The sequence below is a fragment of the Mycobacterium sp. E787 genome, assembly GCF_001668725.1.
Taxonomy (GTDB): Bacteria; Actinomycetota; Actinomycetes; order Mycobacteriales; family Mycobacteriaceae; genus Mycobacterium.
Map to the genome: position 1 here is coordinate 1 of NZ_LZKL01000085.1, position 57,531 is coordinate 57,531.

Here is a 57,531-nt window from a genome sequence, read left to right on the forward strand (position 1 = left end):
GCCTTCGACGGGGACGCCGACCGGTGCTTCGTGGTCGACGAGGGCGGGCGGCTGGTGTCGCCGTCGACGGTGACCAGCCTGGTGGCCGCGCGCGAGCTGGGCCGGGAGATCGGCGCCACGATCATCCACAACGTGATCACCTCCCGCGCGGTGCCCGAACTGGTCACCGAGCGCGGCGGCACCCCGCTGCGCTCGCGGGTCGGCCACTCCTACATCAAGGCGCTGATGGCCGACACCGGCGCGATCTTCGGCGGCGAGCATTCGGCGCACTACTACTTCCGCGATTTCTGGGGCGCCGACTCCGGGATGCTGGCGGCGCTGTACGTGCTGGCCGCACTCGGCGAGCAGGACCGGCCGCTGTCCGAGCTGACCGCCGACTACCAGCGCTACGAGTCGTCCGGCGAGATCAACTTCACGGTGGCCGACGCGGCGGCCTGCGTGGAGGCGGTGCTGAAATCGTTCGGCACCCGGATCCAGTCCATCGACCACCTCGACGGGGTGACGGTCGATCTGGGCGACGGCAGCTGGTTCAACCTGCGCAGCTCCAACACCGAGCCGTTGCTGCGGCTCAACGTGGAGGGCCGCACGACCGAGGACGTCGACGCGGTGGTCGCCCAGGTTCGCGCCGAGATCGCCGGGTCCGCCCCGTGAGCGCCACCCGCGTCATCGACCTCGAAGACGGCGAGGGCCTGCTGGCCGCCGACCGCGACGGCCTGCTGCGGGCGGCGTCCTCGGCCGGGGCGCAGGTGCGCGCGATCGCGGCCGCGGTCGACGAGGGCGCGCTGGACCCGCTGCGGACCGACGACCGTGCGCGCAGCCTGATCTGGGTGTCCGGCCGCGGCCCCGCCGAGACCGCCGGGGCCATGCTCGCCGCCACGATGGGCGGCGTGGCGCCCGCCCCGATCACGCTCACCGGCGAGGTGCCGCCGTGGATCGGCCCGCTGGACGTGCTGATCGTCGCGGGCGACGATCCCGGCGACCCCGCGCTCGTCATCGCCGCCGCCACCGGCGTGCGGCGCGGCGCCCGGGTGCTCGTCGTGGCGCCCAACGAGGGCCCGCTGCGCGACGCCGCGGCCGGGCGCGGCGCGGCGCTCGAGCCGCGGCTCGAGGTGCCCGAGGTGTTCGGTCTGTGCCGCTACTTCGCGGCCGGGCTGGCCGCCCTGCAAACCGTCGACGGCGGGCGGGGCGCCGACCTGAGTGTGCTCGCCGACGCGCTGGATGCGGAGGCGCTGCGCAACAGCGGGGGCCGCGAATTGTTCACCAACCCGGCCAAGGCGATCGCCGCGCGCGCGGACGGTCGCCGGTTGGTGCTGGCGGGTGACTGCGCCGCCACGCTGGCGCTGGCCCGGCACGGCAGCTCGGTGCTGCTGCGGCTGGCGCACGAGGTGGTCGCCGCCACCGGGCTGGCCGATGCCGTGCTGGCGCTGCGCGCGGCCGCCAACACGAGCGACGGGGCGGTCGACGACATCTTCCACGACGAGGAGATCGACGGGCCGCGGCCCGAGCGGTTGCGGGTGCTGGCGCTGACCCTGTCCGCCGAGCAGACGGTGGTGGCGGCCCGGACCGCCGGGCTCGAGGACGTGTACCTGCTCGCGGCCGAGGACGTGCCCGACGGGCCCGGCGGCTCGGCCGGCTCCACGGTGGCGCCGGCGTTGGGTGGCGCCATCAGCGCCGAGCAACAACTGGCAGTATTGGCCGTTCGGCTGGAGATGGCCGCGGTTTACATGCGACTGGTACGGGGATAGATAGACAAGTGGAACTGCTTCGCGGGGCGTTGAGGACCTACGCCTGGGGGTCGCGCACCGCCCTGGCGGAATTCACCGGGCGTCCGGTTCCGGCGGCCCACCCGGAGGCGGAGCTGTGGTTTGGCGCGCACCCCGGCGACCCGGCCTGGCTGGAAACCGGCAGGGGCGAGGTTTCGCTGCTGGAGGAGCTGGTCGCCGACCCGGAGGGGCAGCTCGGCCCGGGGTCGCGTGCGCGGTTCGGGGACGTGTTGCCGTTTCTGGTCAAGGTGCTGGCCGCCGACGAGCCGCTGTCGCTGCAGGCCCATCCCAGCGCCGAGCAGGCCGTCGAGGGCTACCTGCGCGAGGAGCGATTGGGCATCCCGGTGAACTCCCCGGTCCGCAACTACCGCGACACCTCCCACAAGCCGGAGCTGTTGGTGGCGTTGCATTCCTTCGAGGCGCTGGCCGGATTTCGCCAGGTGCCGCGGACGGTCGAGCTGCTGCGGGCGCTGGCCGTCTCCGACCTCGACCCCTACATCGACCTGCTGAGCGACCAGTCCGACGCCGACGGCCTGCGTGCCTTGTTCACCACCTGGATCACCGCCCCGCAGCCCGACATCGACGTGTTGGTGCCGGCGGTGCTGGACGGCGCCATCCAGTACATCAGCTCCGGCGCAACGGAATTCGCGGCCGAAGCCAAGATGGTGCTCGAGCTCGGCGAGCGCTATCCCGGCGACGCCGGGGTGCTGGCGGCGCTGCTGCTCAACCGCATCACCCTGGCCCCGGGCGAGGCCATCTTCGTGTCTGCCGGCAACCTGCACACCTACCTGCGCGGCTTCGCGGTCGAGGTGATGGCCAACTCCGACAACGTCTTACGCGGCGGGCTGACCCCCAAGCACGTGGACGTGCCCGAGCTGCTGAGGGTGCTGAACTTCACGCCCACCACCGAGGAGCAACTGCGCCCGCACATCCGCCGCGAGGGGTTGGGCCGGGTCTACGAGACGCCGACCGAGGAGTTCGCGGTCACGCTCTTGGCGCTCGACGGCGAGTACCTCGGCCACGAGGTCGACGCGTCGTGCAGCCACGAGGGCCCGCAGATCCTGTTGTGCACCGAGGGCTGCACGACGGTGCACGGCAAGGCCGGGTCGCTCACGCTGGAACGCGGGATGGCGGCCTGGGTGGCGGCCGACGACGGGCCCGTCAGGCTGGTCGCACGCGAACCCGCCAAGCTGTTCAGGGCGACCGTAGGGCTGTAAGGCTAGGCCTGCTGGTGGCGGCCTGCGTCGCCCGGCACCGTCGCGCTCGCGATCGCGACCCGTCGCCCCTTCCGGGCTTCCCGGCGCTCGCGCAGCCACAGCCGCATGTTGTGCGCCATGGCGCGGCCGACGATCCGCGGCGGCGGGACCATGTACAGGCTGTCCAGCAGCGAGAAGCGGCGCAAAAACCATTCGGCCAGCACGGGTTCGGTTTCGGCGGCCCCGAGGAACTGGTCGAACAGCGCCGCCGACGGCCGCCACCACCAGGGGACGGGCGCCGTGGTTCCGGCGTGGTGGAAGTTGACGTCGGCGATGCCGTTCATCATCCACACCGGGTAGGTGGTCCTGGCGGTGGCCCGGTTCAGTTCGACTTCGAGGTCGGGGGACCGCAGCGCCCGCCGCAAGTGACCGGCCTGCAGCGACGTCATCGTCATGCCCTGCCCGAACGTGGGGTTGAAGCTGGCGACGGCGTCGCCGAAGGGGACGATGCCGGCGGGGAAGCGGCTCAGCTTGTCGTAGCGACGCCACTTGCTGGCCGGAAACGCGTGATACGCCGGCTCCCCGAACGGTTCCGCCTGCGCCAGCGCGGCGGTGAAGTGGGCGGGCAGCAGCGTGCCGGCCAGCGCGAGCATGTCGCCGAACGTCTGCGGCGGTTTGGCGCCCGCCACCCCGAACGTGGTGAGCACCCAGGTGCGGTCCTCGTAATACAGCATGCCCAGCCCGAGCGACTGGTCGTGGGAGGCGCCGGCGACGACCACCTTCTCCGCGATCAGGCCCTCCGGCATCCGGAAGCGGTGGGTGGCGTAGTTGATGCCGATGTCGATGGTTTCCTCGCGGGGGCGATCAAATCCCCACTGCTGCAACCACACCGGCAGCCGGGTGCCCCGGCCCGCGGCGTCGACGACGAGGTCGGCGGGCACGAACTCGCCCTCGCCCCCGTTCTGCGGGTCGAGCAGGACACCGGTCACCCGCCGGCGCGCGCGGTCGAAGCGCGGCTCGGCGACCGATCGCCGCGCGATTTGGACGTTGTCGATGTCGCGGACCCGCCGGCGCAGCTGCCATTCCAGGTGCGGGCGGCTGGGCACGTAGGCGGTGAACTCGTCGCGCAGCGTGTGCCCCGTGCCGAGGACGTGGCCCGCGGCGCCCAGGTGGATGCAGTCCGGCCGGTTCTCCAGCATCGGCACGCCCGCGGCCACCATGTCGGCCAGCAGGCCGGGAAACAGGCCCTCGAACTCCGCCGCGCCCCGCGCCATCAGCATGTGCAGGTGCCGGTCCTGCGGGACCGTCGCCCGGTGGGCCGGGGCGCTCGGCACCTCGTCACGTTCGTAGACGGTCACCCGGGTGTAGCAATCCGAGAGCACCCGGGCGGCACACAACCCGGCGATGCTGCCCCCGATGACTACCGCATGATCCGTCGCGTTCCCCCCGCTGTCCGCCATGCTCGCAGACTACCCAGTACTGTGCGGTCCAACGGGCGGGCGCATCGGGAAGGGGCGGGGCGGAATGGCGAATCGCTGGCGCACCAAGTCGGTCGAACAGTCGATCGCCGACACCGACGAGCCCGAGACCCGGTTGCGCCGGGAGCTGACGTGGTGGGACCTCGTGGTGTTCGGTGTCGCGGTGGTGATCGGCGCCGGCATCTTCACGGTGACCGCGTCGACCACCGGCGACATCACCGGGCCGGCCATCTGGATCTCGTTCGTGATCGCGGCCATCACGTGCGCGCTGGCGGCCCTGTGCTACGCCGAATTCGCCTCGACGCTGCCGGTGGCGGGCAGCGCCTACACGTTCTCCTACGCCACCTTCGGCGAGTTCCTCGCCTGGATCATCGGCTGGAACCTGCTGCTGGAGTTGGCGATCGGCGCCGCCGTCGTGTCCAAAGGCTGGTCGAGCTACCTCGGTAACGTGTTCGGGTTCGCCGGTGGCACAGCGCAAATCGGGTCCGTTCAGCTGGACTGGGGCGCGCTGCTGATCGTCGCGGCGGTGGCGACGCTGATCGCCCTGGGCACCAAGCTGTCGTCGAGATTCTCCGCGGTGATCACCGGCATCAAGGTGTCGGTGGTGGTGCTGGTCGTGATCGTCGGCGCCTTCTACATCAAGGGCTCCAACTACTCGCCGTTCATCCCCAGGCCCGAGTCGGGGCGGGAGGCGTCGGGCATCAACCAGTCGGTGCTGTCGCTGCTGACCGGCGCGCAGGGTAGCCACTACGGCCTCTACGGCGTGCTGGCGGGGGCGTCCATCGTGTTCTTCGCGTTCATCGGTTTCGACATCGTCGCGACCATGGCCGAGGAGACCAAGCGGCCCCAGCGCGACGTCCCGCGGGGGATCCTGGTGTCGCTGGCGATCGTCACCCTGCTGTATGTCGCCGTCGCGGTCGTGCTGTCCGGCATGGTGTCCTACACCCAGCTCAAGACCCTGCCCGGCCACAAGCCGGCCAACCTGGCGACGGCGTTCGCAGCAAACGGGATCGGTTGGGCCAGCAAAATCATCGCCATCGGTGCCCTGGCGGGGCTGACCACCGTCGTGATGGTGCTGATGCTCGGGCAGTGCCGGGTGCTGTTCGCGATGGCGCGCGACGGGCTGTTGCCGCGGCCGCTCGCCAAGACCGGCTCGCGCGGCACCCCGGTGCGGATCACGGTCCTGGTCGCGCTGGTGGTGGCGGCGACGGCGTCGGTGTTCCCGATCGCCAAGCTCGAGGAGATGGTCAACGTCGGGACGCTGTTCGCGTTCGTCCTGGTCTCCGCCGGCGTCATGGTCCTGCGCCGCACCCGGCCGGACCTCGAGCGCGGGTTCCGGGCCCCGTGGGTGCCGGTGCTGCCCATCGCGTCGATCTGCGCCTGCGCATGGCTGATGCTCAACCTGACCGCGTTGACCTGGGTCCGGTTCGGCGTGTGGCTGGTGGTGGGAACCGCGATCTACGCCGGCTACGGGTACCGGCACTCCGTGCAGGGGCGCCGGGACGCCGGGCGCGGCGAGGCGGAGGCTGTGTTTACAAAATAGCCTTCTGTGTCTAGACACGAGACGCAAGCGCCGGTAATGTCCAACTCCAACGTGGCATGACTCACAAGGAGGCTTGGCATATGACCACAGTGGAACCGGCCGAAGTGACCGTCTGGCGGGACAAAAAGCGCCATCTGTGGCTGATGGGGCTCATCCCCCCGACGGCGCTGTTCGTGATGCTGCCGATCGTGTGGGGACTGAATTGGCTGGGCTGGCACGCCGCCGCGCAGGTGCCGTTGTGGATTGGTCCGATCCTGCTCTACGTCCTGCTGCCCATCCTCGACGTGCGTTTCGGGCCCGACGGGCAGAACCCGCCCGACGAGGTGATGGAGCGCCTGGAGAACGACAAGTACTACCGCCGCTGCACCTACGTCTACATCCCGTTCCAGTACCTCAGCGTGATCCTGGGCGCCTACCTGTTCACCGCGTCCAACCTGAGCTGGCTCGGCTTCCCGGCCGGTTCTGAAGGCGGCCTGGGTTGGGCGGGCAAGCTGGGCGTGGCGCTGTCCGTCGGGGTCCTCGGCGGGGTGGGGATCAACACGGCCCACGAGATGGGGCACAAGAAGGAGTCGCTGGAGCGGTGGCTGTCCAAGATCACCCTGGCGCAGTCCTGCTACGGCCACTTCTACATCGAGCACAACCGCGGCCACCACGTGCGCGTCTCGACACCCGAAGACCCGGCCTCGGCGCGTTTCGGCGAGACGTTCTGGGAGTTTCTGCCGCGCAGCGTGTTCGGCAGCCTGCGTTCCGCGCTGCGGCTGGAGGCCCAGCGGATTCGCCGGCAGGACAGGAGCCCCTGGAACCCCACGACCTATCCGTCCAACGACGTGCTCAACGCCTGGCTGATGTCGATGGTGTTGTGGGGCGCGCTGATCGCGATCTTCGGCGTGGGCCTGGTCCCGTTCGTGATCATCCAGGCGGTGTTCGGGTTCAGCCTGCTCGAGGCGGTCAACTACCTCGAGCACTACGGGCTGCTGCGGCAGAAGAACGCGAACGGCCGCTATGAGCGGTGCGCGCCGGTGCACAGCTGGAACTCCGACCACATCGTGACGAACCTGTTCCTGTACCACCTGCAGCGGCACAGCGATCACCACGCCAACCCGACCCGTCGCTATCAGACGCTGCGCAGCATCGAGGGCTCGCCCAACCTGCCCAGCGGGTACGCGTCGATGATCTCGCTCACCTACTTCCCGCCGCTGTGGCGCAAGGTGATGGACCACCGGGTGCTGTCCCACTACGACGGCGACATCAGCAAGGTCAACATCCAGCCGCGGCTGCGCGACCGGGTGCTGGCACGCTACGGGGCGAGCGCATGAGCGCCTACCGCTGCCCGGGCTGCGACTACGTTTACGACGAAGCGAAAGGGGCTCCGCGGGAAGGCTTTCCCGCGGGCACGCCCTTCAGCGACATCCCCGACGAGTGGTGCTGCCCGGATTGCGCGGTGCGCGAGAAGGTCGACTTCGAGATGCAAGGAGCCAAGGCATGAGTGACTACAAGCTGTTCCGCTGCATCCAGTGCGGCTTCGAATACGACGAGGCGCTGGGCTGGCCGGAGGACGGCATCGCGCCCGGGACCCGCTGGGACGACATCCCCGAGGACTGGAGCTGCCCGGACTGCGGCGCCGCGAAGTCCGATTTCGAGATGGTCGAGATCGCTCGATCGTGAGCAGCGCAACCGCTAGTGTCGCGCCTGTGAAGCGGATGCCGTACGCGGAGGCGTCGCGCGTCCTGCTGCGCGACTCGGTGCTCGACGCGATGCGGGACCTGCTGCTGGCCCGCGACTGGTCGGCCATCACGCTGGCCGACGTGGCCCGCGCCGCGGGCATCAGCCGGCAGACCATCTACAACGAGTTCGGTTCGCGGCAGGGCCTGGCGCAGGGGTACGCCCTGCGCCTGGCCGACCGCCTGGTCGACGCGGTCGGCGGCGCGATCGACGCCAACGTCGGCAACATCCACGAGGCGTTCCTGCAGGGATTCCGCTCCTTCTTCGCGGAGTCGGCGGCCGACCCGCTGGTGATCTCGTTGCTGACCGGCGTCGCCAAGCCCGACCTGCTGCAGATCATCACCACCGACAGCGGGCCCATCATCACCCGGGCGTCGGCCCGGCTGACCACGGCGCTGACCAACAGCTGGGTGGCCACCAGCGACGAGGACGCCGGCGTGCTGGCGCGCGCCATCGTGCGGCTGGCGCTGAGCTACGTGTCCATGCCCCCGGAGGCCGACCATGATGTCGCCGCGGACCTTGCGCGGCTGATGACGCCGTTCGCGGAGCGTCATGGGGTCGCGGCTACAGTGGCGGAAGAACATACCTAAGCTAAGTACCGCTTGGCTCGAGTGAGCCCCCCAAACGTCGAAGAAGGAAGATCACGCTATGACGACGACCGAAACTTCGTTAACCGCCGAGGTCCGCAACGGCATCGATTTCAAGGTGGCCGACCTGTCGCTGGCGGATTACGGCCGGCGGGACATCGAGCTCTCCGAGCAGGAGATGCCGGGTCTGATGTCGTTGCGGCGCGAGTACGCCGAGGTGCAGCCGCTCAAGGGGGCGCGGATCTCGGGCTCGCTGCACATGACAGTGCAGACGGCGGTCCTCATCGAGACCCTGGTGTCGCTGGGCGCGCAGGTGCGGTGGGCGTCGTGCAACATCTTCTCCACCCAGGACCACGCCGCGGCCGCGGTGGTCGTCGGCCCGCACGGCACGCCCGAGGAGCCCAAGGGTGTGCCGGTGTTCGCCTGGAAGGGTGAGACGCTCGAGGAATACTGGTGGGCCGCCGAGCAGATGCTGACCTGGCCCGACGAACCGGCCAACATGATCCTCGACGACGGCGGGGACGCCACCATGCTGGTGCTTCGCGGCGCGCAGTACGAGAAGGCGGGCGTGGTGCCCCCGGCCGAGGAGGACGACCCCACCGAGTGGAAGGTCTTCCTGGAGCTGCTGCGCCGCCGCTTCGAGACCGACAAGGAGAAGTGGACGAAGATCTCCGAGTCGGTCAAGGGCGTCACCGAGGAGACCACCACCGGCGTGCTGCGCCTGTATCAGTTCGCCGCCGCCGGCGACCTGGCGTTCCCCGCGATCAACGTCAACGACTCGGTCACCAAGTCCAAGTTCGACAACAAGTACGGCTGCCGGCACTCGCTGATCGACGGCATCAACCGCGGCACCGACGTGCTGATCGGCGGCAAGAAGGTGCTGATCTGCGGCTACGGCGACGTCGGCAAGGGCTGCGCGGACTCCGTCAAGGGCCAGGGCGCGCGGGTGGTCGTCACCGAGATCGACCCGATCAACGCGCTGCAGGCGCTGATGGAGGGTTACGACGTCAAGACGGTCGAGGACGCGATCGGCGAGGCCGACATCGTCATCACCGCGACCGGCAACAAGGACATCATCACCCTGGCGCACATGAAGGCGATGAAGGACCACGCCGTGCTGGGCAACATCGGGCACTTCGACAACGAGATCCAGGTCGCCCAGCTCGAAAAGTCCGGCGCCACCAAGGTGAACATCCGCCCGCAGGTCGACGTGTGGACGTTCGGCGACAGCGGCAAGTCGATCATCCTGCTCTCCGAGGGCCGGCTGCTGAACCTGGGCAACGCCACCGGACACCCGTCGTTCGTGATGAGCAACAGCTTCTCCAACCAGGTGATCGCCCAGATCGAGCTGTGGACCAAGAACGACGAGTACGACAACGAGGTGTACCGGCTGCCCAAGCACCTCGACGAGAAGGTGGCCCGCATCCACGTCGAGGCCCTCGGCGGCCAGCTGACCAAGCTGACGAAAGAGCAGGCCGAATACATCGGCGTCGACGTCGACGGCCCGTATAAGGCGGACCACTACCGCTACTGAGCGCCGGGTCGCCGAGCGTGCGGCCAGCCGCACATTCGGCACCGAGCGTGCGGCCTGCCGCACACTCGTGCGCAGGGCGAGCCCGATAGGCTCGCGCCGTGCTGATCGCGATGGAAGGGGTCGACGGCTCCGGCAAGCGGACCCTGTCCGACGGCCTGCGCAAGGCCTTCGAACGCGCCGGCAAGTCGGTTGCCACACTGGCCTTCCCGCGTTATGGGCGGTCGGTGACCGCCGACATCGCGGCTGAGGCGTTGCACGGCGAGCACGGCGACCTGGCGTCGTCGGCGTACGCGATGGCGATGCTGTTCGCGCTCGACCGCGCCGGGGCGATCGCCGAGATCGAGGGCCTGTGCCGCGATTACGACGTGGTGATCCTGGATCGTTACGTCGCCTCCAACGCCGCCTACAGCGCGGCGCGGCTGCACCAGGACGCGGCCGGGGAGGCGGCGGCCTGGGTGCACCGGCTGGAATACGAGCGGTTGGGGGTGCCCGCGCCCGACTGTCAGGTGCTGCTCGCGGTGCCCGCAGAGCTCGCCGCGCAGCGGGCGCGCCACCGCGCCGAGAACGAACCCGGCCGCGCGCGCGACAGTTATGAACGCGACGACGGACTGCAGCGGCGCACCGGCGCGGTTTACGCGCAGTTGGCCGCGGCGGACTTCGGAGGTCGCTGGCTGGTCGTCGAGAAAGACGTCGATCCGGGGGATCTGGCGGCAACTTTGACCGCCGGGTAGCACAAATTGGTCACGATTTGGCCGTATCGAAGAAGAAACGCCCGTGTGGCGCCCCAAATTTATCCCGATCTGGTGACACCATGGACTCCATGAGGCAAAGGATTTTGGTCGTCGACGACGACGCTTCGCTGGCCGAGATGCTCACCATCGTGCTGCGTGGGGAGGGTTTCGACACGGCGGTCATCGGCGACGGCACTCAGGCCCTGACCGCGGTGCGCGAGTTGCGCCCCGACCTGGTGCTGCTGGACCTGATGCTGCCGGGCATGAACGGGATCGACGTGTGCCGGGTGCTGCGCGCCGACTCCGGCGTCCCGATCGTGATGCTGACCGCCAAGACCGACACCGTCGACGTGGTGCTCGGCCTCGAGTCGGGCGCCGACGACTACATCATGAAGCCGTTCAAGCCGAAGGAACTGGTCGCCCGGGTGCGCGCGCGGCTGCGGCGCAACGACGACGAGCCCGCCGAGATGCTGTCGATCGCCGACGTGGACATCGACGTGCCCGCGCACAAGGTCACCCGCAACGGCGAGCAGATCTCCCTGACACCGCTGGAGTTCGACCTGTTGGTCGCGCTGGCACGCAAACCGCGCCAGGTGTTTACTCGTGATGTGCTGCTCGAACAGGTGTGGGGATATCGGCACCCGGCGGACACCCGCCTGGTGAACGTGCATGTCCAGCGTCTGCGGGCCAAGGTCGAGAAGGACCCTGAGAACCCGACTGTGGTGTTGACCGTTCGAGGAGTGGGATACAAGGCCGGACCTCCGTGATCTGGCGCTCGCCGCGACGCACGAGAAGCCGTTGGGGGCGCTCTGGCCCCATGACCCGCGGCATGGGTGCGTTGAGTCGAGCCGTGGGCGTTGCCTGGCGCCGATCGCTACAGCTGCGGGTCGTGGCGCTGACACTCGGATTGTCGCTGGCGGTGATCCTCGCGCTCGGCTTCGTGCTGACCAGCCAGGTCACCAATCGGGTGCTGGACGTCAAGGTCAAGGCCGCCATCGAGCAGATCGAGCGGGCGCGCACCACCGTCGGCGGCATCGTCAACGGCGAGGAGACGCGCTCGCTGGACAGCAGCCTGCAGCTGGCCCGCAACACCCTGACCTCGAAGACCGACACCGCCTCGGGCGCCGGGCTGGCCGGGCCTTTCGACGCGGTGCTGATCGTCCCGGGCGACGGCCCGCGCGCCGCGACCACGGCCGGCCCCGTCGACCAGGTGCCCGGCTCGTTGCGCGGGTTCGTCAAGGCCGGCCAGGCGGCCTACCAGTACGCGACCGTGCACACCGAGGGCTTTTCGGGGCCGGCGCTGATCGTCGGGACGCCGACGTCGTCACAGGTGGCGAACGTTGAGCTGTACCTGATCTTCCCGCTGAAGAACGAGCAGGCCACGATCCAGCTGGTGCGCGGCACGATGATCACCGGCGGCGGGGTGCTGCTGGTCCTGCTGGCCGGGATCGCGCTCCTGGTCTCGCGGCAGGTGGTGGTGCCGGTGCGGTCGGCGTCGCGGATCGCCGAGCGGTTCGCCGAGGGGCACCTGTCCGAACGCATGCCGGTGCGCGGCGAGGACGACATGGCCCGGCTGGCGTTGTCGTTCAACGACATGGCCGAGAGCCTGTCCCGGCAGATCACTCAGCTGGAGGAGTTCGGCAACCTGCAGCGCCGGTTCACCTCCGACGTCAGCCACGAACTGCGCACCCCGCTCACGACGGTGCGGATGGCCGCCGACCTGATCTACGACCACAGCGCCGACCTCGACCCGACCCTGGCCCGGTCCACCGAGCTGATGGTCAACGAGCTGGACCGGTTCGAGACACTGCTCAACGACCTGCTGGAAATCTCGCGGCACGACGCCGGTGTGGCCGAGCTGTCCGTCGAGGCGGTGGACCTGCGCACCACTGTGCAGAGCGCGCTGGGCAACGTCGGCCACCTGGCCGAGGACGCAGGCATCGAACTGCAGGTGGACATGCCGTCCGAGGAGGTGATCGCCGAGGTCGATCCGCGGCGGGTGGAGCGCATCCTGCGCAACCTGATCGCCAATGCCATCGACCACGCCGAGCACAAACCGGTGGACATCCGGATGGGCGTCGACGAGGACACCGTCGCCGTGACCGTTCGCGACTACGGCGTCGGGCTGCGGCCGGGCGAGGAGAAGCTGGTGTTCAGCCGGTTCTGGCGCTCGGACCCGTCGCGGGTGCGCCGGTCCGGCGGCACCGGGCTGGGCCTGGCGATCAGCGTCGAGGACGCGCGGCTGCACCAGGGGCGGCTGGAGGCCTGGGGCGAGCCGGGCCAGGGCGCCTGCTTCCGGCTGACGCTTCCGCTGGTACGCGGCCACAAGGTCACCACCAGCCCGCTGCCGCTGAAGCCCATCCCGCAGCCCATGCCGGAGCCGAGCGCCCCCGAACATAAGGCGCGCCAACCGGAACCCGCCGAGAGGAGCGTCTGATGCGGGGGCTGGCACGGCTGCTGGCGCTGCTGTTCCTGGCGGTGCTGCTCGCCGGGTGCGCGGGGGTGCCCAGCTCGTCGGCCCCGCAGGCGATCGGCACCGTCGAACGCCCGGCCCCGTCGAACCTGCCCAAGCCCACCCCGGGCATGGATCCCGACGTGTTGCTGCGCGAATTCCTCAAGGCCACAGCGGATCCGGCTAACCGGCACCTGGCGGCGCGGCAGTTCCTCACCCAGTCGGCGTCCAACGCGTGGGACGACGCCGGCAGCGCGCTGCTGATCGACCACGTGGTGTTCGTGGAAACCCGTGGCGCCGAACGGGTTTCGGCCACCATGCGCGCGGACATCCTGGGCTCGCTGTCCGACGTCGGCGTGTTCGAAACCGCCGAGGGCGTGCTTCCGGACCCGGGCCCGATCGAGTTGGTCAAGACCTCCGGCGGCTGGCGGATCGACCGCCTGCCCAACGGGGTGTTCCTGGACTGGCAGCAATTCCAGGAGACCTACAAACGCAACACGCTGTACTTCGCCGACCCGACCGGCAAGACGGTGGTTCCCGATCCCCGCTATGTGGCGGTGGCCGATCACGACCAGCTGGCCACCGAGCTGGTGTCCAAGATGCTGGCCGGGCCGCGGCCCGAGATGGCCCACACGGTGCGCAACCTGCTCGCCCCGCCGCTGCGGCTGCGCGGGCCGGTGACCCGCGCCGACGGCGGCAAGAACGGGATCGGGCTCGGTTACGGCGGCGCCCGCATCGATCTGGAGAAACTGTCCACCACCGATCCGCACAGCAGGCAATTGCTTGCCGCACAGATCATCTGGACGTTGGCCCGCGCGGACATCCGCGGTCCGTATGTGATCAACGCCGACGGCGCGCCGCTGGACGACAGGTTCGCGGAGGGGTGGACCACCTCCGATGTCGCGGCCACCGACCCGGGCGTGGCCGACGGGGCGGGTGCGGGCGTGCACGCCCTGGTCAACGGGTCGCTGGTCGGGCTGGACGGGCAGCACACCACCAACGTGGCGGGAGCCTTCGGGCGGATGGGCGATCAGACTGGCGCCGCGCTGTCCCGCAGCGGGCGGCAGGTGGCGTCGGTGGTGACGCTGCGGCGCGGCGCGCCGGACCAGGCGGCGTCGCTGTGGATCGGCGATCTGGGTGGCGAGGCGGTCCAGTCCGCCGACGGGCACAACCTGACCCGGCCCAGCTGGTCGCTGGACGACGCCGTCTGGGTGGTGGTGGACAACAACAACGTGCTGCGCGCGATCCAGGAACCGGCGTCCGGGCAGCCCGCGCGGATCCCGGTGGATTCCGCGCTGGTGGCGGCCAGCTTCCCCGGGCCGATCACCGACCTGCAGCTGTCCCGCGATTCCACCCGCGCCGCGATGGTGATCAACGGCCAGGTGATCCTCGCCGGCGTGGAGCAGACGCAGGCCGGGCAGTACGCCCTGACCTACCCGCGCCGCCTGGGTTTCGGGCTGGGCAACTCGGTGGTCTCGCTGTCGTGGCGCACCGGCGACGACATCGTGGTCACCCGCACCGACGCCAGCCATCCGGTGTCCTACGTCAACCTCGACGGGGTCAACTCCGACGCGCCGGCCCGCGGCCTGCAGGTCCCGGTGACGACGGTCGCGGCCAACCCGTCGGCGGTCTACGTCGCCGCCCCGCAGGGGGTGCTGCAGTATTCGGCCTCGGCGCCCGAAAGCCAGCAGAGCTGGTCGGACGTCTCCGGGCTGAACATGCCCGGCGCGGCGCCGGTCTTGCCGGGCTGACTCAGAGGCGCCGTGCGCGACGGGGGTCGTGTGCACGACCCTGAATACGGCTAAGTCAACCGGGATGGGTGCGCGTTCGGGAACCGCGGTGACGTGCGCAGACAATCGCTCGTTATGGCGCGATATATAGAATCTATCATCACGCCCGCCAACGGATTATCGAGCTAAATACGTTGCATCACAACGAATTACAGACCGTCGGCGCTTGCCCTCGGTACGTCAGTGAGTGGGAGTTGATGTGCCGGTGATCATCGGTAATGTCCCGGTAACACGCCAAACCTACTGTTGGCGAGGCACATTGGTGTTCACAACAACTCGCGCTGTCTGAAAATTTGTTTCGGACAAGCGCTTTGGCATTTCGAAACGCCCCGATATCACCGCCGGCACGTAACTGGAAACGGAGAGCCGCTTTGCTTGCTAACACGGACGCCTTGAGCTCCACGGCAGCGGCTACAGCGCCGACCGTCGCGCGCACCCGCTGGCTCCAGCTCGGCCTGGGCCTGGTGTGCATGATGACGATATCGAGTCCGCAGTACGTGTGGACGCTGATGACCAAGCCGCTCGCCGCCAAACTCGGGATTGCCCTGCCGGAATTGCAGGTCACCTTCTCGATTCTCGTGGTTTTGCAGGCCTTTTTCTCGCCATTCCAGGGGGCGCTGGTCGACCGTTTCGGGCCCCGCCGGCTGATCTCTATCGGCACGCTGCTGGCGGGCTTGAGCTGGGTGCTCGCATCCCACGCGACTACCGCGCCGATGCTGTACCTCACCTATGGCGGTGTCGGCGGCATCGGCACGGGGATCGTGTATGTCGGCGTCGTCGGGCTGATGGTCCAGTGGTTTCCCGATCGGCGCGGATTCGCCGCCGGTGTGGTGGCGGCCGGCTACGGAATGGGCGCCATGCTCACCACTTTTCCGATCGCCTCATCGCTGGCCGCACGCGGCGTGGAGTCGACGTTGTGGCTGTTCGGCGTCGCGTTCGCCGCCGTCGGTTGCGTTGCGGCGCAGGGGTTGCACGTGCCGCCGACGGATCTGGCATTGAGTACGTCGAGCGCCCGCGCGTCCACCACCGTGCGCGATTATCGGCCATCCGAAATGCTCAAGCGGCCCCTCTTCTGGTTGATGTTCGTGATGATGACGACGATGGCCACCTCGGGCCTGATGGTCACGTCGCAGCTGGCGACGTTCGCCGCTGACTTCGGTGTGAGCAAGGTATTGGTGTTCGGGCTCGCCGCCGTGCCGCTCGCCTTGACCATCGACCGCTTCACGAACGGGCTTACCCGGCCGTTGTTCGGTTGGGTATCGGATCGGCTGGGCCGTGAGAACACCATGGCGTTTGCCTTCGCGCTGGAGGGCGTCGCCATGACGCTCTGGCTGCTCACCCGACACGACGCGACGATGTTCGTCCTCCTGTCGGGGTTGGTGTTCTTCGGGTGGGGCGAGATCTTCTCGCTGTTCCCGTCCACCTTGACCGACACCTTCGGGACCCGTTACGCCACGGCGAACTATGGCTGGCTCTACATCTCGTTCGGGATCGGTTCGATCTTCGGCGGCCCGCTCGCCGCCCTGTTGCACCAACAAGCCCGCAGCTGGATCCCGGTGTTCGAGTGTGCGATCGCGCTCGATCTGGGAACCGCAGCGCTGGCCGTGTTCGTGTTGAAGCCGGCGCGTGGGCGTTTCGTCAGCGCGGGGCAACGAGAAGGCTAGGCAGGCCACTCAGCCAAGCGGGTCGTGTTGTCGGACGCGCCCACCAGACTGTGTCCGTGCTCGACCTCATCCTGCCCCTGGAATGCGGCGGCTGCGGGGCGCCGTCGACCCGCTGGTGTGCCGCCTGCGCGGCCGAGCTCGAGGCCAAACCGGACCAGCCGCACGTGGTTGACCCGCGGATCGACCCGGAGGTGCCGGTGTTCGCGCTGGGCCGTTACGCCGGGGCGCGCCGCCGGGCGATCCTCGCGTGCAAGGAGCGCGGCCGCGGGGACCTGGTGTCGCCCCTGGCCCGGGCGCTGGCCGTCGGGGTGCACCGGCTGCTGACCTGGGGCATGGTCGAGACGCCGCTGACGATCGTGCCTGCGCCGACCCGGCGTTCGGCGGCGCGCCGCCGGGGCGGTGACCCCGTCGCCCGGCTGGCGCGGGCCGCGGTGGCCGGCTACCCGGACGTCGGCGTCGTGCAGGCGCTGCGGATGAAGGCGCTGGTCCGCGACTCGGTGGGGCTTTCCACGTCGGACCGCGAGCGCAATGTCGCGGGCCGGGTCGTGTTGTGCCGGCGGCCGCCGAGTACCGAGGTCCTGGTCGTCGACGACATCGTCACCACGGGGGCGACGGCGCGCGAGTCGGTGCGGATCCTGCGTGCCGCGGGGGTGCGCGTGGCGGCGGTGCTGGCGATCGCGGCCGCGTGAGGCTGTGGCCCGGGCATGAGGTTGTGAAGAACATGCAACAGCTCTGCGAAATTGGTGGCGTCCCAAGGCGAACACGAGCTAACGTCGAGGACAACCTTCAGGAACACCCTGGGCTTCCTGAACACGCAACACACTCGTCGCGATTCCCCAGGTTGAAGCGCCGCACGCGAAGGAGGTGAGTATTCGACTCCTAGCACCGGCGGGCAGCCTGCGGCCAAAACCGCTCCCACCCCGTCGGCGCGTTTCGTAGCAAGCCGGCACGCAGCGCGTGCAACGTGGAAAAGGAAACGAGTTGACACGTATGTCAAGGCTTACCGTGGATTCCGGTCAGACTCTCGACCAACCGCCGGCAGACACCACCGGGCCGGCCGAACCGACATTGAACGCCGAGGTCGTGTTCAAGGGCCGCAACGTCGAAATCCCCGATCACTACCGCATCTACGTCTCGCAGAAACTCGCCCGCCTCGAACGATTCGATCGCTCCATCTACCTTTTCGACGTCGAGCTCAAGCACGCCCCCAACCGCCGCCAGCGCAAGTCCTGTCAGCGCGTGGAGATCACCGCCCGCGGGCGCGGGCCGGTCAGCCGCGCGGAGGCCTGCGCCGACAGCTTCTACGCCGCCTTCGAGTCGGCGGTCGACAAGCTGGAGAACCGGCTGCGCCGCGTCAAGGACCGACGCAAGGTCCACTATGGCGACAAGACGCCGGTGTCGCTGGCCGCGGCGACCGCGGTCGCCCCGCTACCCGCGAAGGCCTTCGACAGCGAGCCGGTGCAGCCGCACGAGCACGACGGCGCCGGTGTCGACGGGCACGAACACCTTGACCGCGAGCCGGGGCGGGTGGTGCGCACCAAGGAGCACCAGGCCAAACCGATGACGGTCGACGACGCGCTGTACGAGATGGAACGGGTCGGGCACGACTTCTTCTTGTTCTTCGACAAGCAGACCGAGCGGCCGTCCGTCGTCTACCGTCGCCACGCCTACGACTACGGGCTGATCAGTCTGTCCTGACGACGTTCGCGGGCTTTTCCGGCGTGTCACCTACGATGGATGGCGCCGAACACTGATGCGGCGAAGAACAACGCCATCCAACAGGGGAACATCCCCAAGAGGGACGACACCGTGCTACAGAAGTTGCTGCGCCTTGGTGAAGGTCGCATGGTCAAACGCCTCAAGCGGGTGGCCGACTATGTCAACACGTTGTCCGACGACGTCGAGAAGCTCACCGACGCGGAGCTGAGGGCCAAGACCGACGAGTTCCGCAGGCGCCTCGAGGAGGGCGAGACCCTCGACGACCTGCTGCCCGAGGCGTTCGCCGTGGCCCGCGAGGCCGCGTGGCGGGTGCTTGACCAGCGCCCGTTCGACGTGCAGGTGATGGGCGCGGCCGCGCTGCACCTCGGCAACGTCGCCGAGATGAAGACCGGTGAGGGCAAGACCCTGACCTGCGTGCTGCCGGCCTACCTCAACGCGCTGGCCGGCAAGGGCGTGCACATCGTCACCGTCAACGACTACCTGGCCAAGCGCGACAGCGAGTGGATGGGCCGGGTGCACCGCTTCCTGGGCCTGCAGGTCGGCGTGATCCTCGCGCAGATGACGCCCGACGAGCGGCGCGTCGCCTACAACGCCGACATCACGTATGGCACCAACAACGAGTTCGGCTTCGACTACCTGCGCGACAACATGGCCCACTCGCTCGACGACCTGGTGCAGCGCGGCCACAGCTACGCCATCGTCGACGAGGTCGACTCCATCCTGATCGACGAGGCCCGCACCCCGCTCATCATCTCCGGCCCCGCCGACGGCGCGTCGAACTGGTACCTCGAGTTCGCGCGGCTGGCGCCGCTGATGCAAAAGGACGTGCACTACGAGGTCGACCTGCGCAAGCGCACGGTCGGCGTGCACGAAAAGGGCGTGGAGTTCGTCGAGGACCAGCTCGGCATCGACAACCTCTACGAGGCCGCCAACTCGCCGCTGGTCAGCTACCTGAACAACGCGCTGAAGGCCAAGGAGCTGTTCACCCGCGACAAGGACTACATCGTCCGCGACGGCGAGGTGCTCATCGTCGACGAGTTCACCGGCCGCGTGTTGATCGGCCGCCGCTACAACGAGGGCATGCACCAGGCCATCGAGGCCAAGGAGCACGTCGAGATCAAGGCCGAGAACCAGACGCTGGCCACGATCACGCTGCAGAACTACTTCCGCCTCTACGACAAGCTGGCCGGCATGACCGGCACCGCCCAGACCGAGGCGGCCGAGCTGCACGAGATCTACAAGCTGGGCGTGGTCTCCATCCCGACCAACAAGCCGATGATCCGCACCGACTGCTCCGACCTCATCTACAAGACCGAGGAGGCCAAGTACATCGCTGTGGTCGATGACGTCTCCGAGCGCTACGAGAAGGGGCAGCCGGTCCTGATCGGCACCACCAGCGTGGAGCGCTCGGAGTACCTGTCGCGGCAGTTCCAGAAGCGCCGCATCCCGCACAACGTGCTCAACGCCAAGTACCACGAGCAGGAGGCGGGCATCATCGCGGTGGCGGGCCGCCGCGGCGGTATCACCGTCGCCACCAACATGGCCGGCCGCGGCACCGACATCGTGCTGGGCGGCAACGTCGACTTCCTCACCGATCAGCGGCTGCGCGAGCGCGGGCTGGACCCGGTGGAGACGCCCGACGAGTACGAGACGGCCTGGCACGAGGAGCTGGCGATCGTCAAGGAGGAGGCCGGCAAGGAGGCCGCCGAGGTGATCGAGGCCGGCGGCCTGTACGTGCTGGGCACCGAACGGCACGAGTCGCGGCGCATCGACAACCAGCTGCGCGGCCGCTCCGGCCGCCAGGGCGACCCTGGCGAGTCGCGCTTCTACCTCTCGCTGAGCGACGAGCTGATGCGCCGCTTCAACGGCGCGGCGCTGGAGGCGATGCTCAACCGGCTGAACCTGCCCGACGACGTGCCGATCGAGAACAAGATGGTGACCCGCGCGATCAAGAGCGCGCAGACCCAGGTCGAGCAGCAGAACTTCGAGGTCAGAAAGAACGTCCTCAAGTACGACGAGGTGATGAACCAGCAGCGGATGGTGATCTACGCCGAGCGCCGCCGCATCCTCGAGGGCGAGAACCTCAAGGACCAGGCGCTGGACATGGTCCGCGACGTGATCACCGCCTACGTCAACGGCGCGACGGCCGAGGGCTACGCCGAGGATTGGGACTTGGAGGCGCTGTGGTCGGCGCTCAAGACGCTCTATCCGGTCGGGATCGACCACGTGACGCTGACGCGCCGGGACGGTGACGACGACCTCGAGGACCTCACCCGCGACGAGCTCCTCGACGCGTTGCTCAAGGACGCCGAACGCGCTTACGCCGCAAGGGAAGCCGAGCTCGAGGAAATCGCCGGCGAGGGCGCGATGCGCCAGCTGGAGCGCAACGTGCTGCTCAACGTCATCGACCGCAAGTGGCGCGAGCACCTCTACGAGATGGACTACCTCAAGGAGGGCATCGGGCTGCGGGCGATGGCGCAGCGCGACCCGCTGGTGGAGTACCAGCGCGAGGGCTACGACATGTTCATGGCGATGCTCGACGGCATGAAGGAGGAGTCGGTCGGCTTCCTGTTCAACGTCACCGTGGAGGCGGTGCCCGCGCCGCAGGTCGCCCCCCAGGCGACACCGGAGGGCCTCGCGGAGCTGGGAACCGCCGCCGGCGGACAGCCCGGCGGCGAAGCCCAACCGCCCGCGGCGCCGCGCGAGGAGGCGCCAAGCACCCTGCGCGCCAAGGGCATCGATGACGAGGCGCCCGCGCTCACGTATTCCGGCCCTGCCGAGGACGGTTCGGCGCAGGTGCAGCGCAACGGCGGTGGCGCGCAGAAGACGACGGCCGGCGCGCCCGGCGGCGCCAGCCGTCGCGAGCGCCGCGAGGCCGCGCGCCGGCAGGGTCGCGGCGCCAAGCCGCCAAAGTCGGTGAAGCGGCGCTAAGTCGGCAACCGGTCGGAGATGCCGCGGGCCTGACCCGGTCGAGAAAGGGGCACGTTTCATGCCCTTCGACGGAGCGGTGTCGCGGACCGAGGTGCTGGCGGCGCTGTCGTTGGCGATCGACCTCGGGCTCGGGCAGCCGATGGACCACATGCTGCGATCGGCGGCGCTGGGCACCAGGCTCGGCGAGCGGCTCGGGCTGAGCGAGCGCGAGCGCGGCACCGTTTTCTACACCGGCCTGGTGATGTGGATCGGTTGTCACGCCGACTCCCACGAGTACGCGCGCTGGTTCGGCGACGACATCGCGGTGCGGCACGCCAGCCACTACATCGACTGGTCCGGCGCGCCGTACCGCCGATTCCTCATGAGCAATCTGGGCCGCGGGGCCACGTTGCCGAAGCGGGCGCAGCTGGCGGCCAGGGTGTTTTGGGACGCACGCGGGAATATCGGCGGGCTGGTGCAATCCCATTGCCTGTCGGCCGCATTGCTCGCCGAGGAGATCGGCTTGGGCGCGGACGTGTGCGAGGCCCTGCCGTATGCGTATGAACGATGGGATGGCAGCGGCATGCCCGCCGGCGCCGCCCGAGACCGCATACCGGTGGCGATGCGGGTGGCGCAGGTAGCCGACATCGCCGAAGTGCACCATCGCGCCTACGGTGCGGAGGCCGCGATCGCCGAGGTGCGCAAGCGCAGCGGCAAGCAATTCGACCCCGACGTGGTCGCGGCGTTCACCGCGGCCGCCGGCGAGCTGTTGCGCGAGAACGAAGATGCGTGGTCGGCCGCCGCCGACCTTGCTCCTGATCCCGGCGAGGCGCTGAGCGGCGACGCGCTGGACCGGCTCCTGCGCGCGATGGGGGACTTCGCGGACCTGAAATGCCCGTTCACCCTTGGTCATTCGCGTGCCGTGGCCGAGCTGGCGGAGAACGCCGGGAAATGCGCCGGGCTGCCGAGCGACGACATCGACGTTCTGCGCCGCGCCGGTTACGTGCACGACCTCGGTCGCATCGGCGTGTCCAACCGGGTGTGGGAAAAGCCCGGTGAACTCACCCACGCCGAACGCGAGCGGGTGCATCTGCACCCGTATCTGTCCGGCAGGATCTTGGCGCGGGTCGGTGGGCTGAAGGCCGTCCGGGAGGTCGCGGTGAACCACCACGAACGACTGGACGGGTCGGGATATCCGAACGGTCTGCGGGGTGAGGACCTGTCCGTCCGCGACCGGATACTCGCCGCCGCCGAAAGCTATTGCGCCTCAACCGAGCCGCGACCGCATCGCGAGGCATCCGACGAGACGGGCGCGGCCGGGCGGCTGCGCGGTGAAGCGTCGCGCGGCCGCCTCGACGGCGACGCGGTCGAGGCCGTGCTCGAAGCCGCGGGCCACCGGCCGTCGCGCAGGCCCGCCAGGCCGGCGGGATTGACCCGCCGCGAGGCCGAGGTGCTGCTGCACGTCGCGCAGGGGCTCACCAACCGCGAGATCGCCTCGGCCCTTTGGATTTCGGAGAAGACGGTGCGCAATCACGTTGAGCACATCTATGCCAAGATCGGGGTGTCCAACCGGATCGGGGCCAGCCTGTATGCGACGCGGCACGGCCTGACCGGCAGCGCCCCGACCGGGTCCTGATATTTGGGGCCGATGCCCCATGCGCGGACGGTCACCGGCAGCGATCATTGCCGCATGACCAGCATCGCGCCTCCGGATGCGGTGACGTCGGGAGTGTGGGACAAGGTGCTCATCGACGGGCACGCGTCTCTGGTCAGGGCCAGGCACGCGTTCCGCTACCTGCCCTCCGCGCCGCGATGCAAGCTCTGCAACAACCCCTTCGGCGGCCCCGTCGGCCGGGTGTTCGCCGCCGCCGGGTTCCGCCGCTCGCGCAAGAATCCCAACCTCTGCGAGCGATGCTGCGACGCGTTGCCGCGGGGCGGAGCGGAGGTCGACATCGCGGTGTTGTTCGCCGACGTCCGCGGCTCCACGGCGCTGGGCGACTTGCGGGCCGCCGCGGACTTCGCCGGCCTGCTCAACCGCTTCTACACCGCCGCGACGCAGACGCTGCTGCGCCACGACGCGGTGATCGACAAGCTCATCGGCGATGAGGTGATGGCGTTCTTCGTCCGGGGCATCAGCGGCCCCCACTATCGGCAACGGGCCGTCGAGGCGGGAAAAGACCTGCTCAACGCCGTCGGGCACGGCACACCGGGCGGTCCGTGGCTGAACGTCGGCGTCGCGGTGAACGCCGGCGTCGCATACGTCGGCAACGTCGGCGGGGCCGTGGTCGATTTCACCGCGCTCGGTAGTCCCGTCAACGCCGCAGCCCGGATGCAACAACACGCCGCCGGCGGTGAGTTGCTGGTCGCTGGGGGAGTCGCAGATGCACTCATGGCCGGCGCGCGGCGGCGCACACTGCATCTGCGGGGGCAATCGGCGCCGATTGACGTCTTCGTGGCTTCGGCGTAATGCCGTGAACCGGGCCCGCGGGATCGCGGGCCCGGTTCAGCGGGGTTGTCATCGCACGGCGGCCCCGGGCCGGGATCGCCGGTCCAGCACCCAGACGGTGGCCAGCGTGAGCACAACCGCGAACGAACCGAGCGCCATGAGGCTGGCGGCGGTACCCCCCTGGAAGGTGGCATGGTAGGCCGACATCGCCGGCAGCGTGGTGGTGTAGCGGTCCAGCCCCAGGTCGCGACCCAACGCGTCGAAGGCGTGTCGGTTCGACAGGACCAGGCTCATCAGGCGGCCCGGCGTGGCCATCTGGTCGACGGGGACGATGGCGCCGCCGAACAGAACCTGGGGGAAGCACAGCATCGGCAGGGCCAGGGCCGCCTGCGCGGCGTTGGAGACGGCGGCCGAGGCGAACAGGCCCAGGGCCAGTGCCGAGGTCGCTTCGATCACAATCGTCGCGAACAGCGCGGCGTACACGCCCCACCCGACGGCGGGAAGCCGACCCAGCGCGCGCAGCACCACCAGCAACACCGCGCTCACCCCCGCCAGAACCGGAAGCAGTGCCGTCACCTTCGATCCGACGTAGGCGCTCACGCTGAGGCCGGCCAGGCGTTCGCGCCGGAAAACGGCCATCTCGCCGACGATCTGGAGCAGGCCGTACGTCAGACCGAAGAAGAAGCCGTCGAAAGCGATCCAGAAAACCAGCTGCGCGGGGCCGGCGCCGGCCGCGCCGCCCGGATCGAACGCGCCGCGCTTGAACAACGTCGCCATCATGACCGTCACCAGCACCGGTGAGCCGAGCAGGATCGCCAGCGTCAGTCGGTTGCGGGCCAGGACGTCGACATTGCGCCGGGTCAGTAGCCACCATTGCCGGGCCATGCCCGGGCGCCTGACGTCGGGGCGGACGGCCGGTACGGGCCGCGGGTGTGAGCCGGGCCGGGTGGTCGAGTTCACCCGGCTTTCCGCGAATCGCTTCGCCCAGAGCTGCGGACTGTGCTCGCCCGCCAGCCGCTCGTACACCTCGGTGAGGTTCTCCACGCCGAAGTAGCGCCGCGCGGCGGCCGGACTGCCGGTGAATGCCAAGTGGCCGTCGCGAGCCAGGAAGACCACCCGGTCACACTGGTCGATCCCCGCCGGCTCGTGCGTCGTCAGAACGATCGTGATTCCGCGCTGGCTGAGCCGGCGCAACAAGCGCATCACGTCAGCCGCAGTGGAGGGATCGAGCCCGGAGGTGGGTTCGTCCAGGAAGAAAAGGTGCGGCCGGGTCAGCAGCTCCACGGCGATGCTGGCCCGCTTGCGTTGACCGCCGGACAGGGCGCGCACCGGCACGTCGGCCCGGTCGGCCAGGTCGAGGTCGTGCAGGGTCTCGTCGACGATCCGTTCCGCTTCCGCCGCAGTTGTGCCGGCGGGCAGCCGTAGCAGCGCCGCGTAGCGCAGCGTGCGGCGCAGGGGCATCTCCAGGTGGATGATGTCGTCCTGGGGTACGTAGCCGATCGCGGAGCCGGAGCTGATGCGGGGAGCGACGCCGTCGTGGCGAAGCTCTCCCACCGACGGCGGTTGCAGTCCGGCGAGGATTTCCAGCAAGGTGGTCTTGCCCGCACCGCTGCCGCCGGCGATGGCGACCAATTCTCCGGGCTCCACCGACAGCGACAGTTCATGGAGGATCTGCCGCCCACCCACGCGCCGGCCGACGCCGATCGCGTCGACGCGAACGCCGCCGGATGCTGATCGTCGCGTGCCGGTGGCCTCGGTAGTCGTTGCCCTGCATGTCGATTCGGTCATGATGTGGCCTCGGTGCTTTCCTCGAAGTGGCGTCGTCATGGCCGATCGTCGCCCTACCGCGTCCGCGTTCGCATGAGGCATCTGCCCCATCTGCCACCAGCTCGCGAAAACTAGTCAAAATTGACTAGTCGCCCGCCCCGCGAAATTGAGGCAAATGACCTATATCCCGCACCGTCCGCCCGGCGGAGACTTGGGTCATGAAGCGTTACTTGATCATTGGTTACGGCGCCGCAGCGTACCTGCTGTTCCTCGCGGCCTTCTTGTATCTCGTCGGTTTCCTGGCCAACCTCTGGGTGCCCCGATCCGTCGATCACGGGCTCCCCGCTCCGGTCGGCCAGGCGGTGCTGATCAACGTGTTGCTGGTAGGCGCGTTCGGTGTCCAGCACAGCGTCATGGCGCGGAAGTCGTTCAAGGCGTGGTGGACACGGTTGGTGCCGCGGTCCATAGAGCGCAGCACCTACGTGGTGCTGTCGAGCGCTGTGCTGATGCTGCTCTACTGGCAATGGCGCGACATGCCGGCCGTCATCTGGGATGTGCGGGACACGGCGGTGCGACCGGCGATATGGGCCGTGTTCTGGCTCGGCTGGGCGATCGCGCTGGCGTCGACCTTCATGATCAACCACTTCGACCTGTTCGGCCTGCGGCACGTGTTTCTGGCGTGGCGCGGAAAACCATACGCCGAGTTGGGTTTTCGCACCCACCTGTTCTACCGTTTGGTGCGCCACCCGCTCATGCTGGGATTCCTGATCGCATTCTGGGCGACACCCACGATGACGGCCGGGCACCTGCTGTTCTCGATCGCCATCACGGCCTACATCCTGGTCGCACTGCAGATCGAGGAGCGCAGCCTGGTCGCGGCGCTCGGCGATCAGTACCGCGACTACCAGCGCGACGTGCCGATGCTGGTACCGCTCAAGCGCGCGCCGCGCCGGCGCCCGGCCGAAGCCGTTGCCCAGCACTAATCCTCCAAGGCCCAAAAGCCCGCGAGCGTAACGCCATTGCGAATCCCGATGCGATTTTCCGCGGTGTCGTTACGCTCGCGGCAAGCGGTCCGCTTACGAAAAGCGCCGCCCGGCTGGTAAGCATGGACGGTATGGATGTCAAGGAGGTGTTGCTGCCGGGCGTCGGTCTCCGCTACGAGTTCACCAGCCACAACGGTGAGCGCATCGGGATCGTCGCACGCCGCGGCGGCGACTTCGACGTCGTCCTGTACGGCCCCGACGACCCCGACCGGGCCCGGCCGGTCTTTCACCTGACCGACGACGAGGCCGAGGCGGTGGCCCAGATCCTGGGTGCCCCGCGCATCGCCGAGCGGTTCACCGAGCTGTCCAGGGCGGTCACCGGACTCGAGACGGGACAGGTTCACATCGTCGCGGGTAGCCCGTTCGTGGGCCACCCGCTCGGCGACACCCGCGCCCGCACCCGCACCGGGGCGTCGATCGTCGCGATCGTGCGCGACGAGCAGGTGCTCGCCTCGCCCGGTCCGGCCGAAATGCTGCACGCGCGAGACGTTCTGATCGTGATCGGCACCGAAGACGGCATCGCCGGCGTCGAGCAGATCATCGACAAGGGCTGAGCCGATGCAGGTTTCGGGGGCGCTACTCTTTCAACTCGGCGCCCTCCTGGCCACGCTGGCCGTATTGGGCACCGTCGCAAGGCGTTTCGCGTTGTCACCGATACCCGTCTACCTGCTGGCGGGCCTCTCGCTGGGCAAGGGTGGCCTGCTCCCGGTCGCGGCGGCGGGCGAGTTCATCGAGACGGCGGCGCCCATCGGCATCGTGCTGTTGCTGCTGACCCTCGGCCTGGAATTCTCGGCGACCGAATTCGCCAGCAGCCTGCGCCACCACCTGCCGTCGGCCGGCGTCGACCTCGTCCTCAACGCCACACCCGGCGCCGTGGCCGGTTGGCTGCTGGGCCTGGACGGCGTGGCCATCCTGGCCCTGGCCGGGGTCACCTATATCTCCTCGTCGGGCGTGATCGCGCGCCTGGTGCAGGACCTCGGCAGGCTGGGCAACCGGGAGACGCCGGCGGTGCTGTCGGTGCTGGTGCTGGAGGACTTCGCGATGGCGGCGTACCTGCCGCTGTTCGCGGTCCTGGCGTCCGGCGGCGGCTGGGTGCAGGCGGTCGCCGGCATGGCGGCCGCCGTCGGTGCGCTGCTGGTGGCGTTCGCCGCGTCCTACCGCTGGGGCCACCACGTCGGCCGGCTGGTCGAACACCCCGATTCCGAGCAGCTGCTGCTGCGGGTCCTGGGGATCACCCTGATGGTGGCGGCCGTGGCGGAGGTCCTGCACGCGTCGGCGGCGGTCGGCGCGTTCCTCGTGGGGCTGACCCTGACCGGTGAGACGGCGAACCGGGCGCGCCGGGTGCTGGGCCCGCTGCGCGACCTGTTCGCCGCCATCTTCTTCCTGGCGATCGGCCTGTCGGTGGACCCGCATGAGCTGCTGCCGATGCTGCCGGTGGCGCTGGCCCTGGCCGCCGTCACCGCCGTGACGAAGGTGGTCACCGGGATGGTCGCCGCCCGGCGCGACGGCGTGGCGCGGCGCGGGCAGCTGCGCGCGGGCACCGCGCTGATCGCCAGGGGCGAGTTTTCGTTGATCATCATCGGCTTGGTCGGCGCCTCCATCCCCGCGGTGGCGGCGCTGGCGACGTCGTACGTCTTCGTGATGGCGATCGCCGGCCCGGCGCTGGCCCGTTACGTCGGCGGCTCCCGCCGGCCCTAGCCGATGTGTAGCGCCACCACCTGCCACTCGCCGGTGGGCGCCTGCTCCACCCGGCAGGCGATGGCATGGATGCGGTCCCCGCGGCTGTACGACCCGGCAACCTCGGCCGCGGTCTCCCGGTGCCCGGACGGTTGCAGCCGCATCCGGCGCAGCACCGCGGCGCCGGAGTGCCCGCGCGCGTGGCCGGTCGCCGAGCGGCCGATCGCCAGCACGGATTCCACCAGGCCGGGGGCCAGCATGGGCCGCAGCTGGGCGGCGGGGCGGCGACGGTCGATGACTTCCAGCACCCGGCGCAGGGCGGCATCGGCGAAGGCGCCCGCGGCACGCATCGGCGCGGAGGTCGGCGCCTGCGGTGGTGGTCGCCCCGTTTGGGTGGTGCGGGCCCGGCGGGGCGCACGGTGACGCGGGGAGGCGGGGGACGGCTGCCGGCACCGCCGCACGTCACTTCCGGGAGGCTCGTAGTCGACGACGGGCGTCACGGCGAAGACGGTCAAGGCGCACTCTCCAACTCGAACGGTCGCGTAAGAGCCTGCTGGAGAGTGGCAGACGCCGGTGGTCAGTGGTCATCATGGCACAGGTCGAGCGGGCGCGTATCCGCGCCGGCGGAGCCCACCCGCACCCGCGCCGAGCTCCGTCCCGGCGGGACGATTACGGTGGGCGGGTACATCAGTCCACTAAACGAACCGAGGGCGAGTTGATAAGAAGGACAACGCCGTAATGGTGGCCCGGCTGTCCCCCGCGGACGCCTCCTTCTATCGGCTAGAGAACACTGCCACCCCGATGTATGTCGGATCGCTGTCCATCCTGCAGCGACCGCGCGCCGGGTTGAGCTACGAGACGCTCCTGGCGACCGTGGAGAAGCGGCTGCCCCAGATCCCGCGCTACCGGCAGAAGGTCCGGGAGGTGGGCTTCCCGGGGGCCCGCCCGGTGTGGATCGACGACAACGACTTCGACATCACCTACCACGTGCGGCGCTCGGCCCTGCCCTCGCCGGGCAGCGATGAGCAGCTGCACGAGCTCGTCGCGCGGCTGGCCGCGCGGGCGCTGGACAAGTCGCGGCCGCTGTGGGAGATGTACCTGGTCGAGGGCCTGGCGAAAAACCGGGTCGCGCTGTACACCAAATCCCACCAGGCACTGATCAACGGCATGACCGCGCTGGAGATCGGCCATGTCATCGCCGACCGGACGCGGCGCCCGCCGCCGTTTCCCGAGGACATCTGGATACCGGAACGCGACCCCGGCAACACCCGGCTGGTCCTGGGCGCCGTCGGTGACTGGCTGGCGGGGCCGGGCACGCAGCTGCAGGCCGTCGGGTCCGCGGTGGCCGGCGCGGTCACGAACTACGGCGAGCTGCTCGACGCGGGCCGCCGCGTCGTCGACATCGCGCGCGCGGTGGCGCGGGGCAACCCGCCCAGCAGCCCGCTCAACGCCACCGTGTCGCGGCACCGGCGGTTCGCGGTCGCTCACGGCAGCCTCGAGGACTACCGCGCCGTCCGCGCGCGCTACGACTGCGACATCAACGACGTGGTGCTCGCCGTCATCGCCGGCGCGCTGGGCAACTGGCTGCTGTCCCGCGGGGTGGCGGTGTCGCCCACCGCGACGATCCGCGCGATGGCGCCGCTGTCGGTGTATGCCGACGACCACCTCGACGCGTCCGGGCCCGGCCAGACGATGAGTCAGGTCACGCCTTTCCTGGTGGATCTGCCGGTGGGGGAGGCGAATCCGGTGGTGCGGCTGTCGCAGATCGCCCACGCCACCGAGTCGAATGCCACGTCGGCCAGCCTGGTCGACGCGCAGACCATCGTCACCCTCTCGGGTTTCGCGCCGCCCACCCTGCACGCCATGGGCATCCGGGTCGCCACCAGCTTCCCGAGCTTTTCCAAGCTGACGTTCAACCTCTTGATCACCAATGCGCCGGGCGCCCAGTCGCAGATGTATATCGCGGGCACCAAACTGCTGGAGACCTACGCCGTCCCGCCGCTGTTGCCCAACCAGGCCTTGGCGATCAGCGTGACGTCCTACAACGGCATGCTGTATTTCGGGATCAACGCCGACCGCGAAGCGATGAGCGACGTCGACCTGCTGCCGGGCCTGTTGAAGCAGTCCCTCGAGGAACTTCTGGAAGCTTCCCGCTAGTTAGTCGGGGTGAAAATCGGTGCCCGGTTCTATGATTCGTAATTGTGAGCACCGCGACAAATGACGGCAAGCCGAGCGAAAGCAAATCGACCGCGCCGCCCGCACACCGAATTTCCAATGCCGTCTACGGGGCCGAATTGTTCCGGCTGCAAACGGAATTCGTGAAATTGCAGGAGTGGCTGCGGCACACCGGCGCGCGTCTGGTGATCATCTTCGAAGGCCGCGACGGGGCGGGCAAAGGCGGAACCATCAAACGCATCACCGAATACCTGAACCCCCGGGTCGCCCGCATCGCGGCGTTGCCCGCCCCGAGCGATCGCGAACGCGGCCAGTGGTACTACCAGCGCTACATCGCCCACCTGCCCGCGAAGGGCGAGATCGTGCTCTTCGACCGGTCCTGGTACAACCGCGCCGGCGTGGAGCGGGTGATGGGATTCTGCACGGCGCAGGAGTATGTGCTGTTTTTGCGGCAGACGCCGATCTTCGAGCAGATGCTGATCGACGACGGGATTCTGTTGCGCAAGTATTGGTTTTCCGTGTCCGAGGACGAACAGCTGCGCCGGTTCCGCGCGCGGCTGAATGACCCTGTCCGGCAATGGAAACTCAGCCCGATGGACATGGAATCGTTGTATCGGTGGGAGGACTATTCGCGCGCCAAGGACGAGATGATGGTGCACACCGACACCCCGATCAGCCCTTGGTATGTCGTGGAATCCGACATCAAGAAGCACGCGCGGCTGAACATGATGGCCCACCTGCTGTCGACGATCGAGTATCACGACGTGGAGCGGCCCAAGGTCAAACTGCCCAAGCACCCGGTGGTGAGCGCGAACTATCAGCGGCCGCCGCGTGAGCTGTCGAAGTACGTCGACGACCATGCGGCCACGTTGATCGAGAAGAAATGATCCAGGTTTACATCCCGGCCACCTTGGAGATGTTGCAGCAGCTGATCACCGACGGATCCCTGTGGCCGGTCAACGGCACCGCGTTCGCGGTGACGCCGGCGTTGCGCGAGGCCTACGCGGAGGGCGACGACGACGAGCTCGCCGACGTGGCGCTGCGCGAAGCGGCGCTCGCGTCGCTGCGCCTGCTGGCCGCCCAAGAGGACCACCATGCGCAGGAAGGCCAGGCCGGTCTGCCACCCCGGCGGGCGGTGCTGGCCGCCGAGGTCGACTGGGGTGAATCCGGGGCCAGGTACCGCCCCGATCTCGACGACGCCGTCGTCAGACTGGCCGCCCCGGTCACGATCGAACAGGTGGTCGCGGCCTACGTCGACAACGCCGCCGCCGAGCCGGACGTCACCAGGGCGATCGAGGTGATCGACGACGCCGACCTGGGCGACGAGGACGCCGAGCTGGTCGTCGGCGATGCCTTGGACCACGACCTCGCCTGGTACGCGAACCAGGAGCTGCCGTTCCTGCTCGACCTGCTGTGACCCGCCCGATGTGACGCAATCCTGGCGCGCGCGTCTGGCTGCGCCGACGTAACCTACGGTACCGTAGCCTTTGTGAGGGGCGTCGTGAGCAGGAGTTTCGGATGAGCAAGAAATACGCGCCGATCACCGCGAATGTCGTCGACACCAAGCGCCCGGTCGTCGCCGGGGCGGACCGGCATCCCGGCTGGCACGCGCTGCGCAAACTGGCAGCCCGCATTACCACGCCGCTGCTGCCCGACGACTACCTGCGCCTGGCCAACCCGCTGTGGTCCGCCCGCGAATTGCGCGGCCGCATCGTCGAGGTGCGCCGCGAGACCGAAGATTCCGCGACGCTGGTGATCAAGCCGGGCTGGGGCTTCAGCTTCGACTACCAGCCGGGCCAGTACATCGGGATCGGGCTGCTGGTCGACGGGCGCTGGCGCTGGCGGTCGTATTCGCTGACGTCGAGCCCGGCCGAGACCTCAGCCGCGCCGCGCACGGTGACCATCACCGTCAAGGCGATGCCCGAAGGCTTTTTGTCCACCCACCTGGTGGCCGGCGTGGAGCCGGGCACCATCGTGCGGCTGGCCGCGCCGCAGGGCAACTTCGTCCTGCCCGATCCGGCGCCGCCGAAGATCCTGTTCCTGACCGCGGGGTCCGGGATCACGCCGGTGATGTCGATGCTGCGAACGTTGGTGCGGCGCAACCAAATCGGTGACATCACCCACCTGCATTCGGCGCCCACCGAATCCGACGTCATGTTCGGCGCCGAGCTGGCCGCGCTGGCCGCCAACCAGCCGGGCTATCGCCTGCAGGTGCGCGAGACCCGCAGGCAGGGCCGGCTGGATCTCGCCACGCTGGACCACGAGGTGCCGGACTGGCGCGAGCGCCAGACCTGGGCGTGCGGGCCGGAGGGCATGCTCGCCGCGGCCCAGAAGGTGTGGTCGTCGGCCGGCATCGGCGACCGGCTGCACCTGGAGCGATTCGCGGTATCCAAGGCGGCGCCCGCCGGAGCCGGCGGGACGGTCACGTTCGCGCGCAGCGGGCGCGCCGTTGCCGCGGACGCGGCGACCTCGTTGATGGACGCCGGGGAAGGCGCCGGTGTGCAGATGCCCTTCGGCTGCCGGATGGGCATCTGCCAATCGTGCGTCGTCAGCCTGGTGGACGGCCACGTCCGGGACCTGAGGACCGGCGCGGAGCACGAGCCCGGCACGCGAATCCAGACGTGTGTGTCGGCCGCCTCCGGGGATTGTGTGCTCGACATCTAAAGGCTACTCACAGGTAACCTACGCCTTCGTAGGTTACGATAACGTAGGTAAGTGACCGGACAACGACCGCAGGGAGAAGAAAGACGATGGCGATCACCGACGTCGACGTATTCGCCCATCTGACGGACGCCGACATCGAAAGCCTGGCCGTTGAGCTCGACGCGATCCGCCAGGACATCGAAGACTCACGCGGGGCGCGCGACGCCCGCTACATCCGTCGCACCATCGCCGCGCAGCGCGCGCTCGAGGTGGCCGGCCGGCTGCTGCTGGCCGCCAGTTCCCGCCGTTCGGCGTGGTGGGCCGGGACCGTCACATTGGGCGTGGCCAAGATCATCGAGAACATGGAGATCGGCCACAACGTCATGCACGGCCAGTGGGACTGGATGAACGACCCCGAGATCCACTCCTCGACGTGGGAGTGGGACATGAGCGGGTCGTCCAAGCACTGGCGCTACACCCACAACTTCGTCCATCACAAGTACACCAACATCCTCGGGATGGACGACGACGTCGGCTACGGCCTGCTGCGGGTCACCCGCGACCAGCGCTGGAAGCGCTTCAACATGTTCAACCTGCTGTACAACACCCTGCTGGCGCTCGGGTTCGAATGGGGCGTCGGCCTCCAGCACGTGGAGCTCGGCAAGATCGCCAAGAAACGTATGGACAACGACGACGCCCGGCAGCGGGTCGACGAGTTCCTGGCCAAGGCGGGCCGCCAGGTGCTCAAGGATTACGTCGCGTTCCCGGCGCTGACCGCGCTGTCGCCCGGCGCGACCTACCGGTCGACGCTGACGGCCAACGCGACCGCCAACGTGATCCGCAACGTGTGGGCCAACGCCGTCATCTTCTGCGGGCACTTCCCCGATGGCGCGGAGAAATTCACCAAGACCGACATGATCGGCGAAACCAAGGGCCAGTGGTACCTGCGCCAGATGCTCGGCAGCGCCAACTTCGAAGCCGGTCCGGCGCTGCGGTTCATGAGCGGCAACCTCTGCCACCAGATCGAGCACCACCTGTACCCCGACCTGCCCAGCAACCGGTTGCACGAGATCTCGGTGCGGGTCCGCGCGCTCTGCGACAAGTACGACCTGCCCTACACCACCGGCTCTTTCCTGCTGCAGTACGGCAAGACGTGGCGCACCCTGGCCAAGCTGTCGTTGCCGAACAAATACCTGCGCGACGACGCCGACGACGCGCCGGAGACGCGTAGCGAGCGGATGTTCGCCGAACTGGAGCCGGGTTTCGCGGGCACCGACCCGCAGACCGGCCGGCGGCGCGGCCTCAAGACCGCCATCGCGACCGTGCGTGGCTGGCGGCGCGCCAAGCGCGCCAAAAGGCAAGGCGCGCAGGCGGACTCCGCCGACCTGGCGGCCTGAAACATCCGACCGTCCCGCGCGCCGCATCGCCTGGGCTACCCTCGACAAGGTACGAGGAGAGGTGCGCGATGCTTGCAGCGTTCGGATTCGAAGCCCTCGGTCTGGTCGTCGGCGACATGTACTTCGTCGACCCTCGCCCGCTCGAAGGTCAGGAAACCCCGGAACGGGGAGTCAGGCTGGAACTTCGGCTGATCGAGCGGGACGAGCCCCGTGGCTCCATCTACGCCGGCGTCCCGATCACCTTCGCGCGCCCGGTGTGGCGGGTGGACCTGTTCGGGTCCACCGAGAGCCCGCCCGGGACGCTGGACCGGGCCCATCACCATCCCCGTTTCGACGGGTGGGAGCCCGGGCGCCGGCATTTCGTCCCCGAGCTGTCCGCCGACCCGGTGGGCTGGCTGGCCGGCCAGCTGGCCGACCCGGCCGCCGTGCTGGCCCGGGCGGGCGTCGACCCCGACGAGGTTCCCGAAGCCGATAAGGCCGGGCTCGCAGCGGCGGCCCCGGAGATCGTCGCCGCGGTGAAGCGCATGCTCGACGGCGTGCGGGTCGGCGAGTTAGCCCCGTCGCCACCCGAGCCGGTCGCCGCGGCCCGCACCGGCTGGCTCTGATTTCGCCCGGTGGCTTGTCCCGCGCCTTTAGTCGATGAGGTACTCCTCGGTCATTTCCGGGTCGGCGCGGAGAGGGTGCTCGAAAGTGCGAACGTTGGCGCCGTCTGCCATGCGGCGCTCCCAGTGGTCGTCCATCAGGGCGTTGACCTCCGAGATCTGATCCGGCGAGAGGTAGAACGCCTTGGCCTCGATCCGCCGGTACGCCTTGTAGAACTCTTCGGGGTGGACCGGATCGATGGCCGCCGCTTCCCGCAGCGCGGCGAGCAGGGCATCCCGCTCGCTGCGACGCATCCTGGGCCGCAGGTCCGGTAAGAGGTTGATCATGCCGTCCTCCGACACCAGCAGGATCACGGTCGGCATCCGCGCGTCTCGGGCATGAGCGAGGTACTTCACCGCGGAGTTGTACCGCGCGCCGCGGGAACGGTCACCCTCGCTGGTGGCGGTGCCGTCCAGGATGACCCCGATCGCGTGGCAATACCCGGACGGGTCGACGAGCACAGCGCCATCGATGCCGGTGACTTTTCCGACGAATTCCTGGTCCAGCCTTGTCGGTTCGATGGTCAGCGCCTGGCTTTCCAGCCGGGCTGCCTCTTCGGCGGCGCGTTCGGAGATGACAAGCATGGTTCCATGTGCGGCCCTGCTCGCCGCAGTGGCGAGGTCCCACAAAGCGCCGCCGTCGTATTGCTGGAACACCCGGCCGCAGAGGTCGTCGAGCCGTTCGGGGGGCAGTGGCTGGTCGGGCAGCCGCGCGGCTCCGAACTGCACGGTCACCAGCCGGACGCCGGCGTGGCTCAACTCCCAGATGCCGTCGCCGAGAACGACGACCTGGAAAACCGACTCGGACGTTTCGGGATAATCCGGCCGCTGCCGTCCGAATCCGTAAACCTCGTTGCCGTCGGTGAGCAGCGACTCGCCGTGGAAGCTGCTGGTCTCCAACAGCTTTCGGAGTGTTCGGGTCTCGCTGACGGGGACCGGGGAGCGAAGCGTCACCGAGCGGTCGATGTGCTCCGAGCGCGCGTCGGCGAGTAGCAGCGATCCGACGCCCACCCGCGTTTCGTACCGTGTTGTCGACACCCGGTTCAGCCCATCGAACAAGTCGGTCCAGGTGTCGTTGCCGGCCAACAAGGTGGCCGAACGGGTCAGGGCCCTGCCCGCCGCCCTCGCCACATCCGCGGGGTCGTGGCCGATGCTCAGCCCCGAGCCGGCGTGCGGTTCGTACAGTGCCCGCCTGCTCAGGCGAAGGATCTCGTCAACCGCGCCATGGACGAGCGATGGCGTGACGGGGTGGCCGCCCGCCGTCGTGGTTAGCAGGTGCGGGGTGCTGTGGTGCACTCGGTCGGGCAGTCCGATCGCCGCGAACACGAGGTGCTGCTCCACGGGTGCCGGCAGTCCTACGACCAACCGCAGACCCGGTCGAAGCTTCCCCTCGAGCACCTCACCGATGGCCGTGGTGTAGGCGCGGTGGCGCAGTTCCTGGTGCCGCTTCTCCCGCACCCCCGGCGAGCTGAATTCGGTTGTGGTTTCGCCGTTTTGGCGGTAGAGCTCGGCGGCCCGGTCAAACAGGCCGTCAAAGTCGGCCGGGACGATCAGCCCGTCCTCGGGCTCCACGCACAACGGATGGCCCGACCCCTTCTTCCTCGGCAGCCCGATCAGGAAGACCGTCGGCTCGGCGGATACGCCGAGCGCCTCCAGCGAACTGCGGAGCGCGATCTCCACAGAACCCCGGAATGGGCTCTGGAAGCCCCACATGAACCGATCGATGGCATCTGGCACCCCATAATGGTGCCTACATCCGTCCCCGTCGGTCCAGGGCAAAATTCGCACCGCGAGCGTTGGTCCACGCCTTGATCGCCTTGATGGCCGGCAGCGCGGGTGTGCATCGATTTTCGTTGCGGCGCTGAGCTGCTGCGCGCGGCCGGCAATGAGGTACGACTTCAGTCGCTCACTTCGACTCGGTTCGCCGCGCGAATTGCGGGGCGTGCTCGGGGAGCGGGCCGACGCCGACCGCGTAGGCGGGGATCACCGCCAGCGAGGGGATCCAGCCGAAAAGCCTTGCGGCGGCGTTGGTGATCAGGGGCGGCGGTGGCTTGATCTCGCCACGCAGGACGACCGGGATGAGGACTCGCCCTGCGGCCTGTTGCACCGCCTGGGTGATTGCCGCGGGGAGCTTCCGGCGCCGCTGGACCGCGGCCAGGTTCCGAGTGGTGAGCCGGTGGGCCAGCAGCGGGTCGGCCAGGATCCGTGCGGCGGCCACTGCGTCGGCGATCGCGAGGTTGATCCCGACCCCGCCGGCCGGGGACATGGCGTGGGCGGCGTCCCCGATGCACAACAGTCCCTTCCTGTACCAACGACGGAGCCGGTTCACCCGCACGTCGAGAACTTTGACGTCGTCCCACGATCTGAGGTTCTGCACCGAGGCCTCGGGCACCAATTCAGCTACCTGAGATCGGAAAGTGTCGAACCCGCGGGAGTGCAATTGTTGCTCACCCCCTTTGGGGAGGAAGCATCCGGCCTGGAAGTACCCTTCGCGCGGGATCAGCACCAAAGTCAGGCTGGGCGAAGTGCGCGGCGTCAGTTGAAATTTCACTTCGGTCTTGCGGTCGAGTCGAAACCACCCGACGTCGAACGGCACCGGGTACTCGCGCGCGGTCAATCCGGCCTCGCGGCGCACGGTCGACGTGCGGCCGTCGCAGCCCACGGTGAGGTCGGCGCGCAACTCTGCGGGCCCGTCGGGCCCGAGGTAGCGCACCCCGGTGATGGCGTCGCCGTCGCGCAGCAACCCGGTGACCTCGGTTTGCATCCGCAACGTGAACGTGGGTTCGTCCTTGCCCGCCTCGGCGAGCAGATCGAGGAAATCCCATTGCGGCACCAGCGCGATATAGCGATGGGGCAGGCGCAGGCGGCGGAAGTCGACCAAAGTGACCTGCCGTCCGTTGATGTCGAATTCGGCCTTCTCGAACTTGCTGTGCGGCAGGGCGTCGAAGCGGTGAAACAACCCGAGTTCGTCGAGCAAGCGCAGGGTGACCGGGTGCACCGTGTCACCGCGAAAGTCGCGGAGGAAGTCGGGGTGCTTCTCGAACACGGTGACCTCGACGCCGGCTCGGGCCAGCAGCAGCCCGAGGATCATTCCGGCGGGACCACCTCCGGCGATCGCGCAGGTGGTGGATTTCGGTTCGGTCATTGTGTTCTTCGCTTCCGACGGGCTTCGACAGGGCGGATCGCGTCGCGTCGTATCACATCACGGCTGGTGATGTCCCTGCTACCACCACAGGTCTCAGCCGCATCGCCCGGATGGACGGCGGCTACCCTGAATGCTCCGCAGAGAAGACGTCGATCGCCCGCACGGGCGCCAACATCACCAGCGGGATCTGCCGACTCGTCGACCTCTGATAGGCGAGGTACGGCGGGTAGAGGTGAGTCATGTACGCCCACACCTCGTGCCGTTCCTCGCCTTCGGGCTCGCGCCAGGTCGCCTCGAATGCCTGGGTGGCGATCTGAACGCCGATCGTGTTGCTCTGTAAGACATTCAAGTACCACTCCGGGTGCGCGTCGGCGCCACCCTTGGATGCGACGATCACGATCTCGCCGCCGACGTTGCCGTAGATCAGCGGTCTGACATAGCTCTTACCCGATTTGCGCCCGACAACCTCGATCAAGCAGTGCGTGGTCAGCTTGCGGCCCCCGAGCGCGCTCAGGTCCATGATGTGGCCTCGCGTGCCGCCGGAGGTCAGGTAGCTCTCGAGGTGCTCGCTGATCCAGTCACTGCGCTCCGCTCGGATCGCGGCCGCGTCGGCGTCGCTCATGGATGACTCCTCCCGTCAACGAGGCGAGGCCGCACGACCGCGCCTCCGTCCGCTGATTTTGCCAGGCTGACCATGCAACCATGTGCCGGCACGCGGCCGCGCAAGGACGTAGCCCGTGCCATAAGGGCTGGCCGATGCCGCTGGCATCGCCGTCACCGTTGGTGTTGGTCGGATCCGTGCCGTTTCGATTTGCCAGCCGGCAGGATCCAGCTAATCTAGCTGCAGCCGCGTGAGCGTCAGGGGGCTTGGAAATCCGTAGTCCACACCGAGGAGTCAACGAATGAAGAAGCCCGCTCGACTGACCGGCCCGCTGGCCGCCGTCCTGGGTGGTGTCGCCGTCGTCACGGCCCCGCTCGCGACTGCCGACTCGGCGGATGACGCTTACCTGTCGACGCTCAAGGACAAGGGCATCACCTGGCCGAGCGGCGCCGACCCGACGATGGTCCAGATCGGGCACGCGGTGTGCACCGACTGGTCCAAAGGGATGACCTTCGAGCAAACGCTCGCCGACGCGAAGTCGGGGATGCCACAATTAGCCGACACCTCCCTCGCCAAGATCATGGGTGCGGCGACGGGGGTTTACTGCCCGCAGTACTCGAGCAAATTCGACTGACGTTGCGCCGCAACAACGCGGATTGACGCGGCGACTCAGCGCGCGGGACCGTTCGGCGCCGCGCAGAGCCGGTCCAATGCCGCCCGGCTCTCGTCGTCCGCTGCGCGGCAGATCATCAACCGCTGGTCCGTATCCTGCAGGGGCGTGAGCACTTCGAAGTGAATCGCGAGCGCGCCGACGTCAGGATGCCGCATCGCCTTGCGCCCGCGGCCATTGACCTTGACCTCGCGCTCTGACCACAATCGCGCGAATTCGTCTTCGTGGGTGGTGAATTCGGTTATGAGGTCGGTCAAGGCCCGATCATCCGGATGGGCGGCCCAGGCGGCGCGCAGGTGGGCGACCCCCTCCCGCACGACACGGTCACGGTCGACGTAATACTCGCGGATCTCAGGATGCATCAGGCACAGCCACATCGCATTGCGCTGCGACGGCGGCAGGGTGTCGAAATCCACTAGCAGCCGTGCCATCTCGCCGTTCCAGGCCAGGATGTCGAAGCGATGGTTCATCAGCATGGCCGGCAGTGGCGACAGGTCGTCGACCAGCTGCGCCAGCGGGGGCGCCGCGGCGGTCGCCGGGCTGTGGGTGTTGCGCGGGCGCCGCCGGGCCAGGTCGAAGAGGTAGGCGCGTTCCTCGGCTCCCAGGCGCAACGCTCGGGCCAGCGCCTCGATCACGTCCGCGGAAGGCCGCAGCCCGCGGCCCTGTTCCAGCCGCACGATGTAGTCGATGCTCACCCCGGCCAGTTCGGCAACCTCTTCACGGCGCAGTCCCGGCGTCCGCCGGGACCGCCGCCGCAACGGCAGGCCGAAATCACGCGGGTCCAGCCGTTCCCGTCGGGCCCTAAGGAACGCGGCCATCTCCTGTGTCGTGTCCACGGTGCGGGTAGTCACGTGCGGTCCAACGGCCGGGGTGGGACTCCTGTTCCCAGGAACTTCTTTCCCTTACCCCCTGCCGGTTGCGGTGACAGCGTCGTTGTCGAAAGCGATCACGAGCATGGGAGGACACGATGTCGCTCACCCTGGACACCTATCGGCTGCTGGGCCGCTCCGGACTCCGGGTGTCACCGCTGGCGTTGGGGGCCGCGACCTTTGGCACCGAGTGGGGCTGGGGCGCCGAGCAGGACGAGGCGCGGAAGCTTTTCGAAGTCTATGTCGAGCGCGGTGGCAACTTCATCGACACCGCCAACACCTACACGGATGGCAGCTCCGAGCGTCTGCTGGGCGAATTTGTCGCACATAACCGCGAAAGCCTGGTGCTGGCAACGAAGTACAGTACGCTACGACGGCCCCGCGATCCGAATTCCGGCGGCGCTCATCGTAAGAGCCTGTTCGCTTCGGTGGAAGCCAGCCTGCGACAGCTGAATACGGACTACATCGATCTGCTTTATCTGCATGTGTGGGACTTCACAACACCGGCCGAGGAGATCCTGCGCGGCATGGACGATCTGGTCCGGCAGGGCAAGGTCTTGTACGTGGCGATCTCCAACGCTCCGGCCTGGCAGGTTTCCCGCATGCAGACGATCGCCGATCTGCGCGGCTGGTCCCCGCTGGTCGCGCTGCAGATCGAATACAACCTGATCGAGCGGACCGGCGAGCGAGACTTGATTCCCATGGCACGCGAGATGGGGTTGGGTGTCGTTCCGTATTCGCCGCTGGCCGGTGGGGTGCTCAGCGGCAAGTACAGCCTCGACGACCTGGCCGCGGCCGGCGTCGCTTCCGGCGACGGCACCCGGAAGAGCTTCAACCTCGCGCTGGGCACGCTGACGGAGCGCAACCTTGCCGTCGCTGACGTCGTCAAGGAGGTCGCGACCGAGCTGGGTCGCCCCCCAGCCCAGGTCGCGCTGGCCTGGACCCTGCAGAACCCGGGCGTGACGGCGCCGATCATCGGTGCCCGCACCGCCGCGCAGCTCGAGGACAACCTCGGCGCCCTGGAAGTGGATTTCGACGCCGCCCAACTGGCGCGCCTCGACGAGGCCAGCGCGATCGCACCGGGTTTTCCGCACGACATACTCGCCAGCGACCACCTCCGCACGGTGACCGCCGGCGAGCTGAAGATCGAAACCCGCCGCTGAGGCCGGGTTTCCTAGGCCAAACGCTCGATGATGGTGGCGTTGGCCATGCCGCCGCCCTCGCACATGGTCTGCAGGCCGTAGCGGCCGCCGCGCTGCTCCAAAGCGTTGACCAGCGTGGTCATGATGCGAGCGCCGCTGGCGCCCAACGGGTGTCCGATCGCGATGGCGCCGCCGTTGACGTTGGTCTTGGCCAGATCGGCCCCGGTGTCGTGCGCCCAGGCGAGCACGACGGGCGCGAACGCCTCGTTCACCTCGAACAGGTCGATGTCGGCCAGCGCCAGGCCGGCACGGCGCAACACCTTTTCGGTCGCCGGGATCACTCCGGTCAGCATGTACAGTGGGTCCGATCCCACCACGGTCGCGGTGTGAATCCGGGCCAGCGGGCGCAATCCCAGCCTCTTGGCGTTATCACTGGTGGTGATCATGACCGCGGCACTACCGTCGGAGAGCGGCGAGGAGTTTCCCGGCGTGATCTCCCAATTGATTTGCGGGAAGCGCTCTTTCATGGCGTCGCTGTAGAACGCCGGCTGCAGTGCGGCCAACGTTTCCACGGTGGTGGCGGGGCGGATGATCTCGTCGGTTTCCAGCCCGGCGATCGGGATCAGCTCGTTGTCGAAGAGCCCGTCCTTGGTTGCGCGGGCCGCCCTTTCATGGCTGGCCGCGGAAAACTCGTCGAGCTCGGTGCGCGAGAAGCCCCACTTCGCCGCGATCAGTTCGGCGCTGATGCCCTGGGGCACCAGTCCTTCGGGATACCGCGCCGCCATGTCGTTGCCGAAGGGGTTGCTGCCCGGCAACACCGAGCTGCCCATCACCACGCGGCTCATCGACTCCACGCCGCCGGCGACCACCAGGTCGTACGCACCGGCGATGACGCCCTGGGCGGCGAAGCTGATGGCCTGCTGGCTGCTGCCGCACTGCCGGTCGACGGTGGTGCCGGGGACCGACTCGGGGAATCCGGCGCCCAGCAGCGCGTTGCGGGCGATGTTGACGGCCTGGTCGCCGACCTGGGTGACGGCTCCGGCGATGACGTCGTCGACCTGCGCCGCGTCGACGCCGGTGCGGGCCACCAGTTCGCGCAGGCTGTGCGCCAGCAGGTCGGCGGGCAGCACGTCGTGCAGCGCGCCGCCGGCCTTGCCCTTGCCGACAGGGGTGCGGAGGGCACCGACGATGACGGCGTCGCGGCCTTGAACCATGGCTCCTCCTCGAGTCCAACGCTAGGTATGTCTAGCTGTACCCAGGTAAACATCTAGGTACACTAAAATCAACCCAGACCAGGAGGTGATCTACGTGACATTTCTGCAGGGCGTGCTGGCGGACCGCGAGAAATGGTCGGCGGTCGGGGAGTGCGCGATCGAGAAGACCATGGCGGTGGTCGGCACCAAGTCCGCGATGCTGATCATGCGCGAGGCCTATTACGGCACCACCCGGTTCGATGACTTCGCCCGCCGGGTCGGTATCACCAAGGCGGCCACGTCGGCGCGGCTGGCCGAACTGGTCGACCTCGGGCTGCTTCAGCGGCGGCCCTACCGCGAGCCCGGGCAGCGCGGCCGCGAGGAGTACGTGCTCACCGAGGCCGGCGTCGACTTCATGCCGGTGGTGTGGGCGATGTTCGAGTGGGGCCGACGCCATCTGCCGGGCAGCAACCGCCTGCGGCTCACCCACCTGGGCTGCGGCGCCGAGGCGGGCGTTGAAATCCGTTGCGCCGAGGGGCATCTGGTGCCGCCCGGCGAGCTGGGCATGCGGCTGGCCAAGTCTGGTTGAGCGCCACCGGTCGGCGCCGAGGGTGCGCAATTGTACGCCTTTTACGGCGTGTCGCCGTACAAACGCGCACGCTCGCCCCGTTTGTCAGGTCTGGTTGAGCACCCCGAGCAGCCGGCGCGCGGCGGCGACGCGGCGGACCGCGGCCCCCGACAGCGCGTCCAGCGCGCATTCGGGGTCGGCCGGCGGCCCCATGTGCCCGCACCCGCGCGGGCAGTCGCGAATCGCCTCGGCCAGATCCGAGAAGGCCATCAGCACGTCGTCGGGCTCGATGTGGGCCAGCCCGAAGGAGCGGATCCCGGGCGTGTCGATCACCCACCCGGAGCCCTCCAGCGGGAGCGCCACCGACTGGGTCGACGTGTGCCGCCCCCTGCCGATCTCCGTCACCTCGCCGACGGCCCGATCCGCCTCGGGCACAAGGCGATTCACCAGCGTCGATTTTCCGACCCCGGAATGGCCCAGTAGCACGGTGATCTGGCCTTCGAGCAGGTCGGCCACCGCCAGCAGGGGATCGTCGACGCCCGCGGCGACCACCGTCAGGTCCAGGTCCAGGAACTGCTTGGCGAACGGCTCCGGCGGGGCGAGGTCGGTCTTGGTCAGGCACAGGATCGGGGCCAGGCCGCCGGCGTAGGCGGCGATCAGCGCCCGGTCGACGAGCCCGGTGCGCGGCGGCGGGTCGGCGAGTGCGACCACGATCAGCAGCTGGTCGGCGTTGGCCACCACCACGCGCTCGCTGGGATCGGTGTCATCGGCGGTGCGGCGCAACACCGTTCGGCGCTCGCCGCGGCGCACGATGCGGGCCAGGGTGTCCGTCCGCCCGGACAGGTCGCCGACGAGGTCGACGTCGTCCCCGACGACGATCGGGGTGCGGCCCAGCTCGCGCGCCCGCATGGCGGTGACCCGGCGGGCGGGGTCGCCGCCCAGCACGCACCCCCAGCGCCCGCGATCGACGCTGACGACCATCGCCGCTTCGGCGTCGGCGTGCTCGGGACGCGTCTTGGTGCGCGGTCGCGTGCCCTTGCCGGAACGGACCTTGACGTCGGACTCGTCGTAGTCGCCGGGCCTCACATGCCGGGCTCCCCATCGGCCAACATGCGCGCCCACAGCTGCGGAAACTCCGGCAACGTCTTGCTGGTGGCGCCGATGTCGTCCACCTCGACCCCGGCGACCCGCAGCCCGACGATGGCGCCGGCCATCGCCATCCGATGGTCGGCGTACACGCGCCAGGTGCCCGGCCGCAGCGGCGTCGCGGTGATCACCAGGCCGTCGGGCGTTTCGGCGCAATTGCCGCCAAGGCGGTTGATCTCGGCGCTCAGCGCGGCGAGCCGATCGGTCTCGTGGCCCCGCAGGTGGGCGATGCCGGACAGGTGTGACACTGACCCGGGGGTCGCCAGCGCGGCCAGCGCCGCCACCGACGGTGTCAGCTCTCCGACGTCACGCAGGTCGACGTCAAAGCCGGGGTAGTCGGGTGCCCCCCGCACCTCCAGGTACGAATCAGTCCGTGTCACAACGGCATTCAGCTTGCTCAGCACGTGCAGGATGTTGTCGGCGGGCTGCACGCTGGTCGCGGGCCAGCCGGTGATGCGCACCTTTCCGCCGGTGACCACGGCCGCGGCGAGGAACGGGACGGCGTTGGTCAGGTCGGGCTCGACCTCCCAGTGCCGGGCCGCGACCGCGCCGGCGCGCACCCGCCAGCGGTTGGGGACGGAGTCGTCGACGTCGACGCCGGCCTGCCGCAGCATCACGGTCGTCATCGCGATGTGCGGCGCCGACGGCAGCTGCGATCCGGTGTGCTCGACGGTCAGGCCCTCGGCGAAGGATGCCGCGCACAACAGCAGGCCCGACACGAACTGCGACGACGCCGAGGCATCGATCGCCACGGTCCCGCCGGCGACCGCTCCGCTGCCCTGGACGCGGAACGGGAGACCGGTGCCGTCGATCTTCACGCCGAGGCCGCGCAGCGCGTCCAGCAGCGGCGCGATGGGCCGGGCCCGCGCTTGCTCGTCGCCGTCGAACTCCACGACCGTGTCGGCGAGCGCCGCCAACGGCGGCACGAAACGCAGGACCGTGCCGGCCAGGCCGCAATCCACGCGGGCGCCGGGGCCGGGTGAGATTTCGCCGCTGACGGTCAGGTCGGGTCCGGCCCCGTCGACGCGCAGGCCCAGGGTGCGCAGGGCCCCGATCATGAGGTCGGTGTCCCGGCTGCGCAGCGCCCCGGTGATGGTGGAGGTGCCACCGCCCTGCGCGGCCGCGAGCGCCGCCAGCACCAGGGCGCGGTTGGTTTGCGACTTCGAGCCCGCGACGGTCACGGTCGCGTGCACCGGTGCGGTGGCCTGTGGGGCGGTCCATGCGGTCACCGGTACATCATCGCCTGTTACCGCGTTCTGCAACCAATGGGAGTTTGTGCTCTGCCACCCAATGGGAGTTACGTGGCTCTGCCACCATGGAGCTATGTGTGGGCGGTTTGCGGTGACCACGGATCCGGCGAAGCTGGCGGAGAAGATCAAGGCGATCGACGAGGCGACCGGAACCGCGCCCAACGCCGGTGAGCCGAACTTCAACGTCGCACCGACAACGACGATCGCGACCGTGGTCACCCGGCATACCGAGCCCGACGACGACCCCACCCGCCGCGTCCGGCTCATGCGCTGGGGCCTGATCCCGCCCTGGGCCAAGGCCGACGCTGACGGCGCACCCGAGGGTAAGGGCCCGCTGCTGATCAACGCCCGCGCCGACAAGGTCACCAGCTCGCCCGCCTTCCGCTCGAGCGCCAAGTCGAAGCGGTGCCTGATACCGATGGACGGCTACTACGAATGGCGCGTCAATCCCGACGTCGATGGCAAGAAATCCCGGAAGACGCCGTTCTTCATGTACCGCGAGGATGGCGAGCCGCTGTTCATGGCCGGGCTCTGGTCGGTGTGGAAGCCCAACGACCAGAAAGACGCTCAGCCGCTGCTGAGTTGCACGATCATCACCACCGACGCGCCGGGTGAGCTCGCCGAAATCCACGACCGGATGCCGCTGGTGGTTGCGGACCGGGATTGGGACCGCTGGCTGAATCCCGACGCCCCGGTCGACGAGGAGCTGCTCGCCCGGACACCCGACGTGCACGGCATCCGGATGCGCGAGGTGTCGACACTGGTCAACAACGTGCGCAACAACGGGCCGGAGTTGCTCGAACCGGTCGGCGAGCAGTCGGAGCAGATGAAGCTGCTGTAGCGCTGATCGCTATGCCGCGTCGGGGCTGTGGTCTTCGTCTTCCTCGTCCCCGTCGTTGTGGAGGAGTTTTTCGGGGTGCCAGTAGGTGTTGGTTCTTGGTTGGCCGCGGTCGAGGTGGGGTGGTGGGATCCATTCGGTGTCGCCGTGTGTGTTTTTACGGGTGGTCCAGCCGTCGGGTTGGATGATGCGGTGTTGGGTGCCGCAGCCCAGGGTGAGGTTGTTGATGTCGGTGGCGCGGCAGACGGCGTAGCCGATGACGTGGTGGACTTCGCAGTAGTAGCCGGGCACGGTGCAGCCGGGGGCGCTGCAGCCGCGGTCTTTGGCGTAGAGGACGAGTCGTTGGGCCGGGGAGGCCAGGCGTTTGGTGTGATACAGCGCCAAGGGTTTGCCGTGGTCGAAGATGGCCAGGTAGTGCCGCGCGTGGCGGGACAGGCGGATGACGTCGCTCATGGGCAGCAGGGTGCCTCCGCCGGTCAGGGCGCTCCCGGCGGCGGCTTCGAGTTCAGCCAGGGTGGTGGTGGCGATGATCGAGACGGGCAGGCCGTTGTGCTGGCCCAGGTTGCCGGACATCAGCAGGGCGCGCAGCGCGGTGAGCAGCGCGTCGTGTTGGCGTTGGGCGCAGCTGCGGGTGTCGTTTTCGATGGCCTGTTGGCTCGGTGTGCCGTCCACGCACGGGGTGTCGTCGAGGGGGTTGCACATGCCGGGCGCGGCCAGCTTGGCCAGTACGGCTTCCAGGGTGGCGCGCAGTTCGGGGGTCAGCCAGCCGTGGAGTTCGGACATGCCGTCGGCGTGCTGGTTGCCCAACGTCAGCCCGCGGCGCCGCGCGCGGTCGTTGTCGGTGTAGGTGCCGTCGGGGTTGAGGCAGTCGGCCAGGGTTTCGGCCAGGGCGGCCAGTTGTTCGGGCCGGTACCGGGTGCCCTCTTTGGCCAGGCGGGCTTCGACGTGGCCGCGGGTGGCGGTGTCGATCCAGCCGGGCAGGCGGTGAAAGAATTTGCGGATCACCGCCACCTGCTCGGGACCGAGCGTGCCGTGGCGTTGGGCGGCGGCGGTGGCCGGCAGCACCGGCGGCAAGGGTTCGCCGGTCAGGCCGTGGCGTGGGCCCAGGTCGGCGGCCTGTTTGACCCGCCGCGCGGCTTCGGCGCGGCTGACCAGGGTGGCCTCGGCCAGCGCGTGCGACAGTGTGCCGCCCAACTCCGCGGGGCTGGCCTGGCGGCCCACGGCGTTGATCAGCGGGTGCTCCAGGGCCGGGATGCGCCGGCGCATCTTTTCGAAGCGCTCCAGCAACCCCAGCTGCTCGCGGGTGGTCAACGCCGTGCAGTCGAACCCGGCGACCGTGTCGAAGGCGGCATCCATCGCATCCAGCGCCGCCGTCAGCGCCTCGCGATCAACACCACCAGCCATAGCCCCGAAACTATTCGAGCCCACCGACAAAAACGGCTGACGTGAGACCACTGAAACCAAAGTGGCCCAAGTGAATTGGATTTTGTCTCCCCGGTGCAACTTTCGGCGCATCTTTGTCGCTCGGCGACGGATCCATGCATGCCAACGCGACCTAGGATGCGTGTGTGGCCCGCACCTACACCTACACGTTCGAGGACATCCAGAACCGCCCGGTGGCGGTGATCGGCGCGGGAACGCTGGGCCGCCGCATAGCGCTGATGTTCGCCAGCCGGGGCGGAACGGTCCGGATCTTCGCGCCCCGCGCCGAACAGCGCGCCGCCGCGATCCAATACGTGACCGAGACGCTGCCGAAGGTGTTGGCGCAGCGGGGTTTTGGTGACGTGGGCGGTGCGATCGGCGCGGGGTCGCTCGAAGAGGCATTGGATGACGCCTGGCTCGTCGTCGAATCCGTCCCCGAGAAGCTCGAGATCAAAAGGGCGACATGGGACCAGATCGACCAAGCGGCCCCGCCCGACACCATCTTCGGCACCAATTCGTCGTCGTACCCGTCGCGCCTGATGGCCGTCAGCGTGCGGGACAAGTCGCGCCTCTGCAACACCCACTTCTACATGCCGCCGGAGGCCAACGCCGTCGACCTGATGTCGGACGGTGAGACCGACCGTGGGCTGCTCGACACGCTGCTGACGGTGCTGCCCGAGTTCGGCGTCTTTCCCTTCGAGGCGCGCAAGGAGTGCACCGGCTTCATCTTCAATCGGGTCTGGGCGGCGATCAAGCGTGAGTGTCTGGCCGTGGTTGCGGAGGGCGTGGCCCGCCCGGAGGACGTCGACGGGATGTTCAAGGTCAACTGGGGGGTGCCGGCCGGGCCGTTCCAGATGATGGATCTCGTCGGCCTCGACGTCGTTCTGGACATCGAAAACCACTACGCCGAGGAGTTCCCGCACCTACCGGAACACGTGCGGGAGCTGCTGCAGAGCTATGTCGACGCCGGCAAGCTCGGCGTCAAGACCGGCCAGGGCTTCTACACGTATTGACCTGGCGCTCAGTTGCTCGGGACCAAACGCCACATACCGGCGGCCGTGCGGTCCGGGACACGCCAGAAGTTGTTCCAGTTTCCCTGCGTCGGTGTCGGCCGGTCCATTCCATCGTCGCGAGTCGACGAAGAATGCCGCCGCGTTTGTCGACCGGCGATGGCGGCGGCGATCAGGCGACGGTGCGGAGGTAGCCGAGGGCATGTGCGGCCGCGTTCGCGCCGCACATGCCGTGGGCGCCGGGCCCGGGCGGGGTGGCGGCCGAGCAGATGTACATGCCCGGCACCCCAATGGTGTAGGGCGACAGGGTTATCCGCGGCCCGAACGTCAACTGGCGGATGTCCTTGGCTCCGGTCATGATGTCGCCGCCGACGAAGTTGGGGTTGTAGGCGTCCATCTGCGTCGTCGGGCGCACCGCGAGGCCGACGACGCGGTCGCGGAAACCCGGGGCGAACCGCTCGATCTGCGCGACGATCGCCTCGGTGGCGTCGCCGGCATAGCCGTTGGGCACGTGCGCGTAGCTCCACACGGGATGCGTATCGCCCACCGAGCGCTGCGGATCGGCCAGGTACTGCTGACCCACCAACACGAACGGGCGCTCCGGCATCCGTCCGGCATGGATCTCCCGCTCGGTCGCGGCCAGCTCGGAGTAGGTCCCGGCCAGGTGCACCGTGCCCGCCCGATGCGCGTCGGCGTTGGTCCACGGCACGCCGCCCTCGACGGCGAAGTCGACCTTGAACGCGCCGGGGCCACGGCGAAACCGCCTGAAGGAGCGCGAGATCCGGCGTGGAAGACGATCACCCACGATCGCCGCGACGGCCTCCGGCGCCAGGTCGAACATCGTGACGTCAGCCGGCGGCAGCTGCGACGCCGCCTGAACCCGGACGCCCGTCGCGATCTTGCCGCCCAGGTCGGTCAGCAGCGCCACCATCGCGTTGGTGATCGCCTGCGACCCACCCTCGGCGACCGCCCAGCCGTGCCGGTGGCCGGCGGCGATGATGCCCATCCCGATGGCCGAGGTCATCGGGTAGTGCAGCGGCCGAAAAGTATGGGCCGCAACGCCGCCGAACAACGCCCGCCCCTCTTCGGTGCGGAAGAACCGGGCGAACGTCGACCCGGGAAGCACGGTCGGGGCGCCGAACCGGGCCAGCATCAGCGGATGACGCGGGATCCGCAGCAGGGGCCGCATGATGTCCTCGCTCAGCGCGTCGAAGCGGGAAGCCGAGTAGCCGAACGCCAGCCTCCATCGCGATCCGTCGCGGCCGAGACCGGCCGCGGTCCGCGCCACCGAGCGGTGCAGGACGCCGGCACCGCCACCGTCGAGGGGGTGCACGCAATCGATCGCGGGCCACCGCCAGGTGAGGCCGTAGCGCTCCAGCCCGAAACGGCTCAGGAACGGTGAGCCGACGGCCATCGGGTGGATCGCCGAGCAGTGGTCGTGCAGCAGACCCGGGACGATCGCCTCGCTGCTGCGCGCACCGCCGCCCACCTCGTCGGCGGCCTCGAGCACGGTGACCTGCACGCCCTCGGCCGCCAGGCAGATGGCGGCGGCGAGCCCGTTGGGGCCGCCGCCCACCACCAGCGCGGTTGTCATGTCAGTGAGCCCGCCTTGACCGCCGCCGTGCCCAGCAGCGACCAACCGACCTGAAGCGGGATAGGGCCGTTGGGCAGCCACGGTTGCTCGGCGACGGCGTCGGCCACCTTCCATGTCCCCCGCTCAACGACCCCGAGCGCCGCGTCGATCAGCTTGTAGTGCTGCACGCCGCTGCCGAACGCCTCGGACTCGACCCAGGCGATGACGCACTCGCCCGGCTCGAACGCGGCTTCGCTCTGCGCGGCACGGATCAAGTCTTCATTGTGCAGGTGCCCATCGCCGAAATTGAAGCCGATGAGGGAATTGCACACGAACTCACCCTCGCGCACGATGCGGGCGTCGACGTCGGGCAGGTGGGTCAACAGCAGCGAGAACAAGCCGCGCCCCTGGCTGTGCATGCTGCGCCAGGCGATCGTCTTCTGCATGGTGACCTCTGCCCACTTCGGCTCGTAGCCGGCGGCGACGAACTGGTCGATCTGGTTGGCAGCGGTGCGGGTCACCCGGTTCAGTTTCTGCTCGGCGCCCGGCGTGAAGGCCCACATCGCCGAGGCCCAGTTGCCCGCGTACTGGCGCATCGACGGCAGGAAGGACACCTTGTCCGGCCGCAGGTTGCCCAGCACCGGGTAGAACACCAGGATGGCGGCGATCACCGGGGCGAGCCACGGTGGCGTCATGTCCCACGGGGCATAGCCGTTCCAGTTGGGGAACCCGAGGAACAGGAACACCGCGGTGTAGCCGAACACGACGTTCCATTCCAGCGGAACGGCCAGCGGGAACGTCGAAATGATGAACAAGTGGAATCCCACCATCAGCAGCGCCGCCGCCAGCGTCAGCCACTTGTTGGTGGAGAACAACAGGACGAGCGGGGCGACGATCTCGACCGTGGTGCCGTTGACGTGCGCCATGAACTTCGCCACCCGCGACGGCCGCATGTCGCGCCCGAAGTCGCGGTAGTGTGCCCGGCGCACCCGGGTGGGCAGGTAGATCGTGTTGCTGACCATCGGCGGGATGACGTTGGCGAAGTGCTTACCGAATTTCGAGAAGCCGGCGCCGATCCACACCACCACGATCACCAGCTTCAGCGCGATGATCATGTTGACGAAAGGCGACGCGGCGAACACGACCAGAACCGGCAGATACTGTTCCCCTCGGGCGGCCAGGAAAACGGTCTTGTCGCGCAGCCCGATCAGCACCAGCAGCGCGATCGGCGCGACCAACAGGGCCGGGTTCACGAGGCCGGAGGTGTTGTGCGGCAGAGCTTTTGTCAACGATTCGCTGTGCACACCGGGTGATAGCAGCGCGACGGCCAGGGTGACCAACAGCGCCAGGTACACCGCGATGTCGAACCAGGTCCGCCGGTCACCTCGCGTGAACGGCACCCACTTCCACGGCCGCAGCCGGATGGTGCCGGGCCGGGCCCAGAACAGAATGCCGCCGGTCATCGGCTTGACCTTGCCGGCCAACGGACCCCAGGAACCGGCCACGCCGATGGCCTCGAGTAGCACCGTCCACAGGATCACCTTCTGGTAGACGATCGGTTGGTTCCACCACTGCGTGACATGCCAGAAGGCCGGCAGCCCCGAGGTCGCCGTCGCGACCGTGATGCCGCCGATGGCGAAGAAAACGACCAGCTTGAGGATGTAGATGGCGTGCACCATCTTGGGCGAGCCGAAGCCCTTTTCGCCCCAATCGAGGGCGAGGATCCGCATCCGCTCCATCAGCGGCTTCTGCAGGAAGGTGTCCGGGTCGACCGCGGCGAGATCTGGCTGTTTGAATCCCATTTCCTTCGCTCCTTCGGCTTCGGGAGTAACCGTGGCGACAAAGCTAGGCGCGGAGTGCGGCGCGACACAGTCGCGAAGCGACAAAACCGCCCACCGCAGTTATCGCCAGAAGACAACGTCGGCGTCTAACGTCATTGAGGTGAAGAAATCGCACGTCGACGCCCCGGACGCCGACGTGGGGGTGCGGGGTTACGTCGCCGAGGTCGCCGGCCGACTGCACCGCAGATTGGCCGACGTGACGTCTGAGATTCATCGCGCCCTCGAGGAACAGATCCCGGATCTGCCGCGCGAGCCGCGGATCACGGAGTTGCTCGGTGCCAGCGTCGAGGGAAACGTCGACACGATGCTGCACGCGCTGCGCTACGACATCGCGGTCGAGCGCGTTGAGGCGCCGACCGCCGCGCTCGAGTATGCCCGCCGGCTGGCGCAACACGGGGTGCCGGTCAACGCGTTGGTGCGTGCCTACCGGCTCGGTCAGCGCCGGATGAACGAGCTGGTATTCGCCGAGCTGCACGCGGTCGACATCCCCGACTCGGCGCGGGTGGCGGTGATCGAGGCGATGAGCGCCGCGATGTTCGCCTACATCGACTGGATGTCGCAACAGGTCGTGGCGGTGTACGAAGAAGAGCGCGAACGATGGCTGGACAACCAGAACAGCCTTCGCGGTATGCGGGTGCGTGAAGTGTTGTCGTCCAACAGGGTTGTCGACATCGACGCGGCCACCACGGTGATCCGTTATCCGCTGCGGTGGCACCACGTGGGCCTCATCATGTGGTACCCGGATCAGGGCGACGCGGGCGACGAACTCACGCGGCTGCAACGGTTCATGCGCGATCTGGCCGACGCGGTCGCCGCCGATGCGGGGCCGCTCTTCGTCCCCGCCGACCAAAGCTGCGCGTGGGCGTGGCTGCCCTTCCGCGCCGCGGCCGCCGACGTCGTCGAGAAGGTCCGGCGCTTCGCCCTGGGCCGGTCGGATTCGCCGAATGTCGCGATTGGAACGACGGGGGCCGGCGTCGAGGGCTTTCGCCGCTCCCACCGTGCGGCGGTCGAGGCCCGCGGCGTCGCGATGGTCGCCCAGCGGACGGCCTCGTCGGGTCCGGCGGTGATCGCCGCGGCCGATCCGGGCCTCTCCGTCGTGGCCCGCCTGGGCGGCGACGTGGCGGGCACCCGGGAATGGGTGGCGAGCGTGCTCGGCGACCTCGCGAGCGACAGCGACAACGACGCGCGGCTACGGGAGACTTTGCGGATATTTCTGGGCTGCGGTTCCAGTTACAAATTGGCCGCCGAGGAGCTCAACATGCACTTCAACTCGGTGAAATACCGAGTGGGCCGGGCCGTCGCCCGGCGCGGACGGGAGATCGGCGCTGACCGGCTCGATGTGGAACTGGCGTTGCAAGCATGCCACTGGTACGGGAGCGCGGTGCTGCAGCCCAAATGAGCCGGCCGGCGGCATCACCCCGCGGCGGGAATGGCGACGCGACGGGAGACCAGGAGCCGCGGGAGGCGCACCCTCGACACCGCGCGCAGTGGCCGCGCCGAGCGCCAATCGCGCAGAAAATGGACCGCATGGATGGTCGCCGGAATCAGGACGGGCGTGAAGACGCCCATGACGTAGATCATGATCACGAGCATCGATTCAAACATCATCAACCTGCGCTTCCTCGCTGAGTGGAATCGAATTGGTTGTGGCGGTTGCGAATTGGTCCAGCCAGGATCGATTCGGCGGTTCGTCGCAGAACGTAGCGGCGCCGCTCCGGTGCGGCGATGTCGCGGGACGACGAAGTTGCGACGCGTTGTTGTCTTCGGGCGACAAATGGATGCGGCGCTGATCCGTTATCGCTGAGCGGGGCGCATTGTTGGCCATGACATTGCGCGTTGCCGAATTGTGTCCAAAAGGCCCTATACGTTTGCCACCGAGAAGGCAAATCATATTTACATGACAACTACCGAGAACACTGTTTTCGAGCGTCCGCTGCAGCAGTTGGCACGTAGCGCGTGGCAATTGACTCTGTTTATCGGCATCGTGGCCATCGCACTCGGTGTCATTGTGTTGGCCTGGCCGGGCAAGACCCTGTTCGTGGCCGGCGTGCTGTTCGGTATCTACCTGGTGGTGTCCGGGATCGGCTACATGTTCGCCGCTTTCGGAACCCACATCGGGGCCGCGATGCGGGTGTTGGCCTTCCTCACCGGCGCCGTGTCGGTGGTGCTCGGCGTCTTCTGTTTCCGCGACAAATTCGAGGCGGTCTGGCTGCTGGCCCTGTGGATCGGCATCAGCTGGGTGTTCCGCGGGATGACGCTGCTCGCCGCGGCGCTGTCCTTCGATCACCTGCCCGGTCGCGGCTGGCAGATACTCTCCGGCATCATCATCGTCGCCGGCGGCGTGGTGCTGATCATCTACCCGATGGATTCGATCGCGGTCCTGACCCTGGTCGCCGGTTGCTGGCTGATCGCGATAGGCATCGTGGACATCGTCAGCGGGTTCCAGGTTCGCCACCAGGCGAAGCAGGTGGCGCAATCGGTCGGGGCCCGTTAGGGCAGGCGCCGCTCCACCTCGAGCGCCAGGCACAGCTCGGCGAGATCCCTTGGCCGCGAGAGTGATCGGCCGGTCAGCTCCTCGATGCGGCGCAGCCGGTGCCGCACCGTGTTGGGGTGGCAGAAGATCTTCGCCGCGGTGTCGTTGGCCGAGCCGCCCGCCTCTACCCAGGCCCGGAACGTGTCGAGCAGGATGGCACGTTCCTCGGCGGGCAGCTCGTCGAGGCGCGACAGCACCAGGTTCTTGATCTTCGCCATCACCTCGGGCGCGCTGACCGCCGCGACGGCCAGGGGGGTGTCGTCGAACAACGAAACCAGCGACTCGCCGGAGGGCTTGCCGGTGACCGCGAGCCTGGCCAATCGCAATGCGTCGCTGGTCTCGGCCAGATCGCGAAACGTCGGGCTGATGCCGACCCGCGCCGTCGCGGCCTCACCCAGCACCTCGACGAGGATGCCCATGCCGGCGGCCGTCCGCGGCCCGCGCAGGTGGACGATGCCCACCTGCAGGTCGGGCAACAGCCGCCACGCGGACCGAATGTCCCTTGCCGACAGCTTGTTTTCGATCGCCGGCAACCCCAGCCGCCCGATCGCGGGCAGCTCGGCGGCCACCACGACGTAGGGTCCGGAGGTGGGCAGCCGAAGTAAATCGGCTGCCTCCCAAAGGCTTTGCCGGTCGGTGATCCGATGAGCCAGCAGCGCCTCGACCAACGCCGATCGCTCTTCCTCGCGCTCGATGATCTGCGTGGTCAGCTGCTGGCGGTAGGCGCTGGCCATCGCCTGGGTGAACGTCTCCTGGGCAAAGAAGATCCGCGCGGTGGCGTCCAGTATGGCGTCGGTGGGTATGCCCGCGGCGCGGGCGACGGCGAGGGTCTCCTCCCACACGAACCGAAACCCGATGCGGTAGGCGGTCATCACCGCCGGCAGCGGCACCCCGGCGATCGCACGCTCGGTGCCGGTGCGCTCGGCGGGCGAGACGTCGACATCGGCGCCGCGGGTGAGCGAGTCGAAGATGAACGCCACGTTCGCCGCACAGCTTTCGGCGACCTGTTCCTTGGTGACGACCGTGCCGTCGCGGTAGGCGTCGATTTCACGGCAGAGCAGGTCGGCCATCGCTCGTCCCAGTTTCGGGGCGCGGGACGTCATCAGCTTGCTGAGCTCCACGACGTGCGGGTCCGCCGCCGCATCAGGTCGGACGCCGCGGTGCTCCGATGCCACGCCCATACCGCAAACCTTAAGCCCCGGGACCGCCGAATGTGACCGCTCACACCGAACGGGGTCGGCTGTTGTTTGCGCGAACATTGTGGCCAGGGGTGCCCTGGATCACGCTTGAAGCACGCACCATTGGCACGTCCCGGAGGCATCCCATGACCGCTCTGAGCGCCGATCTCGCCGCGTCGAAGAATCGTCACCCACGAGGCGTGGCGCTGCGGTGCGGCGACCTGCAGCTCACCTACGCCGAATTCGACGACGCGGCGGCCCGGGTGGCGACGCTGCTGGAGCGGGCGGGGATCGAGCCGGGCGACCGGGTGGGCGTGATGCTGCCCAACACGCCCGCCTTCGCCATCGCCTTCTACGGCATCGCCTATCGCGGCGCCGTCGCCGTACCGATGAATCCCCTGCTCAAGGCCCGCGAGATCGCCTATTACCTGTCCAACAGCGGCGCCAAGGCCATGTTCGCGACGCCGGCCTTCGCCGAGGAGGTCACCGCCGGGGCGGCCGGGACCGGGGTGCAGTGCTGGCTCGTTGACGACGCCGGGCTGGCCGACCTCATCGCCGACCTGCCCGCCCAGGGCTCCCCGGTACCGCGCGACGACGAGGACGTCGCGGTCATCCTGCACACCTCCGGGACCACCGGTAAGCCCAAGGGCGCCATGCTCACCCACGGCAATCTCCGGCGCAACGCCGACGTCAGCGTCCGCACCCTGATCGACACCGGGCCGGACGACGTGGTGATGGGCTGCCTGCCGCTGTTTCACGTCTTCGGCCTGACCTGTGGCCTCAACGGCGCCGTCCGCGCCGGCGCGACGTTGACGCTGATCCCGCGGTTCGACCCGCACAAGGCGCTCGAGGTGATCGAGCGCGACGCCGTCACCGTCTTCCAGGGCGTGCCGACGATGTATTCGGCACTGCTGGCCGTGGCGGCCGACGCCGCGCCGGGGGCGGCGCGCAGCCTGCGGATCTGCGTCTCCGGCGGCGCGGCGCTGCCGGTCCAGGTGCTCACCGACTTCGAAAAGGCGTTCGGCTGCCCGGTTCTCGAGGGGTACGGGCTCTCCGAGAGCTCCCCGGTGGCGGCGTTCAATCACCCGAACCGGCCGCGCAAGGCCGGTTCGATCGGGACCCCGATCGAGGGTGTCGAGATGCGGGTGGTCGACCTCGACGGCGTCGAGGTGCCGCAGGGGCAGGCGGGCGAGGTGCAGATCCGCGGCCACAACGTGATGAAGGGCTACTGGAACCTGCCGGAGGCCACCGCGACCACCATCACCGCCGACGGCTGGCTGAACACCGGCGACGTCGGCCGGGTCGACGAGGACGGCTACTTCTACATCGTCGACCGGACCAAGGACATGATCATCCGCGGCGGGTACAACGTCTATCCCCGCGAGATCGAGGAGGTGCTCTACGAGCATCCGGCGGTGGCCGAAGCCGCCGTCGTCGGCGTCCCGCACGATTCCCTCGGCGAGGAGGTCGGCGCCGCCGTCGCGCTCAAGGAGGGCGCAGCCGTCGAGCCCGAAGAGTTGGTCGAGTACGTCAAGGCGCGGGTGGCCGCCTACAAATACCCGCGCCTGGTGTGGCTCCTCGACACCTTGCCCAAGGGACCCACCGGCAAGGTCCTCAAGCGCGAAATCACCGTTCCGACAACCGAAAGCACGCGATAACCATGGTCACCCAAAC

At 68.7% G+C, this 57,531-nt stretch carries 51 protein-coding genes and 1 pseudogene (1 of these 52 only partly in view); 37 read left to right on the forward strand and 15 right to left on the reverse strand.

The annotated features are described in order from the left end of the window. The 3 genes and pseudogenes from manB to manA form a co-directional block, all read left to right on the forward strand. Positions 1-651, forward strand: a pseudogene (gene manB / locus A5705_RS16535) (phosphomannomutase/phosphoglucomutase); the annotation flags it as partial. Next, complete coding sequence (locus tag A5705_RS16540) at positions 648-1,745, forward strand: TobH protein (protein WP_067883020.1); 1,098 nt, start codon at positions 648-650, stop codon at positions 1,743-1,745. The pseudogene manB and the gene A5705_RS16540, both read left to right, overlap by 4 nt. Positions 1,746-1,753: 8 nt before the next feature. Continuing rightward, positions 1,754-2,980 (forward strand): mannose-6-phosphate isomerase, class I, encoded by a 1,227-nt coding sequence (gene manA, locus A5705_RS16545; RefSeq protein ID WP_068278667.1) that lies wholly within the window; start codon positions 1,754-1,756, stop codon positions 2,978-2,980. A gap of 2 nt (positions 2,981-2,982) precedes the next feature. On the opposite strand, the gene A5705_RS16550 is transcribed toward manA, so the two are convergent. Continuing rightward, the gene (locus A5705_RS16550; RefSeq protein ID WP_068278669.1) at positions 2,983-4,419 is read right to left on the reverse strand and encodes an NAD(P)/FAD-dependent oxidoreductase; all 1,437 of its coding nucleotides are present in this window, start codon (positions 4,417-4,419) and stop codon (positions 2,983-2,985) included. A gap of 64 nt (positions 4,420-4,483) precedes the next feature. Here A5705_RS16550 and A5705_RS16555 point away from each other — a divergent pair, with 64 nt between their 5' ends. From A5705_RS16555 to A5705_RS16630, 16 genes are all read left to right on the forward strand, one after another. Beyond that, complete coding sequence (locus A5705_RS16555) at positions 4,484-5,980, forward strand: amino acid permease (RefSeq protein WP_067883023.1); 1,497 nt, start codon at positions 4,484-4,486, stop codon at positions 5,978-5,980. Positions 5,981-6,060: 80 nt separating this feature from the next. Next, positions 6,061-7,296 (forward strand): alkane 1-monooxygenase, encoded by a 1,236-nt coding sequence (locus A5705_RS16560; protein WP_068278671.1) that lies wholly within the window; start codon positions 6,061-6,063, stop codon positions 7,294-7,296. Next, positions 7,293-7,466, forward strand: coding sequence for a rubredoxin (locus tag A5705_RS16565; protein WP_067883025.1), 174 nt, complete (start codon positions 7,293-7,295; stop codon positions 7,464-7,466). The genes A5705_RS16560 and A5705_RS16565 overlap by 4 nt, the downstream gene beginning before the upstream one ends. Next, positions 7,463-7,645, forward strand: a complete 183-nt coding sequence (locus tag A5705_RS16570) for a rubredoxin (RefSeq protein ID WP_067883026.1) — start codon at positions 7,463-7,465, stop codon at positions 7,643-7,645. Before A5705_RS16565 ends, A5705_RS16570 begins: the two co-directional genes overlap by 4 nt. A 35-nt stretch (positions 7,646-7,680) precedes the next feature. Further along, on the forward strand, positions 7,681-8,292 hold the full coding sequence (locus A5705_RS16575) for a TetR family transcriptional regulator (RefSeq protein WP_369803374.1): 612 nt from the start codon (positions 7,681-7,683) through the stop codon (positions 8,290-8,292). A 58-nt stretch (positions 8,293-8,350) separates the two neighbouring features. Further along, positions 8,351-9,823, forward strand: a complete 1,473-nt coding sequence (gene ahcY, locus A5705_RS16580; protein WP_068278673.1) for an adenosylhomocysteinase — start codon at positions 8,351-8,353, stop codon at positions 9,821-9,823. A gap of 98 nt (positions 9,824-9,921) precedes the next feature. Then, a complete protein-coding gene (locus A5705_RS16585) occupies positions 9,922-10,554 on the forward strand; it encodes a dTMP kinase (protein WP_068278675.1) in 633 nt (210 codons plus the stop codon). 80 nt (positions 10,555-10,634) lie between these two features. Then, positions 10,635-11,321 carry a two-component system response regulator MtrA gene (gene mtrA / locus A5705_RS16590; RefSeq protein WP_055576516.1) on the forward strand — a complete coding sequence of 229 codons (687 nt, stop codon included), beginning with the start codon at positions 10,635-10,637 and terminating at the stop codon, positions 11,319-11,321. Beyond that, the gene (mtrB, locus tag A5705_RS16595; RefSeq protein WP_082956514.1) at positions 11,318-12,991 is read left to right on the forward strand and encodes an MtrAB system histidine kinase MtrB; all 1,674 of its coding nucleotides are present in this window, start codon (positions 11,318-11,320) and stop codon (positions 12,989-12,991) included. Before mtrA ends, mtrB begins: the two co-directional genes overlap by 4 nt. Beyond that, positions 12,991-14,757, forward strand: coding sequence for an MtrAB system accessory lipoprotein LpqB (gene lpqB / locus A5705_RS16600; protein WP_067883031.1), 1,767 nt, complete (start codon positions 12,991-12,993; stop codon positions 14,755-14,757). The genes mtrB and lpqB overlap by 1 nt, the downstream gene beginning before the upstream one ends. A gap of 431 nt (positions 14,758-15,188) precedes the next feature. Beyond that, a complete protein-coding gene (gene oxlT / locus A5705_RS16605; protein WP_068278677.1) occupies positions 15,189-16,460 on the forward strand; it encodes an oxalate/formate MFS antiporter in 1,272 nt (423 codons plus the stop codon). Positions 16,461-16,516: 56 nt separating this feature from the next. Then, positions 16,517-17,149: a ComF family protein gene (locus tag A5705_RS16610; RefSeq protein ID WP_067883144.1), complete on the forward strand. Its 633-nt coding sequence runs from the start codon at positions 16,517-16,519 to the stop codon at positions 17,147-17,149. Positions 17,150-17,465: 316 nt separating this feature from the next. Beyond that, entirely contained in the window at positions 17,466-18,158 is a 693-nt protein-coding gene (hpf, locus tag A5705_RS16615) for a ribosome hibernation-promoting factor, HPF/YfiA family (protein ID WP_067883033.1), read from the forward strand. Between the two features lie 111 nt (positions 18,159-18,269). Next, entirely contained in the window at positions 18,270-21,110 is a 2,841-nt protein-coding gene (gene secA / locus A5705_RS16620) for a preprotein translocase subunit SecA (RefSeq protein ID WP_068278732.1), read from the forward strand. A gap of 58 nt (positions 21,111-21,168) precedes the next feature. Further along, positions 21,169-22,725 carry an HD domain-containing phosphohydrolase gene (locus A5705_RS16625; protein WP_067883034.1) on the forward strand — a complete coding sequence of 519 codons (1,557 nt, stop codon included), beginning with the start codon at positions 21,169-21,171 and terminating at the stop codon, positions 22,723-22,725. Between the two features lie 54 nt (positions 22,726-22,779). Continuing rightward, positions 22,780-23,556 carry an adenylate/guanylate cyclase domain-containing protein gene (locus A5705_RS16630; protein ID WP_067883035.1) on the forward strand — a complete coding sequence of 259 codons (777 nt, stop codon included), beginning with the start codon at positions 22,780-22,782 and terminating at the stop codon, positions 23,554-23,556. 48 nt (positions 23,557-23,604) lie between these two features. On the opposite strand, the gene A5705_RS16635 is transcribed toward A5705_RS16630, so the two are convergent. Further along, positions 23,605-25,323: an ATP-binding cassette domain-containing protein gene (locus A5705_RS16635; RefSeq protein WP_082956516.1), complete on the reverse strand. Its 1,719-nt coding sequence runs from the start codon at positions 25,321-25,323 to the stop codon at positions 23,605-23,607. Positions 25,324-25,520: 197 nt separating this feature from the next. Here A5705_RS16635 and mddA point away from each other — a divergent pair, with 197 nt between their 5' ends. The 3 genes from mddA (at position 25,521) to A5705_RS16650 (ending at position 28,043) form a co-directional block, all read left to right on the forward strand. Then, positions 25,521-26,285 (forward strand): methanethiol S-methyltransferase, encoded by a 765-nt coding sequence (gene mddA / locus A5705_RS16640; RefSeq protein WP_068278679.1) that lies wholly within the window; start codon positions 25,521-25,523, stop codon positions 26,283-26,285. A gap of 131 nt (positions 26,286-26,416) precedes the next feature. After that, positions 26,417-26,899, forward strand: coding sequence for a cation:proton antiporter regulatory subunit (locus A5705_RS16645; protein WP_067883037.1), 483 nt, complete (start codon positions 26,417-26,419; stop codon positions 26,897-26,899). 4 nt (positions 26,900-26,903) lie between these two features. Beyond that, positions 26,904-28,043 (forward strand): cation:proton antiporter, encoded by a 1,140-nt coding sequence (locus A5705_RS16650; RefSeq protein WP_068278681.1) that lies wholly within the window; start codon positions 26,904-26,906, stop codon positions 28,041-28,043. Here A5705_RS16650 and A5705_RS16655 read toward each other — a convergent pair. After that, positions 28,040-28,537 (reverse strand): Rv3235 family protein, encoded by a 498-nt coding sequence (locus A5705_RS16655; protein WP_068278683.1) that lies wholly within the window; start codon positions 28,535-28,537, stop codon positions 28,040-28,042. The genes A5705_RS16650 and A5705_RS16655 overlap by 4 nt on opposite strands. Before the next feature lie 223 nt (positions 28,538-28,760). On the opposite strand from A5705_RS16655, the gene A5705_RS16660 reads away from it, so the two are divergent. The 6 genes from A5705_RS16660 (at position 28,761) to A5705_RS16685 (ending at position 34,842) form a co-directional block, all read left to right on the forward strand. Then, on the forward strand, positions 28,761-30,179 hold the full coding sequence (locus tag A5705_RS16660) for a wax ester/triacylglycerol synthase family O-acyltransferase (protein ID WP_067883040.1): 1,419 nt from the start codon (positions 28,761-28,763) through the stop codon (positions 30,177-30,179). 44 nt (positions 30,180-30,223) lie between these two features. Further along, positions 30,224-31,084: a polyphosphate kinase 2 gene (gene ppk2, locus A5705_RS16665; RefSeq protein ID WP_067883041.1), complete on the forward strand. Its 861-nt coding sequence runs from the start codon at positions 30,224-30,226 to the stop codon at positions 31,082-31,084. Next, entirely contained in the window at positions 31,081-31,614 is a 534-nt protein-coding gene (locus A5705_RS16670; RefSeq protein WP_067883042.1) for a hypothetical protein, read from the forward strand. The genes ppk2 and A5705_RS16670 overlap by 4 nt, the downstream gene beginning before the upstream one ends. Before the next feature lie 101 nt (positions 31,615-31,715). Beyond that, on the forward strand, positions 31,716-32,861 hold the full coding sequence (locus A5705_RS16675) for a ferredoxin reductase (protein ID WP_068278685.1): 1,146 nt from the start codon (positions 31,716-31,718) through the stop codon (positions 32,859-32,861). 86 nt (positions 32,862-32,947) lie between these two features. After that, positions 32,948-34,237, forward strand: coding sequence for a fatty acid desaturase (locus A5705_RS16680; protein ID WP_068278687.1), 1,290 nt, complete (start codon positions 32,948-32,950; stop codon positions 34,235-34,237). A 68-nt stretch (positions 34,238-34,305) separates the two neighbouring features. Beyond that, positions 34,306-34,842 (forward strand): hypothetical protein, encoded by a 537-nt coding sequence (locus tag A5705_RS16685; protein WP_068278689.1) that lies wholly within the window; start codon positions 34,306-34,308, stop codon positions 34,840-34,842. A gap of 27 nt (positions 34,843-34,869) precedes the next feature. Here A5705_RS16685 and A5705_RS16690 read toward each other — a convergent pair whose 3' ends face one another. The 3 genes from A5705_RS16690 to A5705_RS16700 form a co-directional block, all read right to left on the reverse strand. Beyond that, a complete protein-coding gene (locus tag A5705_RS16690; protein ID WP_156763144.1) occupies positions 34,870-36,615 on the reverse strand; it encodes a hypothetical protein in 1,746 nt (581 codons plus the stop codon). Between the two features lie 169 nt (positions 36,616-36,784). Beyond that, on the reverse strand, positions 36,785-38,023 hold the full coding sequence (locus A5705_RS16695) for an FAD-dependent oxidoreductase (protein WP_068278692.1): 1,239 nt from the start codon (positions 38,021-38,023) through the stop codon (positions 36,785-36,787). Between the two features lie 121 nt (positions 38,024-38,144). Beyond that, the gene (locus tag A5705_RS16700) at positions 38,145-38,645 is read right to left on the reverse strand and encodes a nitroreductase/quinone reductase family protein (protein ID WP_067883048.1); all 501 of its coding nucleotides are present in this window, start codon (positions 38,643-38,645) and stop codon (positions 38,145-38,147) included. A gap of 280 nt (positions 38,646-38,925) precedes the next feature. On the opposite strand from A5705_RS16700, the gene A5705_RS16705 reads away from it, so the two are divergent. Next, positions 38,926-39,258, forward strand: a complete 333-nt coding sequence (locus tag A5705_RS16705; protein ID WP_067883049.1) for a DUF732 domain-containing protein — start codon at positions 38,926-38,928, stop codon at positions 39,256-39,258. A gap of 35 nt (positions 39,259-39,293) precedes the next feature. Here A5705_RS16705 and A5705_RS16710 read toward each other — a convergent pair whose 3' ends face one another. Continuing rightward, entirely contained in the window at positions 39,294-40,112 is an 819-nt protein-coding gene (locus A5705_RS16710; protein WP_231964553.1) for a helix-turn-helix transcriptional regulator, read from the reverse strand. Between the two features lie 149 nt (positions 40,113-40,261). Between A5705_RS16710 and A5705_RS16715 the strand changes: the two genes are divergently transcribed. Next, positions 40,262-41,326: an aldo/keto reductase gene (locus A5705_RS16715; protein ID WP_068278694.1), complete on the forward strand. Its 1,065-nt coding sequence runs from the start codon at positions 40,262-40,264 to the stop codon at positions 41,324-41,326. 11 nt (positions 41,327-41,337) lie between these two features. On the opposite strand, the gene A5705_RS16720 is transcribed toward A5705_RS16715, so the two are convergent. Then, positions 41,338-42,519: an acetyl-CoA C-acyltransferase gene (locus tag A5705_RS16720; RefSeq protein WP_067883052.1), complete on the reverse strand. Its 1,182-nt coding sequence runs from the start codon at positions 42,517-42,519 to the stop codon at positions 41,338-41,340. 94 nt (positions 42,520-42,613) lie between these two features. Here A5705_RS16720 and A5705_RS16725 point away from each other — a divergent pair, with 94 nt between their 5' ends. Further along, positions 42,614-43,087 (forward strand): helix-turn-helix domain-containing protein, encoded by a 474-nt coding sequence (locus A5705_RS16725; RefSeq protein ID WP_068278736.1) that lies wholly within the window; start codon positions 42,614-42,616, stop codon positions 43,085-43,087. A gap of 84 nt (positions 43,088-43,171) precedes the next feature. Here the strand turns inward: A5705_RS16725 and rsgA are convergent, their stop codons facing one another. Both rsgA and aroA read right to left on the reverse strand, forming a co-directional pair. Further along, positions 43,172-44,152 carry a ribosome small subunit-dependent GTPase A gene (gene rsgA, locus A5705_RS16730; protein ID WP_068278696.1) on the reverse strand — a complete coding sequence of 327 codons (981 nt, stop codon included), beginning with the start codon at positions 44,150-44,152 and terminating at the stop codon, positions 43,172-43,174. Then, complete coding sequence (gene aroA, locus A5705_RS16735; protein WP_197521289.1) at positions 44,149-45,441, reverse strand: 3-phosphoshikimate 1-carboxyvinyltransferase; 1,293 nt, start codon at positions 45,439-45,441, stop codon at positions 44,149-44,151. Before aroA ends, rsgA begins: the two co-directional genes overlap by 4 nt. A 94-nt stretch (positions 45,442-45,535) precedes the next feature. Between aroA and A5705_RS16740 the strand changes: the two genes are divergently transcribed. Continuing rightward, the gene (locus A5705_RS16740; RefSeq protein ID WP_068278697.1) at positions 45,536-46,303 is read left to right on the forward strand and encodes an SOS response-associated peptidase; all 768 of its coding nucleotides are present in this window, start codon (positions 45,536-45,538) and stop codon (positions 46,301-46,303) included. Between the two features lie 9 nt (positions 46,304-46,312). On the opposite strand, the gene A5705_RS16745 is transcribed toward A5705_RS16740, so the two are convergent. Continuing rightward, positions 46,313-47,704 (reverse strand): HNH endonuclease signature motif containing protein, encoded by a 1,392-nt coding sequence (locus A5705_RS16745; RefSeq protein WP_067883055.1) that lies wholly within the window; start codon positions 47,702-47,704, stop codon positions 46,313-46,315. Positions 47,705-47,868: 164 nt separating this feature from the next. On the opposite strand from A5705_RS16745, the gene A5705_RS16750 reads away from it, so the two are divergent. Beyond that, positions 47,869-48,735, forward strand: a complete 867-nt coding sequence (locus A5705_RS16750; RefSeq protein WP_156763145.1) for a 3-hydroxyacyl-CoA dehydrogenase family protein — start codon at positions 47,869-47,871, stop codon at positions 48,733-48,735. 169 nt (positions 48,736-48,904) lie between these two features. Here the strand turns inward: A5705_RS16750 and A5705_RS16755 are convergent, their stop codons facing one another. Further along, entirely contained in the window at positions 48,905-50,326 is a 1,422-nt protein-coding gene (locus tag A5705_RS16755; RefSeq protein WP_068278699.1) for an NAD(P)/FAD-dependent oxidoreductase, read from the reverse strand. Continuing rightward, on the reverse strand, positions 50,323-52,107 hold the full coding sequence (locus A5705_RS16760) for a DUF3556 domain-containing protein (RefSeq protein WP_068278701.1): 1,785 nt from the start codon (positions 52,105-52,107) through the stop codon (positions 50,323-50,325). The genes A5705_RS16755 and A5705_RS16760 overlap by 4 nt, the downstream gene beginning before the upstream one ends. A gap of 139 nt (positions 52,108-52,246) precedes the next feature. On the opposite strand from A5705_RS16760, the gene A5705_RS16765 reads away from it, so the two are divergent. Then, positions 52,247-53,545, forward strand: a complete 1,299-nt coding sequence (locus tag A5705_RS16765; protein ID WP_068278703.1) for a CdaR family transcriptional regulator — start codon at positions 52,247-52,249, stop codon at positions 53,543-53,545. Between the two features lie 14 nt (positions 53,546-53,559). Here A5705_RS16765 and A5705_RS16770 read toward each other — a convergent pair whose 3' ends face one another. After that, on the reverse strand, positions 53,560-53,754 hold the full coding sequence (locus A5705_RS16770; protein ID WP_067883060.1) for a hypothetical protein: 195 nt from the start codon (positions 53,752-53,754) through the stop codon (positions 53,560-53,562). Between the two features lie 289 nt (positions 53,755-54,043). Between A5705_RS16770 and A5705_RS16775 the strand changes: the two genes are divergently transcribed. Next, on the forward strand, positions 54,044-54,640 hold the full coding sequence (locus A5705_RS16775; RefSeq protein WP_067883061.1) for an HdeD family acid-resistance protein: 597 nt from the start codon (positions 54,044-54,046) through the stop codon (positions 54,638-54,640). On the opposite strand, the gene A5705_RS16780 is transcribed toward A5705_RS16775, so the two are convergent. Next, positions 54,637-55,860, reverse strand: coding sequence for a CdaR family transcriptional regulator (locus A5705_RS16780; protein WP_082956517.1), 1,224 nt, complete (start codon positions 55,858-55,860; stop codon positions 54,637-54,639). The two genes, A5705_RS16775 and A5705_RS16780, sit on opposite strands and share 4 nt — an antisense overlap. A gap of 143 nt (positions 55,861-56,003) precedes the next feature. On the opposite strand from A5705_RS16780, the gene A5705_RS16785 reads away from it, so the two are divergent. Beyond that, entirely contained in the window at positions 56,004-57,515 is a 1,512-nt protein-coding gene (locus A5705_RS16785) for a long-chain fatty acid--CoA ligase (protein WP_068278705.1), read from the forward strand. 2 nt (positions 57,516-57,517) lie between these two features. After that, on the forward strand, positions 57,518-57,531 hold the start of the coding sequence (locus tag A5705_RS16790) for an alpha/beta hydrolase (protein WP_068278707.1). It continues 1,678 nt past the right edge of the window; the window shows 14 of its 1,692 coding nt (coding positions 1-14); the start codon lies at positions 57,518-57,520; the stop codon falls past the right edge of the window.

What these genes read in the sequence shown, in the direction of transcription:
- A5705_RS16550 (WP_068278669.1), bottom strand. Translation starts at nt 4,419, where the DNA reads ATGGCGGACAGCGGGGGGAACGCGACGGATCATGCGGTAGTCATCGGG.
- A5705_RS16555 (WP_067883023.1), top strand. Translation starts at nt 4,484, where the DNA reads ATGGCGAATCGCTGGCGCACCAAGTCGGTCGAACAGTCGATCGCCGAC.
- A5705_RS16560 (WP_068278671.1), top strand. Translation starts at nt 6,061, where the DNA reads ATGACCACAGTGGAACCGGCCGAAGTGACCGTCTGGCGGGACAAAAAG.
- A5705_RS16565 (WP_067883025.1), top strand. Translation starts at nt 7,293, where the DNA reads ATGAGCGCCTACCGCTGCCCGGGCTGCGACTACGTTTACGACGAAGCG.
- A5705_RS16570 (WP_067883026.1), top strand. Translation starts at nt 7,463, where the DNA reads ATGAGTGACTACAAGCTGTTCCGCTGCATCCAGTGCGGCTTCGAATAC.
- A5705_RS16575 (WP_369803374.1), top strand. Translation starts at nt 7,681, where the DNA reads ATGCCGTACGCGGAGGCGTCGCGCGTCCTGCTGCGCGACTCGGTGCTC.
- ahcY (WP_068278673.1), top strand. Translation starts at nt 8,351, where the DNA reads ATGACGACGACCGAAACTTCGTTAACCGCCGAGGTCCGCAACGGCATC.
- mtrA (WP_055576516.1), top strand. Translation starts at nt 10,635, where the DNA reads ATGGACTCCATGAGGCAAAGGATTTTGGTCGTCGACGACGACGCTTCG.
- lpqB (WP_067883031.1), top strand. Translation starts at nt 12,991, where the DNA reads ATGCGGGGGCTGGCACGGCTGCTGGCGCTGCTGTTCCTGGCGGTGCTG.
- A5705_RS16625 (WP_067883034.1), top strand. Translation starts at nt 21,169, where the DNA reads ATGCCCTTCGACGGAGCGGTGTCGCGGACCGAGGTGCTGGCGGCGCTG.
- A5705_RS16630 (WP_067883035.1), top strand. Translation starts at nt 22,780, where the DNA reads ATGACCAGCATCGCGCCTCCGGATGCGGTGACGTCGGGAGTGTGGGAC.
- A5705_RS16635 (WP_082956516.1), bottom strand. Translation starts at nt 25,323, where the DNA reads ATGACCGAATCGACATGCAGGGCAACGACTACCGAGGCCACCGGCACG.
- mddA (WP_068278679.1), top strand. Translation starts at nt 25,521, where the DNA reads ATGAAGCGTTACTTGATCATTGGTTACGGCGCCGCAGCGTACCTGCTG.
- A5705_RS16645 (WP_067883037.1), top strand. Translation starts at nt 26,417, where the DNA reads ATGGATGTCAAGGAGGTGTTGCTGCCGGGCGTCGGTCTCCGCTACGAG.
- A5705_RS16650 (WP_068278681.1), top strand. Translation starts at nt 26,904, where the DNA reads ATGCAGGTTTCGGGGGCGCTACTCTTTCAACTCGGCGCCCTCCTGGCC.
- A5705_RS16660 (WP_067883040.1), top strand. Translation starts at nt 28,761, where the DNA reads ATGGTGGCCCGGCTGTCCCCCGCGGACGCCTCCTTCTATCGGCTAGAG.
- A5705_RS16670 (WP_067883042.1), top strand. Translation starts at nt 31,081, where the DNA reads ATGATCCAGGTTTACATCCCGGCCACCTTGGAGATGTTGCAGCAGCTG.
- A5705_RS16675 (WP_068278685.1), top strand. Translation starts at nt 31,716, where the DNA reads ATGAGCAAGAAATACGCGCCGATCACCGCGAATGTCGTCGACACCAAG.
- A5705_RS16680 (WP_068278687.1), top strand. Translation starts at nt 32,948, where the DNA reads ATGGCGATCACCGACGTCGACGTATTCGCCCATCTGACGGACGCCGAC.
- A5705_RS16685 (WP_068278689.1), top strand. Translation starts at nt 34,306, where the DNA reads ATGCTTGCAGCGTTCGGATTCGAAGCCCTCGGTCTGGTCGTCGGCGAC.
- A5705_RS16695 (WP_068278692.1), bottom strand. Translation starts at nt 38,023, where the DNA reads ATGACCGAACCGAAATCCACCACCTGCGCGATCGCCGGAGGTGGTCCC.
- A5705_RS16700 (WP_067883048.1), bottom strand. Translation starts at nt 38,645, where the DNA reads ATGAGCGACGCCGACGCGGCCGCGATCCGAGCGGAGCGCAGTGACTGG.
- A5705_RS16705 (WP_067883049.1), top strand. Translation starts at nt 38,926, where the DNA reads ATGAAGAAGCCCGCTCGACTGACCGGCCCGCTGGCCGCCGTCCTGGGT.
- A5705_RS16710 (WP_231964553.1), bottom strand. Translation starts at nt 40,112, where the DNA reads ATGGCCGCGTTCCTTAGGGCCCGACGGGAACGGCTGGACCCGCGTGAT.
- A5705_RS16715 (WP_068278694.1), top strand. Translation starts at nt 40,262, where the DNA reads ATGTCGCTCACCCTGGACACCTATCGGCTGCTGGGCCGCTCCGGACTC.
- A5705_RS16720 (WP_067883052.1), bottom strand. Translation starts at nt 42,519, where the DNA reads ATGGTTCAAGGCCGCGACGCCGTCATCGTCGGTGCCCTCCGCACCCCT.
- A5705_RS16740 (WP_068278697.1), top strand. Translation starts at nt 45,536, where the DNA reads ATGTGTGGGCGGTTTGCGGTGACCACGGATCCGGCGAAGCTGGCGGAG.
- A5705_RS16745 (WP_067883055.1), bottom strand. Translation starts at nt 47,704, where the DNA reads ATGGCTGGTGGTGTTGATCGCGAGGCGCTGACGGCGGCGCTGGATGCG.
- A5705_RS16755 (WP_068278699.1), bottom strand. Translation starts at nt 50,326, where the DNA reads ATGACAACCGCGCTGGTGGTGGGCGGCGGCCCCAACGGGCTCGCCGCC.
- A5705_RS16760 (WP_068278701.1), bottom strand. Translation starts at nt 52,107, where the DNA reads ATGGGATTCAAACAGCCAGATCTCGCCGCGGTCGACCCGGACACCTTC.
- A5705_RS16770 (WP_067883060.1), bottom strand. Translation starts at nt 53,754, where the DNA reads ATGATGTTTGAATCGATGCTCGTGATCATGATCTACGTCATGGGCGTC.
- A5705_RS16775 (WP_067883061.1), top strand. Translation starts at nt 54,044, where the DNA reads ATGACAACTACCGAGAACACTGTTTTCGAGCGTCCGCTGCAGCAGTTG.
- A5705_RS16780 (WP_082956517.1), bottom strand. Translation starts at nt 55,860, where the DNA reads ATGGGCGTGGCATCGGAGCACCGCGGCGTCCGACCTGATGCGGCGGCG.
- A5705_RS16785 (WP_068278705.1), top strand. Translation starts at nt 56,004, where the DNA reads ATGACCGCTCTGAGCGCCGATCTCGCCGCGTCGAAGAATCGTCACCCA.